Annotated in this window: 57 protein-coding genes and 2 tRNA genes; 58 read left to right on the forward strand and 1 reads right to left on the reverse strand. The window is 34.7% G+C overall.

Annotation, left to right across the window (positions count from 1 at the left end; all coding sequences use genetic code 11):
* The first annotated feature begins 306 nt into the window (after window positions 1-306).
* The 11 genes from SLH52_RS20760 (at window position 307) to rsmI (ending at window position 8,081) form a co-directional block, all read left to right on the forward strand.
* Complete coding sequence (locus SLH52_RS20760; RefSeq protein ID WP_320211118.1) at window positions 307-501, forward strand: sigma factor G inhibitor Gin; 195 nt, start codon at window positions 307-309, stop codon at window positions 499-501.
* 281 nt (window positions 502-782) lie between these two features.
* The gene (locus SLH52_RS20765; protein ID WP_320211119.1) at window positions 783-2,222 is read left to right on the forward strand and encodes an aminotransferase class I/II-fold pyridoxal phosphate-dependent enzyme; all 1,440 of its coding nucleotides are present in this window, start codon (window positions 783-785) and stop codon (window positions 2,220-2,222) included.
* A gap of 16 nt (window positions 2,223-2,238) precedes the next feature.
* Window positions 2,239-2,877, forward strand: coding sequence for a dTMP kinase (gene tmk / locus SLH52_RS20770; protein ID WP_320211120.1), 639 nt, complete (start codon window positions 2,239-2,241; stop codon window positions 2,875-2,877).
* A gap of 139 nt (window positions 2,878-3,016) precedes the next feature.
* Entirely contained in the window at window positions 3,017-3,346 is a 330-nt protein-coding gene (locus SLH52_RS20775; RefSeq protein WP_214484105.1) for a cyclic-di-AMP receptor, read from the forward strand.
* A 20-nt stretch (window positions 3,347-3,366) separates the two neighbouring features.
* Entirely contained in the window at window positions 3,367-3,807 is a 441-nt protein-coding gene (locus SLH52_RS20780) for a YaaR family protein (RefSeq protein ID WP_320211121.1), read from the forward strand.
* 7 nt (window positions 3,808-3,814) lie between these two features.
* Window positions 3,815-4,819 carry a DNA polymerase III subunit delta' gene (gene holB / locus SLH52_RS20785; protein WP_320211161.1) on the forward strand — a complete coding sequence of 335 codons (1,005 nt, stop codon included), beginning with the start codon at window positions 3,815-3,817 and terminating at the stop codon, window positions 4,817-4,819.
* A gap of 1 nt (window position 4,820) precedes the next feature.
* The gene (locus SLH52_RS20790; RefSeq protein WP_214484102.1) at window positions 4,821-5,648 is read left to right on the forward strand and encodes a stage 0 sporulation family protein; all 828 of its coding nucleotides are present in this window, start codon (window positions 4,821-4,823) and stop codon (window positions 5,646-5,648) included.
* Between the two features lie 13 nt (window positions 5,649-5,661).
* Window positions 5,662-6,024, forward strand: a complete 363-nt coding sequence (yabA, locus tag SLH52_RS20795) for a DNA replication initiation control protein YabA (RefSeq protein ID WP_214484101.1) — start codon at window positions 5,662-5,664, stop codon at window positions 6,022-6,024.
* A gap of 186 nt (window positions 6,025-6,210) precedes the next feature.
* The gene (locus SLH52_RS20800; RefSeq protein WP_320211122.1) at window positions 6,211-6,951 is read left to right on the forward strand and encodes a tRNA1(Val) (adenine(37)-N6)-methyltransferase; all 741 of its coding nucleotides are present in this window, start codon (window positions 6,211-6,213) and stop codon (window positions 6,949-6,951) included.
* Window positions 6,941-7,237 carry a GIY-YIG nuclease family protein gene (locus SLH52_RS20805; protein WP_320211123.1) on the forward strand — a complete coding sequence of 99 codons (297 nt, stop codon included), beginning with the start codon at window positions 6,941-6,943 and terminating at the stop codon, window positions 7,235-7,237. Before SLH52_RS20800 ends, SLH52_RS20805 begins: the two co-directional genes overlap by 11 nt.
* Window positions 7,209-8,081, forward strand: a complete 873-nt coding sequence (gene rsmI / locus SLH52_RS20810; RefSeq protein WP_320211124.1) for a 16S rRNA (cytidine(1402)-2'-O)-methyltransferase — start codon at window positions 7,209-7,211, stop codon at window positions 8,079-8,081. Before SLH52_RS20805 ends, rsmI begins: the two co-directional genes overlap by 29 nt.
* Window positions 8,082-8,355: 274 nt before the next feature.
* Here the strand turns inward: rsmI and SLH52_RS20815 are convergent, their stop codons facing one another.
* Window positions 8,356-8,634, reverse strand: a complete 279-nt coding sequence (locus tag SLH52_RS20815; RefSeq protein WP_320211125.1) for an AbrB/MazE/SpoVT family DNA-binding domain-containing protein — start codon at window positions 8,632-8,634, stop codon at window positions 8,356-8,358.
* A 463-nt stretch (window positions 8,635-9,097) separates the two neighbouring features.
* On the opposite strand from SLH52_RS20815, the gene metG reads away from it, so the two are divergent.
* The 47 genes from metG to lysS all read left to right on the forward strand — a co-directional run bounded on the left by metG (window position 9,098) and on the right by lysS (window position 57,531).
* The gene (gene metG, locus SLH52_RS20820; RefSeq protein ID WP_320211162.1) at window positions 9,098-11,089 is read left to right on the forward strand and encodes a methionine--tRNA ligase; all 1,992 of its coding nucleotides are present in this window, start codon (window positions 9,098-9,100) and stop codon (window positions 11,087-11,089) included.
* A gap of 172 nt (window positions 11,090-11,261) precedes the next feature.
* Window positions 11,262-12,029 (forward strand): TatD family hydrolase, encoded by a 768-nt coding sequence (locus SLH52_RS20825; protein ID WP_320211126.1) that lies wholly within the window; start codon window positions 11,262-11,264, stop codon window positions 12,027-12,029.
* A 239-nt stretch (window positions 12,030-12,268) separates the two neighbouring features.
* Complete coding sequence (locus SLH52_RS20830) at window positions 12,269-13,444, forward strand: ubiquitin-like domain-containing protein (protein ID WP_320211127.1); 1,176 nt, start codon at window positions 12,269-12,271, stop codon at window positions 13,442-13,444.
* Window positions 13,445-13,626: 182 nt separating this feature from the next.
* Complete coding sequence (gene rnmV / locus SLH52_RS20835; RefSeq protein ID WP_214484093.1) at window positions 13,627-14,190, forward strand: ribonuclease M5; 564 nt, start codon at window positions 13,627-13,629, stop codon at window positions 14,188-14,190.
* A complete protein-coding gene (rsmA, locus tag SLH52_RS20840) occupies window positions 14,183-15,061 on the forward strand; it encodes a 16S rRNA (adenine(1518)-N(6)/adenine(1519)-N(6))-dimethyltransferase RsmA (RefSeq protein ID WP_320211128.1) in 879 nt (292 codons plus the stop codon). Before rnmV ends, rsmA begins: the two co-directional genes overlap by 8 nt.
* A 357-nt stretch (window positions 15,062-15,418) precedes the next feature.
* Window positions 15,419-16,300 (forward strand): sporulation peptidase YabG, encoded by an 882-nt coding sequence (gene yabG, locus SLH52_RS20845; protein ID WP_320211129.1) that lies wholly within the window; start codon window positions 15,419-15,421, stop codon window positions 16,298-16,300.
* A 432-nt stretch (window positions 16,301-16,732) separates the two neighbouring features.
* Window positions 16,733-17,002 (forward strand): biofilm formation stimulator Veg, encoded by a 270-nt coding sequence (gene veg, locus SLH52_RS20850; protein WP_214484090.1) that lies wholly within the window; start codon window positions 16,733-16,735, stop codon window positions 17,000-17,002.
* A 546-nt stretch (window positions 17,003-17,548) separates the two neighbouring features.
* Complete coding sequence (locus SLH52_RS20855) at window positions 17,549-17,734, forward strand: small, acid-soluble spore protein, alpha/beta type (RefSeq protein WP_320211130.1); 186 nt, start codon at window positions 17,549-17,551, stop codon at window positions 17,732-17,734.
* Between the two features lie 165 nt (window positions 17,735-17,899).
* Window positions 17,900-18,769, forward strand: a complete 870-nt coding sequence (gene ispE / locus SLH52_RS20860; protein WP_320211131.1) for a 4-(cytidine 5'-diphospho)-2-C-methyl-D-erythritol kinase — start codon at window positions 17,900-17,902, stop codon at window positions 18,767-18,769.
* 56 nt (window positions 18,770-18,825) lie between these two features.
* Window positions 18,826-19,650, forward strand: coding sequence for a pur operon repressor (purR, locus tag SLH52_RS20865; RefSeq protein WP_320211132.1), 825 nt, complete (start codon window positions 18,826-18,828; stop codon window positions 19,648-19,650).
* A gap of 21 nt (window positions 19,651-19,671) precedes the next feature.
* Entirely contained in the window at window positions 19,672-20,046 is a 375-nt protein-coding gene (locus SLH52_RS20870) for a RidA family protein (protein ID WP_320211133.1), read from the forward strand.
* A gap of 133 nt (window positions 20,047-20,179) precedes the next feature.
* Complete coding sequence (spoVG, locus tag SLH52_RS20875; protein WP_214484085.1) at window positions 20,180-20,467, forward strand: septation regulator SpoVG; 288 nt, start codon at window positions 20,180-20,182, stop codon at window positions 20,465-20,467.
* 430 nt (window positions 20,468-20,897) lie between these two features.
* Entirely contained in the window at window positions 20,898-22,271 is a 1,374-nt protein-coding gene (gene glmU / locus SLH52_RS20880; RefSeq protein WP_320211134.1) for a bifunctional UDP-N-acetylglucosamine diphosphorylase/glucosamine-1-phosphate N-acetyltransferase GlmU, read from the forward strand.
* A gap of 77 nt (window positions 22,272-22,348) precedes the next feature.
* The gene (locus SLH52_RS20885; RefSeq protein WP_320211135.1) at window positions 22,349-23,296 is read left to right on the forward strand and encodes a ribose-phosphate diphosphokinase; all 948 of its coding nucleotides are present in this window, start codon (window positions 22,349-22,351) and stop codon (window positions 23,294-23,296) included.
* An 86-nt stretch (window positions 23,297-23,382) separates the two neighbouring features.
* Entirely contained in the window at window positions 23,383-24,009 is a 627-nt protein-coding gene (locus tag SLH52_RS20890) for a 50S ribosomal protein L25/general stress protein Ctc (RefSeq protein ID WP_320211136.1), read from the forward strand.
* Between the two features lie 294 nt (window positions 24,010-24,303).
* The gene (gene pth / locus SLH52_RS20895) at window positions 24,304-24,861 is read left to right on the forward strand and encodes an aminoacyl-tRNA hydrolase (RefSeq protein ID WP_320211137.1); all 558 of its coding nucleotides are present in this window, start codon (window positions 24,304-24,306) and stop codon (window positions 24,859-24,861) included.
* A 69-nt stretch (window positions 24,862-24,930) separates the two neighbouring features.
* Window positions 24,931-25,161, forward strand: coding sequence for an anti-sigma-F factor Fin family protein (locus SLH52_RS20900; protein ID WP_320211138.1), 231 nt, complete (start codon window positions 24,931-24,933; stop codon window positions 25,159-25,161).
* Between the two features lie 397 nt (window positions 25,162-25,558).
* Window positions 25,559-29,092 carry a transcription-repair coupling factor gene (mfd, locus tag SLH52_RS20905; protein WP_320211139.1) on the forward strand — a complete coding sequence of 1,178 codons (3,534 nt, stop codon included), beginning with the start codon at window positions 25,559-25,561 and terminating at the stop codon, window positions 29,090-29,092.
* Window positions 29,093-29,275: 183 nt separating this feature from the next.
* Window positions 29,276-29,812 carry a stage V sporulation protein T gene (gene spoVT / locus SLH52_RS20910; protein WP_320211140.1) on the forward strand — a complete coding sequence of 179 codons (537 nt, stop codon included), beginning with the start codon at window positions 29,276-29,278 and terminating at the stop codon, window positions 29,810-29,812.
* Between the two features lie 298 nt (window positions 29,813-30,110).
* Entirely contained in the window at window positions 30,111-31,730 is a 1,620-nt protein-coding gene (locus tag SLH52_RS20915; RefSeq protein ID WP_320211141.1) for a polysaccharide biosynthesis protein, read from the forward strand.
* A complete protein-coding gene (mazG, locus tag SLH52_RS20920; RefSeq protein ID WP_320211163.1) occupies window positions 31,730-33,196 on the forward strand; it encodes a nucleoside triphosphate pyrophosphohydrolase in 1,467 nt (488 codons plus the stop codon). Before SLH52_RS20915 ends, mazG begins: the two co-directional genes overlap by 1 nt.
* A gap of 121 nt (window positions 33,197-33,317) precedes the next feature.
* Complete coding sequence (locus SLH52_RS20925; RefSeq protein WP_320211142.1) at window positions 33,318-33,578, forward strand: RNA-binding S4 domain-containing protein; 261 nt, start codon at window positions 33,318-33,320, stop codon at window positions 33,576-33,578.
* A 147-nt stretch (window positions 33,579-33,725) separates the two neighbouring features.
* Window positions 33,726-34,031 (forward strand): sporulation protein YabP, encoded by a 306-nt coding sequence (yabP, locus tag SLH52_RS20930; RefSeq protein WP_214484075.1) that lies wholly within the window; start codon window positions 33,726-33,728, stop codon window positions 34,029-34,031.
* Window positions 34,032-34,063: 32 nt separating this feature from the next.
* The gene (gene yabQ / locus SLH52_RS20935) at window positions 34,064-34,678 is read left to right on the forward strand and encodes a spore cortex biosynthesis protein YabQ (protein WP_413785572.1); all 615 of its coding nucleotides are present in this window, start codon (window positions 34,064-34,066) and stop codon (window positions 34,676-34,678) included.
* Between the two features lie 2 nt (window positions 34,679-34,680).
* Window positions 34,681-35,052 carry an FtsB family cell division protein gene (locus tag SLH52_RS20940; protein ID WP_320211144.1) on the forward strand — a complete coding sequence of 124 codons (372 nt, stop codon included), beginning with the start codon at window positions 34,681-34,683 and terminating at the stop codon, window positions 35,050-35,052.
* Window positions 35,053-35,141: 89 nt separating this feature from the next.
* Window positions 35,142-35,546: a S1 domain-containing RNA-binding protein gene (locus SLH52_RS20945; protein ID WP_214484072.1), complete on the forward strand. Its 405-nt coding sequence runs from the start codon at window positions 35,142-35,144 to the stop codon at window positions 35,544-35,546.
* Between the two features lie 434 nt (window positions 35,547-35,980).
* Window positions 35,981-36,054 (forward strand) — tRNA-Met (locus SLH52_RS20950).
* Window positions 36,055-36,084: 30 nt separating this feature from the next.
* Window positions 36,085-36,156, forward strand: a tRNA-Glu gene (locus SLH52_RS20955).
* 377 nt (window positions 36,157-36,533) lie between these two features.
* Entirely contained in the window at window positions 36,534-39,008 is a 2,475-nt protein-coding gene (spoIIE, locus tag SLH52_RS20960; RefSeq protein ID WP_320211145.1) for a stage II sporulation protein E, read from the forward strand.
* Between the two features lie 69 nt (window positions 39,009-39,077).
* The gene (locus tag SLH52_RS20965; RefSeq protein WP_320211146.1) at window positions 39,078-39,815 is read left to right on the forward strand and encodes a vWA domain-containing protein; all 738 of its coding nucleotides are present in this window, start codon (window positions 39,078-39,080) and stop codon (window positions 39,813-39,815) included.
* Window positions 39,784-40,764 (forward strand): protein kinase domain-containing protein, encoded by a 981-nt coding sequence (locus tag SLH52_RS20970; RefSeq protein ID WP_320211147.1) that lies wholly within the window; start codon window positions 39,784-39,786, stop codon window positions 40,762-40,764. The genes SLH52_RS20965 and SLH52_RS20970 overlap by 32 nt, the downstream gene beginning before the upstream one ends.
* 102 nt (window positions 40,765-40,866) lie before the next feature.
* On the forward strand, window positions 40,867-42,252 hold the full coding sequence (tilS, locus tag SLH52_RS20975) for a tRNA lysidine(34) synthetase TilS (protein WP_320211148.1): 1,386 nt from the start codon (window positions 40,867-40,869) through the stop codon (window positions 42,250-42,252).
* A 21-nt stretch (window positions 42,253-42,273) separates the two neighbouring features.
* Window positions 42,274-42,816, forward strand: a complete 543-nt coding sequence (hpt, locus tag SLH52_RS20980; protein WP_320211149.1) for a hypoxanthine phosphoribosyltransferase — start codon at window positions 42,274-42,276, stop codon at window positions 42,814-42,816.
* Between the two features lie 105 nt (window positions 42,817-42,921).
* On the forward strand, window positions 42,922-44,853 hold the full coding sequence (gene ftsH, locus SLH52_RS20985) for an ATP-dependent zinc metalloprotease FtsH (RefSeq protein ID WP_320211150.1): 1,932 nt from the start codon (window positions 42,922-42,924) through the stop codon (window positions 44,851-44,853).
* Between the two features lie 397 nt (window positions 44,854-45,250).
* On the forward strand, window positions 45,251-46,030 hold the full coding sequence (locus SLH52_RS20990; RefSeq protein ID WP_320211151.1) for a type III pantothenate kinase: 780 nt from the start codon (window positions 45,251-45,253) through the stop codon (window positions 46,028-46,030).
* A 69-nt stretch (window positions 46,031-46,099) separates the two neighbouring features.
* Window positions 46,100-46,978, forward strand: a complete 879-nt coding sequence (gene hslO, locus SLH52_RS20995; protein WP_320211152.1) for an Hsp33 family molecular chaperone HslO — start codon at window positions 46,100-46,102, stop codon at window positions 46,976-46,978.
* A 394-nt stretch (window positions 46,979-47,372) separates the two neighbouring features.
* On the forward strand, window positions 47,373-48,299 hold the full coding sequence (locus SLH52_RS21000; RefSeq protein ID WP_320211153.1) for a peptidyl-prolyl cis-trans isomerase: 927 nt from the start codon (window positions 47,373-47,375) through the stop codon (window positions 48,297-48,299).
* Between the two features lie 104 nt (window positions 48,300-48,403).
* Window positions 48,404-49,327, forward strand: coding sequence for a cysteine synthase A (cysK, locus tag SLH52_RS21005; RefSeq protein ID WP_320211154.1), 924 nt, complete (start codon window positions 48,404-48,406; stop codon window positions 49,325-49,327).
* Between the two features lie 493 nt (window positions 49,328-49,820).
* The gene (gene trpE / locus SLH52_RS21010) at window positions 49,821-51,236 is read left to right on the forward strand and encodes an anthranilate synthase component I (protein ID WP_320211155.1); all 1,416 of its coding nucleotides are present in this window, start codon (window positions 49,821-49,823) and stop codon (window positions 51,234-51,236) included.
* Window positions 51,237-51,313: 77 nt separating this feature from the next.
* Complete coding sequence (pabA, locus tag SLH52_RS21015) at window positions 51,314-51,892, forward strand: aminodeoxychorismate/anthranilate synthase component II (RefSeq protein WP_214484062.1); 579 nt, start codon at window positions 51,314-51,316, stop codon at window positions 51,890-51,892.
* Window positions 51,893-51,899: 7 nt separating this feature from the next.
* Window positions 51,900-52,769: an aminodeoxychorismate lyase gene (pabC, locus tag SLH52_RS21020; protein WP_320211156.1), complete on the forward strand. Its 870-nt coding sequence runs from the start codon at window positions 51,900-51,902 to the stop codon at window positions 52,767-52,769.
* Window positions 52,770-52,843: 74 nt separating this feature from the next.
* Window positions 52,844-53,620 (forward strand): dihydropteroate synthase, encoded by a 777-nt coding sequence (gene folP, locus SLH52_RS21025; RefSeq protein WP_320211164.1) that lies wholly within the window; start codon window positions 52,844-52,846, stop codon window positions 53,618-53,620.
* The gene (folB, locus tag SLH52_RS21030; protein ID WP_320211165.1) at window positions 53,613-53,972 is read left to right on the forward strand and encodes a dihydroneopterin aldolase; all 360 of its coding nucleotides are present in this window, start codon (window positions 53,613-53,615) and stop codon (window positions 53,970-53,972) included. Before folP ends, folB begins: the two co-directional genes overlap by 8 nt.
* Entirely contained in the window at window positions 53,973-54,500 is a 528-nt protein-coding gene (gene folK, locus SLH52_RS21035) for a 2-amino-4-hydroxy-6-hydroxymethyldihydropteridine diphosphokinase (RefSeq protein ID WP_320211157.1), read from the forward strand.
* Window positions 54,452-54,664 (forward strand): helix-turn-helix transcriptional regulator, encoded by a 213-nt coding sequence (locus SLH52_RS21040; RefSeq protein ID WP_320211158.1) that lies wholly within the window; start codon window positions 54,452-54,454, stop codon window positions 54,662-54,664. The genes folK and SLH52_RS21040 overlap by 49 nt, the downstream gene beginning before the upstream one ends.
* Before the next feature lie 43 nt (window positions 54,665-54,707).
* Window positions 54,708-55,709, forward strand: a complete 1,002-nt coding sequence (dusB, locus tag SLH52_RS21045; RefSeq protein ID WP_320211159.1) for a tRNA dihydrouridine synthase DusB — start codon at window positions 54,708-54,710, stop codon at window positions 55,707-55,709.
* A 337-nt stretch (window positions 55,710-56,046) separates the two neighbouring features.
* Window positions 56,047-57,531: a lysine--tRNA ligase gene (gene lysS / locus SLH52_RS21050; RefSeq protein WP_320211160.1), complete on the forward strand. Its 1,485-nt coding sequence runs from the start codon at window positions 56,047-56,049 to the stop codon at window positions 57,529-57,531.
* The last annotated feature ends 140 nt before the right edge of the window (window positions 57,532-57,671 follow it).

Genomic DNA, 57,671 nt, shown 5'->3' on the forward strand with positions numbered 1-57,671 from the left:
CAGCGCCGATGGTAGTTGGGGGTTTCCCCCTGTGAGAGTAGGACGTTGCCAGGCAATTAAAAAGCACAGAGCATTAGGCTCTGTGCTTTTTTTGTAGGCTTTTTTTGCAATGTATAAGTTTCTTTGAATGTGTATACTTAAAAAATTTAGAAGATATGTTGTACTTATTGGATATAGACATACACATTTATTTTAAATGAGAAATACACTAATAGAAATAATAAAAAAATATTCTATAACCAAAATTCTAAATTATGTATAAATTTTAAAAATACTGATGATAATATGTGTATGGAGGTGGAGGTGTTGAGTTCACTTGTAGTAAAACAACAACTCATTGGGGAAACGTGTTTAATATGTGAACAGAGAAAGTATCAAGGGATTCATTTATATAAGACATTTATTTGTATTGAATGTGAAAAGAATATGATAACAACAGATACGAGCGATCCAAAGTATCAGTTTTATCTACAACAGTTAAAGAAGGCAACATCTTCATAGATTAGTACCATATCACACTACAAATAATTATTGACTGAAATAATATAATTAATTACTGAACACTTGTGTAGTAAGATACATAGGTGTTTTTATTAAGGCTCTTTTTCTTGTGGACATTATGTATTATAGGTGGATAGTCGCATAATAACAATGTTTAGATCTTAATCTTAAAGCAAATAATTACTGTTGTAATTGACCTTATTTAATAAGATTTAAGCCCTGAAATAAGTTATAATAATGAGGTATGGAAAGTATATATTTCAGTTCTAGAAGGAGTAGTAATGGATCAAAAATTAACACCTATGTTTGATGCGTTAGTTCAACATACTAATAATAACCCGCATTCATACCATGTTCCTGGTCATAAATATGGTGCTCTCTTCCCCAAAAAAGGTTTACACTTCTTTGAAAATATATTAAGGATAGATGCGACTGAATTAACAGGGCTAGATGATTTACATGCACCTGAATCTGCTATTGCACAAGCGCAACAATTAACTGCTGAGTTATATGGTGTAGACCAGAGCTTTTTTTTAGTTAACGGTAGCACAGCTGGTAATTTAGCAATGGTACTTGCTGTATGTGAGGAAAATGACACTGTTCTTGTACAAAGGAATAGTCATAAGTCTATTTTTAATAGTATTCAATTGGCAGGGGTTAAGCCAGTTTTTTTAGCCCCTTATTATGATGACAAAGTAAAAACTGCAGCTCATGTCCCAATTGAAACGATTAAACAAGCAATTAAAGAACATCCTAAAGCGAAAGCTATCATTTTAACAAATCCCAATTATTTTGGGCATTCAGTTAACTTAACAGAGGTTATTTCATATGCTCATGATTATGATATTACAGTATTAGTTGATGAAGCACATGGTGCTCATTTTAATCTAGGTCAGCCATTCCCTATTTCTGCAATTGAGTGTGGAGCGGATATTGTTGTTCATTCCGCACACAAAACCTTACCCGCAATGACTATGGGCTCATTTATTCATGTGAAAAGTAATATTGTTGATATAAATAATTTGGTGTATTACTTACAGCTATTTCAAACAAGTAGTCCCTCATATCCCATAATGGCTTCTTTAGATTTAGCAAGATACTATCTTAACGAAATGAAAGATACTTTCAAAATCAATCAACTTGTTGAGAAAATAAATCAATATACAGAAATTTTACATTCTATACCACAAATTCAAGTAGTGAGAACAAACAATCCATCTATACTAACTGATCCATTGAAGGTTACCATTCAATCTGATTGTGTATTATCTGGGTATGATCTTCAAAAATTGTTTGAGGATTATGGAGTTTATACAGAATTAGCCGATCCTGATAATGTGTTGTTTATATTTCCATTATCAAATAATGATAACTTATTTAAGCCGTTACTTACTATAGAAAATATATTACGTTCTGTCGAAATAACTAAGTCGAAGAGTTCTAACGTAAAAATGTATTCGAACGATAACATTTCCACTTTAACTATTTCATATAGCCAGTTAAAAAGCTACAATAAGAAAGTAATTCCGTTAAAAGATGCGGTAGGTCAATTATGTGCTCAAATGTTAATACCTTATCCGCCAGGAGTACCACTTTTAATAGTAGGAGAAGAAATTACAGAATCTCATATTGAAAGAATCCTTAATTTTAAGGCATTGGGTGCTAAATTTCATGGTGGACAATTATTGAAGCAAAACGAGATAGAAATTTTTGATAGATAGCAAAGGAGAATATTGAGTGTCTGGATATTTTTTTTCATTCGAAGGCCCTGAAGGTGCTGGAAAAACAACAATCATTGATAAATTAGCAAATTATTTATATAAAAAAGGGTATGATGTCATTTCAACTCGTGAACCTGGTGGAATTGCCATTTCAGAGCAAATTAGGAAAGTAATATTAGATCAAAATAACGATAAAATGGATGGTCGTACAGAAGCTTTGTTATACGCAGCTGCAAGACGTCAACATCTCGTTGAAAAAGTAATCCCAGCCTTAGAAGAAGGGAAAGTAGTATTGTGTGACCGTTTTATAGATAGCTCACTCGCTTACCAAGGTTATGCTAGAGGAATTGGTATTGATGAAGTTTTTGGAATAAATAAGTTTGCCATTAACAACTTAATGCCTCATTTTACTTTATATTTTGATATTGAACCGATTGTCGGACTACAAAGAATTCAACAAAATAATAAAAGAGAGGTTAATAGGTTGGATATGGAGAATATCTCCTTTCATGAGAGGGTGCGTGAAGGGTATTTATTACTAGTTGACCGTTTTTCAGATCGTATTAGACTAGTCGAGGCAGACAGGCCGCTTGAAGAAGTGTTTAATGAAGCAAAAATGCATATAGAACATTTTATAGAAGTGCATGAACAATAATAATTTAAAACACATGATAAGTACCTAGATAAAGTGATGGAAAATGATGTTATAATAAACGAAACATAAACGATATTTTCCAACATCCTAAACATGATGATATAGAAATTTCGTGATAAAATGATAGGAGGCTGATGTTATGAAATTAATTTTAGCAGTCGTCCAAGATCAGGATAGTAATCGATTATCAAATGCACTAGTTGACCATAATTTTCGAGCGACAAAGCTTGCAAGTACTGGTGGTTTTTTAAAATCTGGAAATACAACATTTATAATTGGTACAGAAGACATTCGTGTTGAAAAAGCCTTACAGGTCATAAAAGAAAGTTGCCAACATCGTGATCAATTAGTTGCCCCTATTTCTCCAATGGGCGGAAATGTAGATACTTACGCATCATATCCGGTTGAAGTAGAGGTAGGAGGAGCTACAGTATTTGTTCTTCCAATCGATCAATTTCACCAATTTTAGACGGATATGAGGTATTTATAATGAAAATTAATCAAGATGTAAAGACAACCATTGAAAAGGCTCAACCAGAAATTAAGCAATCATCTAGTAATCAAATGAAGTTTCATGAGCTTGTACAGAAACAAGATTCGAAAATGCATGTTGAACAATTAAACAAGCTTATGAAAGATATTGAAGTAGCTGGTAATCTGCTCGCTCGCTCAAGAACATTTAAAGATTTAACTAAATATAAAGCGTTAGTGAAACGCTTTGTTGAGCAAGCTGTTGATTTCGGCATGGACTTAAAGCAATCTCATAGTTGGAATGCTAGAGGACAAGGTAGAAAGCTAAAAATTATCGAAAACATCGATCAAGAATTGATTGATTTAGCTGATACACTGATTGATCAAGAAAGTAATTCAATTTCTCTATTAAATAAAATAGGGATTATAAAAGGATTATTAATAAATTTGTATACGTAAGAGAGTGATGTTTGTGGTAAATGATACGTGGGACAAGCTAGAAACCTATCAACCGACAATAATAAAAATGCTCACTAATAGTATACTTAAGGATAGAGTAGCCCACGCATATATATTTGAAGGTGGTCGAGGGACAGGGAAAAAACATGTTAGCCTTATGTTAGCTAAAAGCATGTTATGTAAACATTTGAATGGAAGCATGCCTTGCCAAAATTGTATTAATTGTCGTAGGGTAGATTCGAAAAACCACCCTGATGTGCATATCATTGAACCAGATGGCCATTCAATTAAAAAATCACAAATTCAAGATTTACAAAGTGAATTTTCTAAAACTGGAGTAGAGTCATCCAAAAAGTTATATATTATTGAACATGCTGATCGGATGACGACAAATGCTGCTAACAGTCTATTGAAATTTTTAGAGGAGCCTGATTCTGATACAATAGCTATTCTCCTTACAGAAAATATACAAAAAATGTTAAATACTATTATTTCTCGTTGTCAAGTGTTATCTTTTCAACCAATTGCTTCAATTGTTATGAAAGATTTCCTACTAGACAAAGGGGCTCCACCCCATTTAGCTGCACTTGTGGCTCAATTGACCAATAATTTTGAAGAAGCAACAGAATTATGTCAAGATGATTGGTTTGCGCAATCAAGGATGATAGTGATACAATTATATGAAATGCTAAATATGAATTATGCTAAAGCTTTATTATATATTCAAGAGAAGTGGCTCTCTCATTTCAATGATAAAGACAAGCTTGATAGTAGTTTAGACTTATTATTACTTTTGTTAAAAGATTTACTATATATTCAGTTAGGTGAAAATGAATACGTTGTGTATACTGACCAATTAGAAAAATTAAATCAATATGCCCTTCATATTTCTCAAAATCATATTGCTGAACAAATGTCAGCAATTTTAGAGGCCAAAAGTCGTTTACACACCAACATGAATCCACATTTATTAATGGAGCAACTTGTATTGAATTTGCAGGAGGGATTTTAATTTGTATGATGTAGTTGGTGTACGTTTTAAAAAAGCTGGGAAAATTTATTATTTTGATCCAGGGGAATTTAAAATAGATGATGGAGAATTTGTTATAGTAGAAACAGTACGTGGAATTGAATTCGGCAAGGTAGTTATAAATAAAAAACAAGTTGATGAGAGCGACATAGTTCTTCCATTAAGAAAAGTTATTAGAATTGCTGAATCAAAAGATAAACTTATTGTTGAAGAGAATAAACAGGCTGCACAAGAAGCATATGAAGTATGCATCGAAAAGGTTAATCAACATGGCTTGGAGATGAAATTAGTAGATGTAGAGTATACCTTTGACCGAAATAAGGTGATTTTCTACTTCACAGCAGATGGCCGCGTTGATTTTAGAGAACTAGTGAAAGATCTTGCAGCTATTTTTCGAACAAGAATTGAATTGCGTCAAATTGGTGTTCGTGATGAAGCCAAAATGTTAGGTGGTATAGGTCCGTGTGGAAGAATGCTCTGTTGTTCGACATTTTTAGGGGACTTTGAGCCAGTCTCTATAAAAATGGCAAAAGACCAAAACCTCTCTTTAAATCCTACTAAAATATCTGGTCTATGTGGCCGGTTGATGTGTTGCTTAAAGTATGAAAATGATGAATACGAATCTGCTAAACAACTGCTACCTGATATTGGGGAGAAGATCGTAACACCTAATGGAGCAGGCCGTGTAGTTGGATTGAATATATTAGAACGTGTATTACAAGTCGAATTAAACGATAGAGAACGAGTAATTGAATACACATTGGATGAACTAATGAACGAGGGAGCTGTATCAATTCAAGCCACAGATTAATGAGGTGGATTTTGTGGATAAAAAAGAGATTTTCCATTCAGTAAGCAGTATGGAGGAGCAAATAGGGCATTTATATCGTCAACTGGGAGAGCTCAAAGATCATCTTGCACAATTATTGGAAGAAAATCACCATTTAATAATTGAGAATGAGCATCTTAGACGTAGATTAGAGCAAACCTCAGAAGAGCCAAAAAAATTAAAGAAGAACAAATCTAATAACAAAAGGAAACAAAATAAGCAAGTTGATATTGGGGAGGGTTATGATAATTTAGCCCGTTTATATCAAGAAGGCTTTCATATATGTAATGTTCACTATGGTAGTGTTCGTGCAGAAGGAGATTGCTTGTTTTGTTTATCATTTTTAAATAAAAAATAATGTATAGTCTTCCACTTTGGAAGACTATTTTTACTAGGAATTTTAATAAAGAAGTGTTGAACATTTAATTAGGCACTTTTCACTTAAATTTGAGTGACAGAAGTGTATTATATGCTAAGAAAAGGTGCCGAATGTGTTTAGTCTTAATAAAGACAACATTGTTGTTAACAAAAAGGAGTGTCTATGATGGTTAAGCTTATAGGGGATGAGCGATTAGATCATTTACTTGGTGAAAATATGCGAATTATTCAGAGCCCATCGATGTTCGCCTTTTCACTAGATACAGTTTTATTAGCTAAATTTGTTTATGTACCAATTCAAAAGGGTAATTTAATTGATTTATGCTCTGGAAATGGCGTTATTCCACTATTACTTAGTAAAAGGACAAAAGGGCATATTACAGGAGTCGAAATCCAAGAAAAAATTTATCAGATGGCTGAGAGAACAATTGCATTTAATAAGCTAAATAGCCGAATAAAATTTATTCATGGCGATATAAAAGATATGCCCACATTATTAGGGCAAGAAAAGTTTGATATTGTTACTTGTAATCCACCTTATTTTCCAACACCTAGTAATGAAGAAATTAATAAAAATGAACATTTAGCTATTGCTAGACATGAAATTTATTGTACGCTAGAGGATACAATTAGAGTAAGTAGTATGCTACTTAAACAGGGAGGGAAAGCGGCATTTGTGCATCGACCAGGTCGTCTTATTGACATGATTACTTTAATGAGAAATTATCGTTTAGAGCCAAAAAGATTACAATTCGTTTATCCCCGACATGGAAGAGAAGCAAATACCCTATTAATTGAAGCGACCAAAGATGGAAGCCCAGATTTGAAGTTATTACCCCCGCTAGTAGTATATAATGAACACAATGAATATACTGACGATGTGAGGAACATTCTATATGGAAAGTAAACAGCATTTCTTATATGTGTTAGAATGCAGTGATGGAAGCTATTATGCTGGTTATACAAATGACCTTAAGAAACGCATAAGAACCCATAATGAGGGCAAAGGGGCAAAGTATACGAGAGGACGTATTCCCGTATCATTACTGTTTGCCAAATCGTATGCTACAAAAAGTGAAGCACTTCGGGCAGAATGGGATTTCAAGCAACTTAAAACACGACAGAAGAAAGAGCAATTTATAGCAAAGGAGAACAAGCTAAAGTATGTGGCAACAAAACAGCTTTCAAAATGAAGATATAAAAGGATGCTTATATCTTGTTCCAACACCTATCGGTAATTTAGAAGATATGACATATAGAGCAATACGTATACTTAAAGAGTCAGACATTATAGCAGCAGAAGATACAAGACAAACGAAAAAGCTATTGAATTACTTTCAAATATCAAATGCAGTCATGAGTTATCATGAGCATAATAAAGACACGAGTGGCGAAAAAATAATAAACCTGCTTAAATCAGGAAAAAAGGTAGCATTAGTTAGTGATGCAGGGATGCCGACAATTTCTGACCCAGGTTTTGAAATTGTTGTTGCAGCATTAAAAGAGCAGTACAAGGTGATTCCATTGCCAGGTGCAAATGCAGCATTAACATCGTTAATTGCTTCTGGAATAAAAACACAACCTTTTTATTTCTACGGCTTTTTACCTCGTCACAAAAAAGAAAAACGTAAACAATTGGAGCTTTGTAACCAAGTACAAGAAACGATGATATTTTATGAATCACCGCATAGGTTGCAAGAGACGTTAAAAATAATGTTAGAACAATTAGGTGATCGCCCTGCAGTCCTTTCTAGAGAGCTGACAAAAAAGTATGAAGAATTTATTAGGGGAACGATACAAGATCTATTTCAATGGTCACAGCAATCGAATGTGCGTGGTGAGTTTTGTATTATAGTAGAAGGAAGTAGTAAAGAAAGTCAAATGGAAAATCAGTGGTGGGAAGAATTAACTGTTGTAGAGCATATCGATTATTATATAAATAAACAATCGTACACTTCAAAGGATGCGATAAAAAAAGTAGCAAAAGATAGAGATATGGTAAAAAGAGAAGTTTATCAACAATACCATATAAGGTAGAATACAAATTAACATCCTTTTTCCTAGGAAATAAAAGGATGTTTCACATTAGTTGTTTCTTTTCGCAATAAGAGTTAAACGCGAATATTACTAATGTTTTGGACATCTTTTCTTCTCTAAAGACTATAAAAGTCATATAATACACTACAATAGTTTCTCAAATTAAAGTAAAAATAACAAAGTTTATGAAAAATAGCCAAACAAAAAGAAAAAAGCGCCTTCTAGACATTCCGTATAATGGGGATGCAAGGCGCTTATTTTTATGATAACTTCATTATTTTACTAGGTTTGATTTTATTTCATCTATTAGCTTTTCTGCACCTTCAGGACTTAGAATAATTTTACCCTCGGCAAGAGTAAAGTTATCATCAGATACTTCCCCTGTTACTTGACAAGTCATATTAGGCTTGTACTTTTTCAAAATAATTCTATCATCATCAACGTAGATTTCTAGTGCATCCTTTTCTGCAATTCCTAGTGTACGTCGAAGTTCGATCGGTATTACTACACGACCTAACTCATCAACCTTACGAACTATACCTGTAGATTTCATAATAAATACTCCTCTCACTAATACAAAAATTTTATTATCTCTTAAATTCGTCATTATTCGACAAATAATTATTTTCTTAATAATACCAGTGTTTCCCATGCTAGTCAATAAATTTAATTGAAATATATGTAGTGTTTTTAAAAAAATGGTATTATATATAGAGATAACTATTGTTTTAATAGGATTTAAGTTAAAATGCTATAATATCACTAAATGGTAAATATTTTGAAAATAATCCATTTATTTTTAACATTTTCAAACAATTTACCAATGTAGTTAAGAATTATTATAAATAAAATTCGACAAATTTCAACTATAAATCGACAAAAAACTACTGGAAAATAAATACTAATAAAATTTGAAATTTGATTTGACTATACGTTTTAAAATAAAATAAACAATAAATCCTATACATTAGTTAAAGAAGCTTATCTTTATAGTAAACTAAGGTTTATAATTATTGATTTGTTTATTACATAAGGAGGAAAAGATGAAACAAGGAGCTAATAACTTTTATATTACTACCCCAATATATTATCCGAGCGGCAAGTTGCATATAGGACATGCTTATACAACGGTCGCTGGTGATGCAATGGCCCGTTATAAAAGGCTTAAAGGTTATAATGTGATGTATTTAACGGGAACGGATGAACACGGTCAAAAAATTCAGCAAAAGGCTGATGAAAAAGGGATTTCACCTCAAAAGTATGTAGATGACATCGTGTCAGGAATACAGGATTTGTGGAAAAAATTAGATATTTCGTATGATGATTTTATACGGACGACGCAAACAAGGCATAAAGATATTGTTGAGAAGATTTTTAATCAACTTGTTAAACAGGAAGATATTTATTTAGATGTTTATCAAGGGTGGTACTGTACACCATGTGAATCTTTCTACACTGAACGTCAATTAGTCGACGGAAAATGCCCAGACTGTGGACGTGCTGTAGAAAAAGTGAAAGAGGAATCATATTTCTTTAAAATGGGGAAATATGTTGATCGACTACTAAAATTCTACGAAAACAATCCTCATTTTATTCAGCCAGAATCGCGAAAAAATGAAATGATTAATAATTTCATTAAACCTGGCTTAGAGGACTTAGCTGTATCAAGAACAACGTTTGATTGGGGAATAAAAGTTCCTGGTGATCCTAAGCATGTCATTTACGTGTGGATAGATGCTTTAACAAATTATATTACGGCATTGGGATATGGTTCAGAAAATGATGAAAAATTTCAAGCTTATTGGCCAGCGGATGTACATCTGGTTGGTAAAGAAATAGTACGTTTTCACACTATTTATTGGCCTATAATGCTAATGGCATTAGACTTACCGCTACCAAAGAAAGTATTTGCTCACGGTTGGCTTCTCATGAAGGACGGCAAAATGTCGAAATCGAAAGGTAATGTTGTTGATCCCGTATCTTTAATTGACCGATATGGCTTAGATGCATTACGTTACTATCTACTTAGAGAAGTTCCTTTTGGGGCAGATGGCGTGTTTACGCCTGAAGGGTTTGTTGAAAGGATAAATTTTGATTTGGCTAATGATTTAGGTAACTTACTAAATAGAACCATTGCTATGATTCAAAAGTATTTTGATGGGGAGATACCTGAATATAACGGCTCTAAAACAGATTTTGACAATGAACTTGTAACAATGAATGAAAAAGTTGTAGAAAAATATAGTGATGCTATGGAGAAAATGGAGTTTTCAGTTGCGCTCTCTTCCGTGTGGCAACTAATTAGTCGATCAAATAAATATATTGATGAAACCCAGCCATGGTTGTTAGCGAAAGATGAAAACAGTAGAGAACAGCTTGCTTCAGTTATGACACATTTAGTGGAATCACTTCGTAGAGTTGCAATTCTATTACAGCCATTTTTAACTCAGACACCGTCACTCATGTTTGAGCAAATGGGAATTACTGATGAAAAATTAAAGCAATGGGATAGTTTAGCACAATTTGGGCTTATTCCACCAAATGTTACAGTTAACAAAGGGAAACCTATATTTCCAAGGCTGGATATGGAGGAAGAGGTTGAGTATATTAAACAACAAATGCAAGGTGATGTTGTTGAAAAAAATGAGAAAACTGAGAAAGCTGATAAAGCTGAGCCTGAACTAGATGAAATTACGATTGATGATTTTTTGAAAATAGATTTACGGGTTGCAGAAGTTATGCATGCTGAGCCAGTAAAAAAAGCTGATAAATTGTTAAAACTTCAATTAGATTTAGGGTATGAACAACGTCAAGTGGTATCAGGAATCGCAGAGCATTATAAGCCTGAGGAGTTAGTTGGACAAAAAGTCATATGTGTAACGAACTTAAAACCAGTTAAACTTCGTGGCGAATTATCACAAGGAATGATTCTAGCAGGTAAAAATGAGGGCATGCTATCTTTAGCATCTGTTAATCAAAATCTGCCTAATGGAACGAAAGTAAAATAATATAGTACACAGCATAGGGTTGTCTTTGTTTTCTTATTTGTAGGTGAATAACAAGACTTTTAGAATTTTAATTAGAGGTGTTCCGCTCATTAAAAAGTGGAACACCTTAATTTAATCTAAATTTAACACCATTGTAATGTAGAGAATTTTATAATTGAAAAGAGGTTTTAAGATGTTATTTGATACACATGCACACCTAAATGCAGCGCAATTTGACGAGGATGTAGTAGATGTCATTAATCGTGCTAAAATGGAAGGTGTATCCCATATTGTTGTTGTTGGTTTTGATCGTCCAACAATTACTCGCGCTATGGAACTTACTGAAATGTATGACTTTATTTATGCTGCAGTTGGTTGGCATCCAGTTGATGCAATTGATATGGTTGATGAGGACTTATCATGGATTGAAGAATTGGCAAGTCATCCAAAGGTAGTTGCGATTGGGGAAATGGGGTTGGATTATTATTGGGATAAATCACCAAAAGATGTTCAAAAAGAAGTATTCCGCAAACAAATTACACTAGCAAAAAAGGTGAACTTACCAATTATTATTCATAATCGCGAAGCAACAGCTGATGTTTTACAAATTCTTGAGGAAGAGAATGCTGAACAAGTTGGTGGGATTATGCATTGCTTCACAGGAAGTGTAGAGGTAGCTAAAAAATGTATAGATATGAACTTTTATATTTCACTCGGTGGTCCTGTCACATTTAAAAATGCAAAAAAGCCCAAAGAAGTTGCAAAGGATATACCTTTAGAAAATCTTCTCATCGAAACAGACTGTCCATATTTAGCTCCACACCCTTATCGTGGGAAGCGTAATGAACCGAGCTATGTGAAGTATGTTGCTGAATCCATTGCTCATTTAAAAGGAATTACAGTTGAGGAAGTTTTTGAAAAAACAACTTTAAATGCAAAAAAATTATTCGGCATGAAATGATAAATTTCTTTGTCTTTTGCTGAAGAGACTTGTCTAACGATAACTGACCTTGAGTAAATTCTACATCCTTTACTATTGTAGGTGATGGAAGTGTCGATAAGTCTCCCTTTTCTTTTTTAATTATTTTTTGCATAATGTTGTATATCGAAAGTGAAAAGGAGGTCAGGGTTGACAGATAGTAACTAACTATATATAATCTCTCCGAGGAGAAGGAGGCGTTTTTCATCGAGTTATCAAGATTGAAAAATCTGTTTTTTAAGCCCTTCAAGAAAGAGAGATTAGCTATAATTATTAGTAGTTTCATAGCTATCTCAGCTGGATTAGTCTTTATCATTTTCCAAGCTACGAAGGAAAGAGTTACTCTAACTCTTGATGGTTATACGCAGGTAGTTAATACACATGCGAATACAGTTAATGAGCTGTTAGACGATTATGATGTCAATGTAAAACCTGCAGACAAAGTAAATCCATCGGTGGATACACCAATAAGTAATAATATTGAAGTGGTGTGGGAGCCAGCACAGCTTGTTCTCTTTGTAAATGAGAGGGAAGAGCAAGCGTATTGGACAACTGCAAAAACAGTAAAAGAATTTCTGGCAGAGAATGATATTGAATTAACAAGTCATGACCGAATTCGACCAGAATTAAGTACAGATATAAGCAATGAAGTTGTAATAACATTGGAAAAGGCATTTCAAATTACACTAAATGTCGGCGGAGAAGATAAACAAGTATGGTCCACTTCGACTACTGTCGCTGACTTTTTAAAGCAGCAAGAGATCACTCTCAAATTACTTGATCGTGTTGAACCCAACTTAACAGAGCAAGTGAAGAAGGATTCGGTTATTACTGTGACGAGAGTTGAAAAAGTCACCGATGTAGTGGAAGAGCCAGTCGACTATGCAGTTGTTACAAAAAAAGATAGTAAATTATCAAAAGGTGCTTCAAAAGTTCTTTCTGAAGGTAAAGAAGGTTTAGTTGAAAAACAATATGAAGTTATCTTAGAAAATGGCAAAGAAATTTCAAGAACATTAGTAAATACATCGACATTAAAAGAAAGTCTTGACCGTGTTGTAGCTGTAGGTACTAAGGAAGAAATTCAAGTATCCCGTGGTACTGAAGGTGGGGAAGAATTTTATGTATCTTCTACCGCATATACTGCAAGTTGTAATGGCTGTAGTGGAATTACCTCTACTGGCATAAATTTAAAAGCAAACCCTCAAGCAAAAGTAATTGCCGTAGACCCTAGTATTATACCTTTAGGAACTAAAGTATATGTAGAAGGCTATGGTTACGCAATAGCAGGAGATGTTGGTTCTGCTATTAAAGGCTATAAAATTGACGTGTTTTTCCCGACGAAAGATGAAGCTTATCGATGGGGTAACAGAAAAGTAAAAATAAGAATAATTAATTAACACTTTGTTCATGCGGAGGATTTTTCTATCCTCTGCATTTTTACGTTATAATTGTTTAAGCTAAGTTGTTTTAGTATAGATTGTGTAGAAAAGCAGTCATAAAAAGGCAAAGAAAATTACTTTCTACATGTTAGACGATTGAACGGGTAAAAAAGTTTCAACTTTTGGAGGAAAAAATAAAAATGATTATAAAAGAAATAATTGTTGTTGAAGGTCGGGATGATACAGTAGCTATTAAACGTGCTGTGCAAGCCGATACGATAGAGACAAACGGATCAGCGATAAATAGTATTGTAATTGAACAAATTCGCTTAGCGCAACGTAAGAGAGGTGTTATTATATTTACTGATCCAGACTTCCCAGGTGAGCGCATAAGAAAAATAATATCTGAGCAAGTATCAGGTTGTAAGCATGCATTTCTGCAAAAGTCTGAAGCTATTGGGAAAAATGGAAAAGGTATAGGGGTCGAGCATGCTTCGCCAACTGCGATAAAACAAGCCCTCAAGGATGTAAAGCAAGAAATTGAGGATATACAGGAAGCAATACCTTTTCAAGATCTAGTAGATGCCGGTTTAATTGGTGGTCAGCAGGCAAAATTAAGACGTGAACGATTAGGCAAATATCTCAAAATTGGTTATACAAATGGTAAACAACTACACAAACGTTTAATCATGTTTCAAATATCTAGAGATTCATTTGCAGCTGCATTACGTAAAGTGCTACAGGAGGAGCAAATTCATGAATAAAGATATAGCAACACCTATTCGTACGAAAGCAATTCTTGAGAAGTATGGTTTTTCTTTCAAAAAAAGTTTAGGACAGAATTTTTTAATTGACACGAATGTGTTACGTCGCATTGTAGACCATGCCGAGTTAACTGAAGAGAGTGGAGTAATTGAAATAGGGCCTGGTATTGGAGCGCTTACTGAACATTTGGCGAAAAGTGCTAACAAGGTAGTTTCTTTTGAGATAGATCAACGATTATTACCAGTATTACAAGAAACGTTAAGCATTTACGATAATGTTAAAATTATTCACTCAGATTTTCTTAAAGCAAATGTAGAACTTGTTATAAAAGAAGAATTTGGTGAAATGAAAGATTTAATGGTAGTTGCAAATTTACCATACTATGTTACAACGCCGATTATAATGAGATTACTAACAGAACAAATACCAATCAGGGGTATTGTTGTTATGCTCCAGAAAGAAGTTGCTGATCGGATGACAGCTGCTGCAGGAACGAAAGATTATGGCTCCCTGTCTATTGCTGTTCAATATTATACAAAGGCTGAGAAGGTAATGACAGTACCTAAAACAGTATTTGTTCCTCAGCCAAATGTTGATTCTGCTGTTATCCGTTTAACAAGACGCGATCATCCAGTGGTCAATGTAGAAAATGAAGATCACTTATTTACTATTGTTCGTGCGTCATTTGCACAACGAAGAAAAACAATATTAAATAATTTAGTTAATCAATTACCAAATGGAAAGCAGAAGAAAGAAGTGATAGAAAAAGCGTTAAGAAGTGCGAATATTGACCCGAAACGTCGTGGGGAAACATTAGCTATTGAAGAGTTTGCGCTGCTCAGTAATACTCTGTTAAGGCTCTTCTCGTAAACTTTGTTGCTATTGATAAGTTAGGACCATAATAAGTGGTTTTATATGTTAGCCAACGTTGTAAAGAAGAAAAGATGCCACGAACTCTAGTTGAGTACGTGTTAATTTCTTAATGAGAAAAGCAACAATACATGCGAAAATAACCTTTGTTAAATACATATGATATATAACAATACAATTAGCTTTTCAAGCCTCCCTTAATACATGATGTCCTCACGTATTAAGGGTCTTTATTTTTGGGGGGATTAGGACACTTAGGGATTTCTTTTCACAACAGACATAGATGTTGCATAGCCTAAGTAAAGGAAAACATTTGGATTTAAAGAGTCGCCTCAAATTGTTGCTGGAGTGAAGAGTATGGATGCATGTATTGGCGATATTGTTGCTCGCAAGTCGTATAATTGTGATTTGTTATTTCGTGTGATCAACATTAACAATGATAAGCTTGGAAATAAAGTTGTAATTTTGTATGGAGAAGATGTCAGACTTGTAGCAGATGCTCCTTACGAAGATATTGTTGTTATCAATGAGAGGGAACAAAAGAAAAGAAAAAAGGTCGATGAAGAGAAGATTGAGCAATCTTATAAGCTGTTCCGTCAAGAGTACCAACTCATTAGGCAAAAGAGTGAATATTATGCAACAGAAGGTTATGCTAGCACATTTGATTTTTTCCAATTGCCGGGTAAAGTGTTGCATTTAGATGGTGACCCGTTATATTTAAAGAAATGTTTGGCTTTATATGAGAAGATTGGTGTTCCGGTTTTTGGAATACATTGTAATGAGAAAGAGATGCCTCAAAAAGTAACTGGCTATATTGAGAAATTCAGGCCGGATATTCTTGTTGTAACAGGTCATGATGCATATACAAAGGCCAAAGGTGATAAATCTGATTTGAAAGCATATCGACACTCAAAGTATTTTGTCCAAACAGTTCGTCAAGCACGAAATAAAATACCTCACTTGGATCAGTTAGTCATCTTTGCTGGCGCGTGTCAATCTCATTTTGAATCACTAATAAGAGCAGGGGCTAATTTTGCTAGCTCACCTTCAAGAATTAATATTCATGCTTTAGATCCTGTGTATATTGTATCAAAAATAAGTTTTACTCCATTTGTTGATAGAATAAATGTTTGGGAAGTACTTCGTAATACACTTACAGGAGAAAAGGGATTGGGGGGGATTGAAACAAGGGGCGTGTTGCGAACTGGGATGCCATACAAACTACAACAAGAAGAATAGTAAATGCTAACTGGGTTGTCATTTATGGCGACTCAGTTTTTTATAAAGTCTCTTTTCATAACTTTGTTGTTATTGTTATCATATTTAGTACCTAAAAAGTGGTTTTATATTGTAAGTCATTGTTATACAGATGAAAAGATGCACCGAATGATAGAAGTATAAAGGTTTATATTCTTTATGTGAAAATAACTATCTATAAGAGAAATAGCCCATATAAAAATAATTAATTATATAACTTTTTTAAACAAATTTCTAACATAAAAAAACAATTTACATAACTAATTAATAATTGGTAAAAATATTTGTAGAGGAAAGTGGAATTTTGTTGTATTATTTTCATTGACAAACAAAATAGATCGTTGATATAATGAAATTTTTATTTGACTATTTTTTGTTAATTTGCTATAATTGATATCGTGAGGTGGAGCGATTATGGGAAAAACATTGTCAGATATAAAAAAGGCATTAGATGGGAATCTAGGCAAACGGCTTACCTTGAAAGCAAACGGTGGTCGTAGAAAAACGATTGAACGTTCGGGTGTTCTGGCAGAAACATATCCATCCGTTTTTGTAGTGGAGTTAGATCAAGCTGAAAATGCGTTTGAACGTGTTTCATATAGTTATGCAGATGTCCTAACTGAAACTGTTCAATTAACATTTTCTGAAGACGCATCAGGGAATATAGCTGTTAACGGGCAGTAAACCTTAGTTTGCTGCTTTTAATTTTGACTGTTTTCGCATAGATTGTTGTTTTTCGTACTTAAAATATACACGTATACAACGAGATTTCGTGGTGGCATCTTTTCTGCTATGCTAAGAAACGATGACTGTTACGTAAAACGACAAAATCTTTATCTTCTAGTTGAGGAGCAATAGCAACAAAGTTCAAAAAAGAGCCTTTAATTTGGCTGTTTTTTACGTTTAAAGTTGTTTTTGTATAAAGAAATGAATTTTAAAAATATACGTTCTTAGTTATATGTCTTTGTTTTTGATGGCAAGCTGATAGCGTATAAAGCCTTATCTAGTTTTTCTACTTTTGCAAAAAGCCGACGAAAAGAGCCGGTATTTTATATAAATACAATATATAACATTTACATATGGTGAGTGTTGATGTCTTAAGAAAATATTGCTTAAGCTCCAGTTTTTAGCCTAAAACTATGTTAAAAGGAATATTTAGGGTTTCATATTATTAGTAATTTTGTCCTTATACTAAGAGTGTCGTAGTTATTTTGAAAGGAGTTGCTTTTGTTGGGTAGACGCCGCGGAATAATGTCGGATCGATTTAAGGAAGAACTAGCAAAAGAACTTGGTTTTTATGACACCGTTCGTAATGAAGGCTGGGGAGCGATTCGTGCAAGAGACGCTGGTAACATGGTGAAGCGCGCAATTGAACTTGCTGAGGCAAACCTTGTAAATAATAATAAACAAAAGTAATAAATAAACTATTAAATAACTGCGATAACCGAAGCCTAGTAGCTTCGGTTTTCTTGCATTACAATCGATGGAAGTCATTATTCAATTTCTGCAATGAATATTATGTGTATAATTTATGGTAAAATGACGATATAACATTGGAAGAACGAAAAGTAGGTGAAAATTTTGAGGCTTTTGGTTAAGGCGCCAGCTAAAATTAATTTATCCTTAGATGTATTACATAAGCGTCCTGATGGATATCATGAAGTGAAAATGATTATGACTACGATAGATTTAGCAGATCGAATCGAGCTAATTGATTTAGAGGAAGATACCATTTCTATCGTATCGCATAGTCGTTTCGTTCCAGATGATAGTAGAAATTTAGCATATCAAGCCGCACTGTTATTAAAAAAGAAGTTTGGAGTGCAAAAGGGAGTTTCGATAGGTATTACAAAGACGATCCCGGTTGCGGCTGGTCTAGCAGGAGGTAGTAGTGATGCAGCAGCCACATTACGGGGCTTGAATAAATTGTGGAACCTTGGATTAACAATTGATGAATTAGCGTCATTAGGTGCTGAAATAGGTTCGGATGTATCATTTTGTGTTTATGGAGGAACCGCACTTGCGATGGGACGCGGAGAAAAGATCATTCACATTGATCCACCACCGCATTGTTGGGTTGTGTTAGCAAAACCATCAATAGGTGTTTCTACCGCAGAAGTATATAGAAGACTAGATCTTAATAATGTAGAACACCCAAGAGTAGATGAAATGGTAGATGCTATTCGAGCGCATGATTATCCTTTAATATGCTCACTCTTAGGTAATGTTTTGGAAGATGTTACATTTCAGATGCAACCTGAGGTTGCACAAATTAAAGAGCAGATGAAACGTTTTGGTGCAGATGCAGTATTGATGAGCGGGAGTGGACCAACGGTGTTTGGTTTAGTTCAACACGACTCTAGAATGCAGAGAGTATACAATGGGTTAAGAGGGTTTTGTGATCAAGTATTTGCGGTAAGAATGCTAGGTGAAAGAATCACTCTTGATTAAATACGTATGTTAATGATATATTTACATAAAATATTCGTATTTTGGAGGAATTGAGAATGAAAATACGAAGAAGCGGTCGATTAGTCGATATGACAAATTATTTATTGCAGCACCCTAATCAACTTCTACCTTTAACGATTTTTTCAGAAAGGTATGATTCAGCGAAATCATCAATTAGTGAAGATTTGGCGATAGTTAAACAAACTTTTGAACAGCAAGGTATAGGGACTTTGCTAACAGTGCCAGGTGCAGCTGGTGGTGTTAAATATATTCCTGGCGTATCTTCTGAAGAAGCTACGTTAACAATTAATGACTTATGTCAATTAATTGCGAAACCGGACCGGTTGTTACCGGGAGGGTATTTATATATGACAGATATATTAGGTCATCCTCAACTTGTAAACCAAGTTGGTCGATTATTTGCAGCTGTATATGGCGATCGTCCCATAGATGTGGTTATGACAGTTGCTACTAAAGGGATCCCTTTAGCTTACGCAGTTGCATCATACCTAAATGTACCTGTAGTAATAGTTCGACGTGATAGCAAAGTGACTGAAGGATCAACAGTAAGTATTAACTATGTTTCTGGATCTTCAAAAAGAATACAAACGATGGTTCTTTCAAAAAGAAGCTTAGATGAGGGAGCTAACGTTCTTATTATCGATGATTTTATGAAAGCTGGAGGAACGATAAACGGCATGATAAGCATGCTCGAAGAATTCAAAGCAAATGTATCAGGGATTGGTGTGCTTGTTGAATCAGAGGGCCTTGAAGAGAGACTTGTTGATGAATATATTTCGTTAGTAAAACTCACTGAGGTAGACGTTAAAGCTAAGAAAATAGAAGTTAATATAGGTAATTATTTTAATTTCTTGCAGTAACTAGAGGATGGAGGAATCGTCATGAAAAAAATTCAAACAAATCGGGCTCCTCAAGCCATTGGTCCGTACTCTCAAGGGATGGTTGTAAATAATTTGTTTTTTAGTTCTGGACAAATTCCGTTAAAACCTAACGGTGAACTTGTACAAGGGAATGTTGATGAACAGACACACCAAGTTTTTGCTAATTTGAAAGCTGTTTTACAAGAGGCAGGTGCTTCTTTCGATACAGTTATTAAAACTACAGTTTTTATAAAAAATATGGATGACTTTGCTGAGATAAATGACGTTTATAGCGAATATTTTCCTAACCATCAGCCAGCAAGATCATGTGTTGAAGTTGCAAGACTACCGAAAGATGTTCTAGTTGAGATTGAAGTAATCGCATTGATTAAATAAAAAGTATAAAATTCCTATGTTTACTATACCGACCTAATATTTTCAAAAAAATTTACATAATTTGCAGGAAAACTCAAAAATTGTGTTGAATAACTTACTAAGTCTTTTAAATTGGGAAAAGGTGGTGAACAGAATGGAAGTAACAGATGTAAGATTACGCCGCGTGAATACCGATGGTCGTATGAGAGCGATTGCATCAATTACTTTAGATCATGAGTTCGTTGTACATGATATTCGTGTAATTGATGGGAATAACGGCTTGTTTGTTGCGATGCCAAGTAAGCGTACTCCAGATGGGGATTTTCGTGACATAGCCCACCCGATTAACTCGACAACTCGTGGGAAGATTCAAGACGCAGTTTTAGCAGAATATCACCGACTTGGTGAGATAGAAGAATATGAAGAAGCGGGTGCTTCATAAGAAACATTAATATTTTTTACACCAAGAGAGCCTTCACAGATGAAAGGCTCTTTTTAGCGTAAGTGTATGGTACGACTAATCTTATTTAAAATGATGTTATCTAAGCTATTTTCATATTAATCTCATACTAACAATAAATACATATACAACTACATTGCGTGGTATCTTTTCTTCAAAAAAAAACTGATAACCGCAAAAAAATCTATCTTGATATGCTCACATTAGTTAAATGAGCAACAAGTTCACGAAAGAGACTTAGGTTGAACTTTTCCCTCAAATAAATCTTTTCCTCTATTTAATAAATGACCATATGCTCATTCTATAATATTCATTCTGACAATATAATGTACTTACGGATGTTTCCTTGAAATCGAAGGCTATTTGAGATAATATTCATAGTGGATAAATAGGTTACAATGGAGGCCTGTAGATGAAAAACCGATTTGCGGTAATATTGGCCGCTGGGCAAGGTACTAGAATGAAGTCAAAATTATATAAAGTTTTACACCCTGTTTGTGGCAAACCAATGGTTCAACATGTTGTCGAAGAAGTTACAAAAATAGGTGTGTCGCAGTTGATAACTGTAGTAGGACACGGTGCTGAACAAGTGAAAGAGAAGCTTGGTAATAGTAGCGATTTTGTGTTACAAAAGGAGCAACTAGGTACAGGGCACGCTGTATTACAAGCAGCTCCACAATTAGAACAGCAAGACGGAATAACTATTGTTCTATATGGAGATACCCCACTTATTACTGAAGCTACCATGAAATCTTTGTTGGAGCACCATGAGCATACAAAAGCAAAAGTTACTATTTTAACAGCTATTGCAAATGATCCGACAGGCTATGGAAGAATTGTTAGAGACGACTTAGACAAAGTCGAAAAGATTGTTGAGCATAAGGATGCCAACGATCAAGAGCTTAGTATTAAAGAGATTAACACAGGGATTTATTGTTTTGATAACAAAGCTTTATTTCATGCATTAAAGAAAGTATCAAATAATAATTCACAAGGTGAGTATTATTTACCAGATGTAGTAGGAATCTTAAAAAATGAAGGTGAGACAGTCTCTGTTTACCAAACACAGTCTTTTTCAGAAACGTTAGGAGTAAATAACCGAATTCAACTTGCAGAAGCTGAACAAATAATGAAAGAGCGAATAAATAATTACCATATGTTAAATGGAGTGACAATAATTGATCCACATTCAACATATATATCATCAAATGCTCAAATTGGTCAGGATACAATTATACACCCTGGAACTATTATAGAGGGAGAAACAGTTATTGGAACTGATTGTACAGTGGGTCCTCATACAGAGTTGAAAAATTGTCAAATAGGAAATCGTTCAGTTATTCGTCATTCAGTCGCACACCAAAGTGAGATTGGTAATGAAGTCAATATTGGTCCATTTGCACATATTCGACCTGATTCTTTAATAAAAGATGAAGTGAAAATTGGTAACTTTGTAGAAGTGAAGAAGTCTATCATTGGAGATGGCAGCAAAGCTTCGCATTTAAGTTATATTGGAGATGCTGAGGTAGGTAAAGGTGTCAATATTGGTTGTGGTTCAATAACAGTGAATTATGATGGTCAAAATAAATATTTAACAAAAATAGAAGATGGCGCTTTTATCGGATGTAATTCTAATTTAGTCGCGCCAGTTACAGTTGGAGAAAGAGCATATGTGGCTGCAGGCTCTACAATTACAAAAGATGTTCCTGGAAGTGCACTATCTATTGCCCGTGCGCAACAAGTAAATAAAGAACAATATGTTAACCGTTTGCGAGAAAAGAAATAATTTGTTCTTATATGTTTTAACAATGTCTGGATTTGTTACAATAACTAAGATAATGATTATCGGAGGTTAGTAGGAGAATGCAATCAATCGATCCAAAATTAAAAGTATTTACACTTAGCTCAAATCAAGGTGTAGCTGAAGAAATTGCTAAAGTTATAGGAGTCGAATTAGGAAAAATTGCTGTTGCTCGCTTTAGTGATGGTGAAATACAGATTAATATCGAAGAAAGCATCAGAGGCTGTGACGTATATATTATTCAGTCAACAAGCTCACCAGTGAATCAGAATTTAATGGAATTATTAATTATGATTGATGCTTTAAAACGAGCGTCTGCAAAAACCATTAACATTGTTATGCCGTATTATGGATATGCACGTCAAGATAGGAAAGCTCGTTCTCGTGAGCCGATTACAGCCAAACTAGTTGCTAACCTCATAGAAACTGCTGGAGCAACACGTGTAATAACACTCGATTTACACGCTCCACAAATACAAGGCTTTTTCGATATCCCTATTGATCATTTAATGGGTGTACCGATTTTAGCAGATTATTTCAACAGTAAAGGTCTTGAGGATATAGTGATTGTTTCTCCTGATCACGGTGGTGTGACCCGTGCAAGGAAAATGGCTGATCGTTTGAAAGCACCTATCGCAATAATTGATAAACGTCGACCTAAACCAAATGTAGCTGAAGTGATGAATATTGTTGGTAATGTTCAAGGTAAAACTGCAATTTTAATTGATGACATTATTGACACAGCAGGAACGATTACATTGGCTGCAAATGCACTCGTCGAAAATGGTGCTTCAGCGGTGTATGCATGCTGTACACATCCGGTTTTATCGGGTCCAGCTATCGAAAGAATACAAAATTCAAATATAAAAGAGTTAGTCGTTACAAATTCTATTGCATTACATGATGATATGAGAATCGAAAAAATTGTAGAACTTTCTGTTGCTCCTCTAATTGCAGAAGCTATTGTCCGTGTACATGAACAAGAATCAATTAGTGCTTTATTTGATTAATTATTATTATTAGGTTTATCTCTACCTAGTTTTGGGGAAAGTTACTCATAGAACGAGTATATAAACCAAACGGGTAGGTGAATAGAATGTCATTATTGCAAGCAAATGAGAGGCAAGATTTTAAGCATTCATCAATTAGGAAATTGCGGGAGGAAGGTAAAATTCCTGCAGTTATTTACGGTGAGAATTATGAAAGTAAGGCGATCTTTATTCATGGGGCAGACTTTCTGAAAACGATAAAAGAAGCTGGGCGCAATGGTATTATTACGCTCTCACTTAATAATGATCAACATTCAGTGATGTTGCATGATATTCAAAAAGACCCATTAAAAAGTGACATATTGCATGCGGATTTTCAAGTTGTTAATATGAAGTCAGAAGTAGAGGTTGATGTAAACATTCAACTCATAGGTGATGCAATTGGTGTCAAGGATGGCGGAGTACTCCAACAACCGTTACACCAAGTATCTGTAAGAGCGTTACCTACTAATATACCAACTTCCATTGATATAGATGTGTCTAACCTGGAAGTTGGTCAAACGATATCTATTGGTGACATTCAAACAGTAGATAAATTTGACATTAATCATGATATGAGTGAAGTAGTTGCATCAGTGTTACCTCCGAAACAAGAAGATGAAATAAATAGTGGTGAAGAACAAGAAACTGGGCAACCTGATAATGTTGAAGGTAGAGAGACAGATGACGAGTAGGTATGCTTACGCATAAGGTGATTAGCCAAAATTGAGTTGAACTTGCTCGAGATTAACAAAACTTTATCTACGGTTTGTCGAAGTTGCTTAACCCCATCCTTCAAAAGCATCGTTGTGCTTTTCGTAGGCATGGGGTTCTAGTGCTTGTTGGGTGTGTATGCGTAGCTAGCGCGTTATATAATGTCTAGCTACTACAGCGCCTATCCATCCAAGGCAGCTCTTAGATTTCATCCGAAGGCAAGTCTAGATGAGTCAGGTGCTTGCGTTTTTTATTATACATATGGGGGAATCTTGATGAAATTAATTGTAGGTTTAGGAAACCCTGGTAGAGAATATGCTCGTACAAAACATAATGTAGGATTCATGGTTATTGATCAGTTATCGACACGATTTAATATCGATTTAGATAAATCTAAGTTTTCAGGATTATTTGGAACAGGTATGTTTAATGGTGAAAAAGTAATATTATGTAAACCGCTTACATATATGAATTTATCAGGAGAATGCATTGGGCCATTAATGGACTATTTTGACATACCTATTGAAGATCTACTGATTATCTACGATGACCTTGATTTGCCAACAGGAAAAATTCGTTTAAGAACAAAAGGCAGTGCTGGTGGACATAATGGAATTAAATCCACAATTAATCATCTTGGCACTCAAGAGTTTAAAAGAGTTCGTATAGGAATTGGGAGACCAACGAATGGTATGGCAATTCCAAATTATGTTCTCACAAAATTTATTGATGATGAAATTGAAAAGATAAATGATGCTATAAAGGTTTCAACAGATGTATGTGAAGATTGGATTTCATCACCTTTTTTACAAGTAATGAATAAGTATAATTAATCAATGAAATTGAATAACTTCCTAGTATTGAGTAAATACTATCACTAAAACCAATTGGGAGGATAACAAATGTCACTCCATTATTATTGCAGGCATTGTAGTATAAAAGTTGGTAGTATTGAAAGAGTATCACTATATACTGAAAGTTTAGGATTTCAATTACTTTCTGACCAGGAACGTCAAGAGATGTTGTCCTACGAAGATAACGGTGATATCAAAGTGCTAACAATTTGTGAGGATTGTCAAGAAGCATTAAACCGAAATCCAGATTTCCATCTATATGAAACATTTATTCAGTGAGAAGCTTTGGTCTAATACCAAAGTATTTTCCTGTTTTATGTTGATTATTATGTTGTTTTCCTTGATAGCAAATAAACATATATACAAATATATATAAAGAGTTCTTAATATCATTTCTCTTTTTTAGATAACAACGCATACAATTCGACCTAGCTTCAAATAGAAACTTATGCCAACAAAGAAGTTTTTTTATTTATTTTGGCTGTTTTCGCATTGATTGTAGTTTTTCGTACTAAGATATAAAGTTCGATGCGTTTTTTCTTCTCATTAACAGATGAAAGTCGCATTAACTAGCAATAGCAACAAAGATTTAAAAAAATTCGTAAAAAGTGTAACGCATTTTATATAACTAGAATATTATTAAACCCTGCTAAGTCATTTGAGAGGAGGGGGTTGAATGTTAGGTATACAAGAGTATTTTTTATATAATGATGATTTGGCTTCAATTGTAAACGGCATTGATGAAGGGCTTAAAGAGCAGCTTGTCGCTGGATTATCAGGATCAGCTAGATCTTTATTTTATGCTTCAATCTATAAAGATACAAATCGCCCGTTACTAATAGTGACACATAACCTCTTTCAAGCGCAGAAGATTTATGATGATTTACTAGGGTTGTTAAGTAGTGATCATGTATTTCTATACCCAGTTAATGAAACAATTGCGTCAGAAATAGGAACTGCTAGTCCAGAATTAAAAGGACAGCGTCTAGAGGTATTGGATTATTGGTGTACATCAAAAAAAGGTATAGTCATAGCACCTGTTGCTGCTATAAAAAGGTTGCTTCCCCCAAAAGAAGTTTGGGATAGCTATCAATTAAATTTCTCAGTAGGAAATGACATAGACATAGATCAATATTTAAATAAAATTGTATTGATGGGTTACTCTAGAGCATCAATGGTTACAGCACCAGGAGAGTTCAGTGTTAGGGGTGGTATAATTGATATATACCCATTAACTGAAGAGTTTCCAATTAGAATAGAACTTTTTGATACTGAGATAGAGTCAATACGGACATTTGCAATTGATGATCAACGGTCATTGCAAAAGGTAGAAAAAGTAACCATTGGTCCGTCAACTGAAATTCTAATAAGTAACGATAAAATCGATCACGTAATTAACTCAATAGAAGATAAACTTGGAGAAAGTTTGAAAAAAACAAAGGACAGTGATGTTAAAAAATTATTAGTGGAAAACATTACTGCTGAAATAGAACAATTAAAAAATGACCAACTTCCGAGTCAAGTATTTAAGTACTTATCTCTTTTCTATGAAAAGCCTGCAAGTTTACTAGACTATGTACCTAATAACGGTCTTATTTTATTTGATGAAATGAGCCGTATCCAAGATATTACTACAACCTTAGATAAAGAAGAAGCTGAATGGTACACGAGCCTACTTTCCGAAGGTAAAATTATTCATGATTTACAGCTGTCTCATCATTTTTCTACTCTTATACAAAAGATAGACAAGCCGATTATTTATTTTTCTTTGTTTTTACGGCATGTTCAGCAAACAAGTCCACAAAATATTGTAAATATTACTTGTAAGCAAATGCAAAGTTTCTTTGGACAAATGCATGTGTTGAAAACCGAATTAGAAAGATGGAAAAAAGGAAATTATACTGTTGTAATCTTAGCTCCGAATGAAGAAAGACAGAAGAAGATACAACATGTACTTGAGGATTATGATTTGAATTTTGCTACAACTGATAGCAATGACAAAATAATAGCAGGTACAAATCAAATCGTTCTAGGTGATTTAAACACTGGTTTTGATTTGCCTTTACAAAAGCTAGTAGTTATTACTGAAGAAGAATTGTTTAAAAATAGGACGAAAAAAACAAAACCGAGACAGAAGCTATCCAATGCAGAAAGAATTAAGAGCTACTCAGAGTTAAAGGTTGGCGATCATGTTGTTCACATTAACCATGGTATCGGTAAGTATATTGGAATTGAGACGCTAGAAATCAATGGTATACACAAAGATTATCTCCATATTGAGTATCAAGGTAGTGACAAGCTATACGTTCCTGTCGAACAAATAAATCAAGTACAAAAGTACGTTGGATCAGAAGGTAAAGATCCAAAAGTGTATAAGCTTGGTGGAACAGAGTGGAAACGGGTTAAGAAAAAGGTTGAGTCCTCAGTACAAGATATAGCTGATGACTTAATTAAGTTATATGCAGAGCGAGAAGCGAGTAAAGGCTATAGTTATAGCCCTGATGGTGATATGCAGCGAGAGTTTGAGTCGGCTTTCCCATATGAAGAAACAGTAGATCAACTACGTTCAATTGGTGAAATTAAAAAAGATATGGAAAAAGAGCGCCCTATGGATCGGTTATTATGTGGTGATGTAGGGTACGGGAAGACAGAAGTAGCAATCAGAGCAGCATTTAAAGCAATTGTTGATGAAAAGCAGGTTGCTATCCTTGTGCCGACAACGATTTTAGCCCAGCAGCATTATGAAACTATTCAAGAACGGTTTCAAGATTATCCAATTAATATAGGTTTACTTAGCCGATTTAGATCTCGTAAGCAACAACTTGAAACAATTAAAGGTTTAAAAGATGGAACAATTGATTTAGTTGTAGGCACTCATCGAGTATTGTCTAAGGATATTTCATTTCGTGATTTAGGGATGTTAATTATTGATGAAGAGCAACGGTTCGGTGTAACACATAAAGAGAAGATTAAGCAAATGAAAGCTAATATTGATGTATTAACTTTAACAGCAACACCTATTCCTAGAACGTTACATATGTCCATGTTAGGCGTCAGGGATTTGTCTGTAATTGAAACACCACCTGAGAATAGATTCCCAGTGCAAACTTATGTAGTTGAATATAATGGTGCACTCATTAGAGAGGCCATTGAAAGAGAACTATCTAGAGGTGGCCAAATATACTTTCTTTATAACCGTGTTGAAGATATTGAACGCAAAGCCGAGGAAATCCCAATGCTCGTTCCAGATGCACGAGTTGCGTATGCACATGGAAAAATGACTGAAAACGAGCTGGAATCTGTCATACTTAATTTCTTGGAAGGTGAAATCGATGTCCTTGTAAGTACAACCATTATTGAGACAGGTGTCGATATTCCAAATGTTAATACGTTAATTGTATTTGACGCAGATAAAATGGGCTTATCACAATTGTATCAGCTTAGAGGAAGGGTCGGTCGTTCGAATCGTGTAGCTTATTCATATTTTACACATCGGAAAGATAAAGTCTTATCAGAAGTTGCTGAAAAAAGATTGCAAGCAATAAAAGAATTTACAGAGTTAGGCTCTGGTTTTAAAATTGCCATGCGTGACTTGTCAATAAGAGGAGCAGGGAACTTGTTAGGGTCACAACAACATGGATTTATTGATACTGTTGGATTTGATTTATATTCTCAAATGCTGAAAGAAGCAATTGACGCACGGAAAGGAAATGAACCAATTCAAACAGATCCAGATATAGAAATAGACGTAGAAGTTGATGCATATATCCCTGACCAATACGTTTCTGATGGTCGACAAAAAATAGACATGTATAAACGTTTTAGAGCTATTACTACAATAGATGATCTAGAAGATCTTCAAGAGGACATGACAGACCGTTTTGGGGAATACCCAGATGAAGTATCTTATTTATTTCAAATTGCTGAAATTAAGGTTTACGCAATACAACAAAAAATACTATCAATTAAACAAGTGAAACACGAAGTTACAATATTATTTAGTGAAGAGCAAAGTGATAATGTTGAGGTTCAAAGGTTAGTTCAGCTTACACAACAATATGGGCGATTGATTGGGTTAGGGATGGAAGGCAAACAACTAAAAGTTGTTTTCCACACAAAAGGTATTCCTGCTCAGCAATGGTTAGCATCAATGTACGATTTCCTAAAAAAACTAGCTGACGTTAAAGAAGAACAATTAAAAACTGTATAAAAATGTTTAGCTGTATTAATAATTGGCGATACTGTATGTTTCTTTTTATTTTTAAAAATTATGCTTTCTTTATGTATAGTTCTTTGTTTGAAGAGGATACTAATGTCAACAATGGTGATTTATACATGAACAACACTTTAATCACCATCATTTAATCATCAGATGAAAGTGAGGCATCTTTAGATGAAAGCAACTGGAATTGTTCGTCGAATTGATGATTTAGGCCGAGTGGTAATCCCTAAAGAAATACGGAGGACATTACGAATTAGAGAAGGTGACCCGCTAGAAATTTTTGTTGACCGAGATGGAGAAGTGATTTTAAAAAAATATTCTCCTATTAGCGAATTAGGTAATTTCGCTAAAGAGTATGCAGAGGCTTTATTTGACAGTTTAGGACATAATGTATTAATATGTGATCGAGATGTGTTTATAGCAGTAGCGGGAGGCTCCAAAAAGGACTATATTAATAAAAGTATTAGCAGGATGATTGAGAAATCTATGGAGGATCGTAATACTGTACTTAATACTGAAGAAAAAGAAATATCCTTTATAAGTGATCAAGAAGAGCAATTGTCATCTTATGCTATAGGTCCAATCATTGCAAATGGAGATCCAATTGGAGCAGTTATAATTTTTTCAAAAGATACAGTGATTGGGGAAGTTGAGCAAAAAGCTGTTGATACAGCAGCAGGTTTTTTAGCAAGGCAAATGGAACAATAAAACAAACAAAAGGCGGCAAACATGCGGCCTTTTCTTATTTATTTGCTGTTGTGTTCAGCACTAAAAACACGTTTATAAATCTTCTCTTCTTTGTTGTTATTGTTTTGCAATATAACAATAAAGAAGAAAAGAGGCTATTTAGTTGATGAATTTTTACGCTTTAAAGCCCCTATCCTCCCGAAATCGCTTCTCGTTTAAGTTAAAGTACCTTCATGTGATATGCTCTCGTTGCTCTTCATATATTGCAACAGCGGAAGTAAAGCATGACTTTCTTCAATTTTTTTGAAGGGGTGAGTTGGTGAACATCCATTCCGATTTGCAAAAAAAATTTTTTTTGCAAGGAACAGTTATATTATCTATTGCAGGGATCGTAACTAAGCTACTTAGTGCAGGATATAGGATACCTTTCCAAAATATTGTTGGAGATATCGGGTTTTATATATATCAACAAATATACCCATTTTACGGAGTATTTTTAACGTTATCAACCTATGGGTATCCAGTTATTATTTCTAAGTTACTGATTATTTCATTTGAACAGCAAGATTATAAAAGAGTTAAAAAAGTTGTTGTGGTCTCCTTTTTATCCTTATTTGTTGCAGGAATCATTTTTTGTAGTGTGTTATATTTTTTTGCAAATAGGATAGCAAGTATTATGGGTGACCCGGAATTAACCATTTTGATTAAAGTTATTGCTTTTTCATTTTTATTAATGCCATTTATCTCAGTATTAAGAGGTTATTTTCAAGGACAGAAGAATATGGTTCCAACCGCTGTTTCACAAATGGTTGAACAATTTATTAGAGTAATAACTATTTTAGTATTTTCTATCCTCCTCGTATCACATGGATATGGCATGTATGCTACCGGTGCTGGAGCACTTTTCGGATCAATTACAGGTGGATTAACAGCAATTGTAATTTTGATAATATATTATAAGCAAAATAACCTATTACATACAGAACGCCCGTTAATATTTAATAAAAAAGAAAATGCTGAAATAATTAGGGTCTTATTTATACAAGGGGGACTTATTTGTATTAGTGGGATGATCCTTATCCTCGTTCAATTAGTCGATTCGTTTACGTTATACTCATTATTAATCTCAAGTGGTATGGGTGACGTTATAGCTAAAGGTGCAAAAGGAGTCTATGATCGTGGATGGCCACTTATTCAATTAGGAACTGTGGTATCAACATCAATCTCGCTATCTTTAATTCCAATCATTTCTAGTGCATATATCCGTCATAATATACAATCTATTAAAGAGAAGGTTAATTTATCTATCAGAATTAGCATTGTTGCTGGTGTAGGTGCATCTGTCGGGTTAGCTTTTATTATTGAACCGACAAATATTATGCTCTTTCAAAATAATCAAGGTACAGATGTGTTAAGGATACAAGGTTTTACTATACTCTTTAGTTCACTTATCTTAACAACTTCATCTATTTTTCAAGGTATGAACAATTACATGATTCCTGCAATTAGTGTTGTCGTAGCGTTAATTTTAAAAGGGTTGTTAAATGTTCTACTTGTTCCTATTTTAGGAACAAAGGGTGCTGCATTTGCAACTATCATTTCACTATTGATAACTGTATTATTTCAGTATTATATATTATATAAGAAATTCCGAGGGTCTATATGCAGAATTAAGGATGTTGTCACCATAATAGAAGCAGCTATAGTAATGGGAATAGGTTTATATGTATATATTCAATTTACAAACCTATTGATGGTATTTATTAATAATCGGCTTTTTTCTGCTTTACAAGCAATTACTGCTGTAATGATCGGTATTATATTATTTCTCTTCGTCATTATTAAAAGACAAGTTTTTACCCAAAGTGAGCTGTCAATCATTCCATATGGAAATAAGCTAGCCTATTTTAATAGAGCAAATAAGAAATTAGGTGATTAATAATGAAGAAAATAACTGTAATAGGTTTAGGAGCTGGCGATTTAGAGCAATTACCTCTAGGAGTTTATCGATTGTTACAAAAGGCTGATCATATTTATATAAGAACAAATGAGCACCCAGTCGTACAGGATCTTATGAAAGAAGGACTACATTTTAATTCTTTTGATAAGGTATATGAAAAATACGATCAATTTGAAGAAGTATACGAAGAGATAGTAAATGTTTTAATTTCAGAAGCGCAGCATAAAGAAATATTATATGCTGTACCTGGTCATCCATTTGTGGCTGAGAGAACAGTTCAACTATTAGTGGATAAGTGTAGTAAGTATGGTATTGAAATTAATATTGCTGGAGGGCATAGTTTTCTTGATTCAACATTTACATCATTGCAAATTGATCCGATCGAAGGGTTTCAGTTTCTAGATGCAACGTCACTACAAAGGCAACAAATTCAATATAATCAACATATTATTATATGCCAAGTGTATGATCAATATATTGCATCAGAGGTGAAGCTAACACTTATGGAGGATTTGCCTGATGATTATGAGGTAATGATCCTTACAGCTATTGGTAGCGAGGCTGAAGAAGTAAGGAAAGTACCATTATATGAATTGGATCGTCAGACTACTATAAGTAATTTAACAAGTTTATATGTACCTCCTGTAAATGATGAGAAATTACTTTATCATACATTTTCTTCGTTACGTTCTGTGATAGCAATTCTTCGTGGGCCAGATGGTTGCCCATGGGATAAAAAACAAACGCATCAATCATTAAAGAAATATATTCTCGAAGAAGCATATGAACTTGTAGATGCTATTGAAAATGATGATGTTTGGAATACAATTGAAGAGCTCGGGGATGTACTTCTACAAGTTATGTTGCATGCTCAAATTGGAGATGATGACGGATTATTTAACATTGATGATGTGGTTAGAAGTATAACAGAAAAAATGATTCGACGTCATCCACATGTTTTTGCAGGTGAAAGAGTAGTTGATAGTGATGAAGTAGTTAATAATTGGGAACAAATTAAGCAAGATGAAAAAAAAGGAATGAAACACCCTGCATCATTACTTGAGGGGGTCCCAAAGAGCTTACCGGGCTTATTAAGAGCTTATAAATACCAAAAAAAAGCAGCTGATGTGGGGTTTGATTGGGACGATGTCAGTCCGATGTGGGCTAAAGTGAGGGAAGAAATAGAGGAGTTTCAAGTTGAAGCATCCAATCACAACCAAAAGAATATGCTTACCGAGTTTGGTGATATTCTTTTTGCTCTTGTAAATATATCTCGTTATTATAAAATTGATCCGGAAGAAGCGATAACAAATGCAAATAATAAATTTTTTAAGCGATTCCATTTTATTGAACACACTGTGAGGGATGAAGGGAAAGAGTTTGAATCCTTATCTTTAGAACAATTAGATGAAATTTGGACATCTGCAAAGAAAAAAGGATTATAATGAGAATACTAGGGCGAATACGCATACCCTTCATGTCGTTTTGATAATGTGGTTTATGTTATAAGCTATCGAACTAAAAAGACAGATATGAAATCTAAGATAGACGAAAGAAGTGAAAAATATGAGACTAGATAAATTTCTTAAAGTTTCTCGTTTAATTAAAAGGAGAACACTAGCAAAAGAGGTTGCAGACAAAGGAAGAATTTCGATAAATGGTATTCAAGCAAAAGCAAGTTCAACTCTTAAAGTTGGGGATGAACTAACGATTCAATTTGGTCAGAAAGTTGTAACGGTCAAGGTAGAAAAACTTGTTGAGACAAGTCGTAAAGAAGAAGCTAATGACTTATACACGATTGTTAAGGAAGAGAGAAAAGAGGCGTAAAGCACCGCGTTTCCTAACTTAATGAACATACGTTGAGCAACTGGTTGCTAAGTTTTATAGGCTTGTTCTAAAATGATTGTCCCGAACATACATTGATATAAATGTTTGCTATGAAGCATGTCTTCAGCATAAAAGCGAGGGATGATCATGGATCAATATTATGAAGGTAGCTCAAATCAAAAAGGAACGATTAAAGAGCACGACTTAGTAATGAGAGGACGCAGAATTCTTGACATAACAGGTGTCAAACAGGTTGAAAGCTTTGATAATGAAGAATTTTTGTTAGAAACTGTGATGGGATTTTTAGCTGTTCGTGGCCAAAACCTACAAATGAAAAACCTAGATGTTGATAAAGGAATTGTCTCAATTAAAGGGAAAATATTCGATATTGTATATTTAGATGAGCAATATGGGGAGAAGGCTAAAGGTTTTTTTAGCAAGTTGTTCAAATGAGTTTAACGACTCAATTTTATACAATGATGTCTATGATTGGTATTGGGAGCTTTTTAGGAGCAGCTCTCGATACTTATGGACGCTTTTTACAGAGGTCATACCGAGCAACGTGGTTAGTTTTTATAAATGATATTATGTTTTGGTGTATGCAAGGCTTTATTATATTTTATGTTTTGTTACTCGTTAATGAAGGAGAACTTAGGTTTTATATCTTTATAGCTATTTTATGTGGTTATGCTACCTATCGTAGTCTTTTTCAATCGTTATTTTTAAGCTTGCTGGAATTTGTAATTAAATTAGTAATTTCGACATATCAAATTGTAAAAAAGCTCGTTCACTATATTATCATAAAACCAATTCAATTATTGTATCATTTTATTGCTATACTGGTTATAGGGCTTTTAAACATATGCTATACGACTATCCGTTTTCTGGTAAAAGCACTAATTAATGTTGCACAACTATTGTTTATACCAGTGAACAACCTAGTTAAGTTTGTGTTTCAACTACTCCCTAGCTCTTGGAGAAAGTTTTGTTTAGTTTTTTTAAAAAAACTTGCAGGATATTTTAAAAAAATAAAGAATGTACAACATATCATAATAAAATGGTGGAAATCAATCCTAAGTTTTTTAAGGAGGAAGTTTTAGAGATGAGTGCGTTACGAAAGCAGAAGAAAGTTATAGAGCTGCAAACGACATACTCTAGTCAGCATGAGAAAAATCAACAGGTATTAACTAATAAGCGTCGCGGTTTAATGAGACGGTTAGCTGCTTTGGCATGTCTAGCTGTAGTTACCGCCCTTTTTATTAGTTCTACACTCATCTCTCAATCGAAAATAATTGCAGAAAAGGAAGTTGAGAAACAAAAACTTGAATATGAGTTAGCTGATTTGAAAAAAGAGCAATTGTATTTGGAAGGTGAAATTGTTAAGCTTAACGATGATGAGTATATAGGAAAAATTGCTCGAAGAGATTTTTTTCTATCACAAGAAGGTGAAGTTTTATTTAATACATCTGAGTGAAGTTGATTAGTCTTGTTGACACTCAATTTTCAAATTATGTATAATAAAAAAAATGATTTTTTTATTTTTTAAGGAGGAACACTTTTTTTATGTCGATTGAAGTAGGCAGCAAGTTACAAGGGAAAGTAACAGGTATTACAAATTTTGGTGCGTTCGTGGAGCTGCCAGAAGGCTCAACAGGTTTAGTTCACATAAGCGAAGTTGCTGACAATTATGTAAAAGATATTAATGAACATCTAAAGGTTGGCGACGAAGTTGAAGTAAAGGTAATAAATGTTGAGAAAGATGGTAAAATTGGCTTATCAATTAAAAAAGCAAAGGAGTCACCGCGACCTCCTCGTAAAGGCAGTAATCGCCCTCCAAGGGATTTCCGTCCTAAAGAGAATTTTGAGCAGAAGATGGCTCGTTTCCTAAAAGAAAGTGAAGATCGATTATCATCTTTAAAACGGAACACAGAGTCAAAACGAGGTGGACGAGGAGCACGAAGAGGATAACTTGCTGCTGATCATTTTATAGTGCGTGTTCAAAAAGGATATAGAAAAACTATTTCACTGAGATCTATTAAAGATACTATGTTTCGACTTGTTAACGCAGAAACATACGATTCGTATGTGTCCCGCAAAATGGTGGAAAACCTAATAACAATCGCAAGTAGTATCTTATTCAAGTTTAAACAGTCATTTCTTCTTTCTTTTTGAGCAGCCTCTTATAGATAGTCTGGCAGGTAAAATGTATATCAAGCACCCACGGGTGCTTTTTTATTGGCTCTCTTCGTAAATTCTATTGCTATTGTTATTATATTTGGCTCTTTAACTTCTAGTTGACGTCATTTGTAAATTTTTAATAAATGATATGAAATTAGTTTTTAATGCAATTAAGGTATTGACTAAAATGTTATTCCTTAGTATCATATTCTTTGTCGTATTATGGCGGTGTAGCTCAGCTGGCTAGAGCGTACGGTTCATACCCGTGAGGTCGGGGGTTCGATCCCCTCCGCCGCTATTTAAAAAGTGTCATTTTATCATTTCTTTTGGCCCGTTGGTCAAGTGGTTAAGACACCGCCCTTTCACGGCGGTAACACGGGTTCGAATCCCGTACGGGTCATCGTTAAAGTCAGTTCTTAATGAACTGGTTTTTTTTATTAGGTTATTTGCGTCAACTTTGTCGTATAAAGTTGATGTGATTGGCATTATTTTAAAGAGCCGGGGTGCGATCAGCTCTAGTTGTATTGTATTCAATAAAAAAACATATCTAATTTTCGGTTCGAGAGATAATGACGAAATAAATTATCTGAATATTCGATATTATCATTGTTGGTTTGTGAAAAATAGGATTAAATTCTTCAGATTATGTATGCTTATTGTATGTTATTAAGAATTGAGTCGAACACTTTTTTATATCTCCATGTTGTTTTGACAAAAAATATTCTGGCTTAGAAGTATAATAACAACCAACTATAAAAAGTTGGGGAGTGAATAAATATGGAAAAGACTGAACGGAATGTCATTGAACCTATTACGAACGTGAATTTTAAAAGTACAAAGCTATCGTTAGACAGCTGGATTCAAAAGAACAAGCAAAAACTATTAAAAATAATAATTAACAGAGGGGTTCTTATTGTTTTTATTGGCTTTTTACTTGGACGAGCATTAATATTAGCAGAAGTTACACCATTCGCATTACCTTTTTTTGCTGCCGTTTATGTCATTCAAAAAAATAGAATCTGGTTAGCCATGCTAGCATTGCTTGTAGGTGGAATAAGTTTATCTTTTCAAACTTCCATATTCATTCTCACATCAATAGTATTATTTCTATTTTTAAATAGCATAACGAGAAGGTTTAGCAAAGATACACTAAAAGTAGTTCCATTCCTCGTGTTCTTATCCTTATGTATGTCCAAGCTCTCAATCTTATATTTTATAAACAACGAAATTGATCTGTATAATTTGATGTTGGTTGGTGTTGAGTCAGGTCTAGGTTTTATACTGACACTAATATTTCTACAAAGTGTTACGTTAGTTGCATTTCGGAAACGAAAACAAACTTTAAAAACAGAAGAAATTATTTCCATAATTATATTATTGGCTTCTATCATGACAGGTTTGATTGGTTGGTCTATATATGACTTATCAATTGAATATATTGCTTCAAGGTATTTTGTTCTCCTACTTGCTTGTGCTGCAGGTGCCACGATTGGAACGACAGTAGGTGTGGTTACCGGGTTAATATTAAGCCTTGCAAATATCGGAAGTCTATTTCAGATGAGTTTGCTTGCATTTTCTGGATTACTTGGAGGTTTACTAAAAGATGGCCGGAAAATAGGCGTATCAGTTGGACTTCTCATTGGTACTCTTTTATTAGGAATGTATAATGACGCTAATCAGCTTCAATTAAGTGTAATTGAATCGTTATTAGCCATTTTTATATTTCTATTAACTCCTCAATCACTCATTTCGCAAATCGCAAAATATATACCAGGAACAATTGAAAATATGTCTGAGCAACAACAGTATTTACAAAAAGTAAGAGATGTCACGGCAAGTCGTGTATCCCAATTTTCATCAGTTTTTCAAGCATTATCTAGTAGTTTCGAAAATTACAATCAATCTGCTAATCATATGGATGAGGACGTTGAAATTGATTATGTTTTAAGTAATGTCACAATGAGGACATGCCAATTATGCTATAAAAAAGATCAATGTTGGACGAACAATCTTAATAAAACATATGATTATATGAAGAATATTATGCATGAATATGATCAATCCACATTGGAAGAGAATTATCATTTACAGCGTGAGTGGAATAAGCATTGTATAAAACCAGATAAGGTTATAAATGTAATTAAGGATGAGTTGACATTACATTACGCCAATCAGAAGTTAAAAGAACAAATTCGAGAGAGTAGGAAGCTGGTTGCTGAACAGTTGTTAGGCGTATCCCAGGTGATGGGGGACTTTGCTAACGAGATCAAACGGGAAAGAGATAACCATCATGTACAGGAGGAGCAAATATTAGATGCTGTGCAAGGTTTCGGGGTTGAGATAGGTCATGTCGAAATTTATTGTTTAGAACAAGGAAATATTGACATAGAAATGAGCATTCCATTTTGCAATGGCCGAGGGGAGAGTGAGAAGTTAATTGCACCTATGCTTTCTGACATTTTAAAGGAGACGATCATTGTTACAAAGGAGGAATGTGCAGCTTATCCTAATGGCTATTGCCAGGCGACATTTGGATCAGCAAAGACATACAAAGTTGATACAGGTATTGCTCATGCAGCAAAAGGTGGAGGATTAATATCAGGTGATAGTTACTCAACGATTGAATTAGGTGCAGGGAAATATGCAATTGCAATTAGTGATGGAATGGGAAATGGCCAGAGAGCCCACCATGAAAGTAATGAGACTCTGGAGTTGTTACAAAAAATTCTAAAGTCTGGGATAGAAGAAAAAGTAGCGATTAAATCGGTAAACTCTGTTCTTTCTTTAAGAACAACTGATGAGATATTTTCCACCCTCGACCTAGCCATGATTGATTTGCAAGACGCGAGTGCTAAATTTTTGAAAATCGGGTCGTCACCTAGCTTTATTAAGAGAGGAGAGAAAGTTATTAGTATTTGTGCTAGTAACTTACCTATGGGAATTATTCAAGACTTTGAGGTAGATGTTGTTAGCGAGCAACTGAAAGCAGGGGATCTATTAATTATGATGAGTGACGGAATTTTTGAAGGTCCAAAGCATGTAGAAAATTACGATATTTGGATGAAGCGAAAAATAAAAGATTTACAAACGAAAGATCCTCAACATGTCGCAGATTTAATTATGGAGGAAGTGATCCGTACTCGTTCAGGAAACATTGACGATGATATGACAATCGTAGTAGCAAAGGTTGATCATAACACTCCTAAATGGGCTGCAATACCTGCTCATATGTATGAAAAAAAAGCGCAGTAAAGAGTACGAAGTATAAAAACTTTTTATTCAGTCGAAGATGGTAATAACCATTTGAGGAGGGAATAAAAGGTGGATAAAGGTACATTAAAACAAATATTACTCATAACTGATGGGTGCTCAAATCATGGAGAAGATCCTGTGGCTATGGCAACACTTGCTAAAGAGCAGGGGGTAACAGTTAACGTTATTGGCGTGATGGAAGAGGATAAAATAGATAATCGTGGACTAGCGGAGATAGAAGGCATTTCAATGGCAGGAGGAGGGGTTAGCGAGGTCGTCTATACTAGGCAATTGTCACAAACTGTACAAATGGTAACTAGAAAAGCAATGACACAAACATTACAAGGAGTGGTAAATAAAGAATTACAGCACATACTTGGTTCAGGAACTTCAATGGAGGACTTATCACCTGAAAAACGTGGAGAAGTGATGGAGGTGGTTGATGAACTAGGGGAAACTGCTGAGTTAGAAGTTCTTATTCTTGTAGATACGAGCGCTAGCATGAAGCATAAATTACCAACTGTGAAAGAAGCATTGTTGGATTTGTCGATTAGTTTAAATGCGCGTATTGGCTCGAATCGGTTTTCAGTGTTATCATTTCCAGGCAAAAAGAAAGATGTCGAGAAAGTTCTGGATTGGAATCCACATCTAGATTCATTAACTAAAATATTTCCTAAGTTAACATCAGGAGGAATGACACCTACAGGGCCTGCCATTAGAGAGGCATTGACTTACTTTAAAAAGAAACGATCGTTAAGGAGCTTGATTTCTCGAGATGAACAATATTTCGAAGAAACAGGCATGTAGTGTACCAGCTGGGACGGTAATTGTCGGTAAGTGGCATAAAAATAAATATAAGATTAAAAGTTTACTTGGTAAAGGTGCTACGGGATCAGTTTATTTATCTGAAAGTCCTACCGGTTTAGTCGCTGTTAAGATTAGTGATAGTAGTATGTCAATATCGTCAGAAGTTAATGTACTTAAACATTTTTTGAGGGTCCGGAGGTCATACTTGGGACCTTCTTTGCTAGATGTTGACGATTGGGAGCGTCGAGGCTTTGACTCTCCTACGCCTTTTTATGTGATGGAATATATAAAAGGAGAGGCATTATTACAATTTATAAAGACGCGTGGTAATGAATGGATTGGCATATTGTGTTTACAATTATTAGCTGAACTTGACATACTTCATCGTGAAGGGTGGGTCTTTGGCGATCTAAAGCCAGATAACCTATTAGTGACAGCTTCTCCTCCTAAAATACGGTTACTAGATGTGGGGGGAACGACATTAATTGGGAGATCAATAAAAGAATTTACTGAGTTTTTTGACCGTGGTTATTGGGGAAAGGGTTCTAGAAAAGCTGAACCATCTTATGATTTATTTGCAGTAGCGATGATCATTATAAATATAGCCTATCCAAATAGATTTTCTAGAAGTAGGAATGGAGGAGATCAACTTAAGAATGCTATAAAATCAAATGTATTATTAAGGAAGTATTCATCTGTTTTAGAAAATGCAATAGAAGGGAAATATAGTAGTGCATCTATTATGAGAAAAGACCTATTACTTGTAATGAATCAGCAATACGTTTCCAATAAGCAAACTACGACCAATCAGTCAATTAAGAATAGCTCCATAAGTAATAGAAGGAAAGGCGGAAAAAGGAGTAAGAAAAAGAGCTTTTTAGAATTTACATTATTATTTCTAGTAATAATTGTTGTCTATTGGCTATACATATATAGTCAGTTATTATGAATTTGAGTTGCTAGCCATCTTTTTTGCAGAAACTTAGATAATCATGTACGATAAGGGGACAAGATTCTGTAGAACGATGAGTAGTAGAGGGTTGAATTGCGGATGATAAATAAGCTAAATGATTTTATTAAACGTCACGAGTTAATTACAGAAAATTCAACGATCATTGTAGGTGTATCTGGAGGGCCTGATTCCTTAGCACTTCTTCACTTGCTTATTGGTTTGAAAAGGAGCTTCGGTTTAAAGTTAATTGTAGCTCATGTTGATCATATGTTTCGTGGTAAGCAGTCCGAGAATGAGATGCGATTTGTTGAACAGCATTGTAGCTCATTAGGAATTATTTGTGAAGCAACACAAATAAATGTGAGTGACTATAAACAAAAAAAGAAAATAAGTACCCAAGTAGCTGCGAGAGAATGCAGGTATCGTTTTTTTTCGTCAATGATGAAAAAATATGAAGCTCAATATTTAGCTCTTGGTCATCATGGAGATGATCAAATTGAGACAGTTTTAATGAAGCTGGTAAGAGGAAGTACAGGGTTAGGCTATGCAGGGATTCCTGTTAAGAGGCCGTTTAGTATCGGTCATATTATACGCCCCCTATTAAGTTTAAGTAGAGAAGAAATTGAGCATTATTGTCAAAGCATTGGGTTAGAGCCCCGTCGAGATCCAAGTAACGATAAGGATGATTACACCCGCAATCGGATTCGACATCGTGTGCTTCCTTATTTAAAACGAGAAAATGAACGAGTGCATGAAAGAGTTCAACAATTTAGTGAGATGATGATAGAGGATCAAAATTATTTAAAGGAATTAACAGAAAATGAATTGAATAAAGTAATGAAGAAGAAAGACAATACTATTATTATTAGTAGAGAGTCTTATCTTAAGTTACCTATTCCTTTACAAAGGAGAGGGATTCAACTAATATTAAAATATCTTTATCAGGAGGTTCCACCATCTCTTTCCTCAATACATATAAATGACTTTCTAGCAGCCCTGAATAATAATCATCCATCAGGAACATTACATTATCCAATGGGTTTGAAAGTTGTTAAATCCTATGATGATATTATCTTTACATATGATGAAAGAGCAATAAAAGAATATAATTATGTTCATGAGGTTCCTAGTCAAATTGAATTGCCTAATGGTGACCTAATTTTTAGTGAAATCATAAAGCAATTACCGAATGGGGTAAATGGAAACCATTCTATTGTCTTAGACAAAAACAGTGTCGAGTTACCGCTAGTTATTCGGACGAGGAAGCCTGGCGATAAGATGACATTAAAAGGAACTGATGGGACAAAAAAGATTAAAGATATTTTTATTGATCAAAAAATCCCTTTATATGAAAGGGATGAGTGGCCTGTTGTTGAGGATAGATATGGAAGAATCATTTGGTTACCTGGCTTAAAAAAGTCTTCTTTTGAGACTGAACTTAATGGAAATAAACAATATATTTTATTACAGTTTAAGAAGCATTGATCTTCTAGGAGGAAAGTAGTCATGAATCATGATATTCAAAAAGTATTAGTTACAGAAAAAGAAATTCAAGAAAAAGTAAAGGAATTAGGTGAAGTTCTAACAAAAGATTATCAAGAGAAATTCCCACTAGCTATCGGCGTGTTAAAAGGCGCAATGCCTTTTATGGCTGACTTATTAAAAAGGGTTGACACATACCTTGAAATGGACTTTATGGATGTCTCTAGCTATGGTACATCAAGAGTATCATCTGGAGAGGTAAAAATATTAAAGGATTTAGACACATCTGTAGAAGGACGAGATATCTTAATTATCGAAGACATTATCGATAGTGGCTTAACTTTAAGCTATCTAGTGGAATTATTTCGCTATCGCAAGGCCAAATCAATTAAAATTGTTACGTTATTAGATAAACCTTCTGGACGTAAGTCTGATGTAGAAGCAGATTATGTAGGCTTTATTGTACCTGATGAATTTGTTGTAGGTTATGGCTTAGATTATCTTGAGAAATATCGCAATTTGCCATACATAGGGGTCCTTAAACCTGAAGTATATACGGAATCATAAATAATATTTTTAAAAAGCAAAATAATAACAGTAAATTAATTGTATTGGTATGTTTTTCTATGATACTATTGAGTATAGTTTTTTTACCGTGGGAGGAGGTAAGGAATGAATCGGATTTTTCGTAATACTATATTTTATTTATTAATTTTTCTAGTTGTTATAGGTATAGTTGGTGTCTTCAACAATACTAATCAAACAACTGAGGAAATGTCATATGATGTATTCATAGCTAATTTAGAGGGCAATAATGTTAAATCTCTTGCAATACAACCTGCACGAGGGGTATATGAGATTAAAGGTCAATTAAGATCTTATGAGAGTGAAGAGCAGTATTTTATTACATACACACCAACACCTTTTTCAGAGGCAATGTTACAGCGGATTGATACAATTGCAGCAGAAAATAGTGTAGTCGATTTTGTTCCAGCAAAAGAAACAAGTGGATGGGTTACGTTTTTCACTTCAATCATTCCATTTGTGATTATCATTATTTTATTTTTCTTCTTGCTCAACCAAGCTCAAGGCGGTGGAAGCCGTGTGATGAACTTTGGTAAAAGTAAGGCTAAACTTTATAATGAAGAAAAGAAAAAAGCAAAATTCAAAGATGTGGCTGGTGCTGATGAAGAGAAACAAGAATTAGTTGAAGTCGTTGAGTTTTTGAAGGACCCTAGAAAGTTTGCAGAACTAGGCGCTCGCATCCCAAAAGGTGTTTTACTAGTCGGCCCTCCAGGTACAGGTAAAACATTATTAGCTAGGGCTGTTGCCGGAGAAGCTGGCGTACCTTTCTTCTCCATAAGTGGTTCTGATTTCGTGGAAATGTTTGTTGGTGTCGGTGCGTCTCGTGTTCGTGACTTATTTGAAAATGCGAAGAAAAATGCCCCTTGTATTATTTTCATTGATGAGATCGATGCCGTAGGACGTCAACGTGGTGCTGGCCTTGGTGGAGGTCATGACGAGCGTGAACAAACACTAAACCAATTGTTAGTTGAGATGGATGGCTTTGGTGCGAATGAAGGAATTATTATTATTGCAGCAACAAACCGCCCAGATATATTGGACCCTGCTTTACTTCGTCCAGGTCGCTTTGACCGTCAAATTACTGTCGATCGACCAGATGTTAATGGAAGAGAAGCCGTGTTGAATGTACACGCACGCAATAAACCGCTAGCAGATTCTATTGATTTAAAAGCAATCGCTATGCGCACTCCTGGTTTTTCAGGTGCTGATTTAGAGAACTTATTAAATGAAGCTGCTTTAGTAGCGGCAAGACGCGATAAAAAGAAAATTGATATGCTCGATATGGATGAGGCAACAGACCGTGTAATTGCTGGGCCGGCTAAAAAGAGTCGTGTCATCTCTGAAAAGGAACGTAAGATCGTTGCTTACCATGAAGCTGGACATACAATTATCGGTGTTGTACTGGATGAAGCAGATGTCGTACATAAAGTAACGATTGTTCCAAGAGGTCAAGCCGGTGGTTATGCAGTAATGCTACCAAAAGAAGATCGCTACTTTATGACTAAGCCTGAGTTGCTAGATAAAATTACTGGCTTATTAGGTGGACGTGTTGCTGAGGAGATCATTTTCGGTGAAGTGAGTACGGGTGCTCATAACGACTTCCAACGAGCAACTGGTATAGCAAGAAAGATGGTAACAGAATATGGTATGAGTGATAAGCTTGGACCATTACAATTTGGTCAGGCTCAAGGAGGTCAAGTGTTCTTAGGCCGCGACCTTCATAACGAGCAAAACTATAGTGATGCCATTGCACATGACATTGATGTAGAGATACAAAGGTTTATTAAAGAATGTTATGCGAAAGCTAAAGACATTTTGACAGAAAACCGTGATAAGCTCGAGCTAGTAGCAAAAACCTTACTTGAGGTTGAAACACTTGATGCTGAACAAATTAAGTATTTAATAGATAATGGAAGATTACCTGATCGTATTGAAGAGAGCAGTTCGGATGATGTGAAGGTAAACATTAGCACTAAAAAAGAAGAAACTCCATCTGATGATCAAGATCAACAAGATTAATTTAGCTTTGTGATCGATAATTAGTAAAGATGAAGGGTTAAGAAGATGTCTCGGTTTTTCGAGGCATCTTTTTTGAAGGCTCTTTTCGTAAACTTTGTTGTTATTTATACAAAATTACGACAGTAAAAAGAAGTCTCGTATAATTATCTTCATATCATAGAAGAAAAGATGTCACGAAACTATTGTTGTATCCGTGTTATATCTTAGAACGAAAAGCAACAATCATTGCGAAAACAGCCTTTTTGAATATGCTTGATCTTCTGTTGTTAACCAAATCTCTAGCGTAAGCTGACACCATGCGCTTTTGTAACCATTTGTGGTATGATGAGGAATATGTTGTTATTTTTATGTAGTAATCGTTTGGAATAACAGTTATTTTGATAAAAGTGGTGATGAAATGATTTTTGTCTTAGATGTCGGGAATACTAATACCGTTTTAGGTGTTTATGAACAAAATGAGCTTAAATATCATTGGCGGATTGAAACGAGTAGAAATAAAACTGAAGATGAATATGGCATGATTATCAAAGCGTTATTTAAGCACGTAGATTTAGACTTTTTAAATATTGACGGCATCATTATTTCTTCTGTCGTTCCACCAATTATGTTTGCGCTGGAAAGAATGTGCCACAAGTATTTTAATATAAATCCGCTAATCGTTGGACCGGGAATAAAAACAGGTTTAAATATAAAAATAGATAACCCAAGAGAAGTAGGGGCAGATCGAATCGTAAATGCAGTAGCAGGAATGCATTTATATGGAAGTCCACTTATCATTGTCGATTTTGGTACTGCAACAACTTATTGTTACATTAATGAGCAGAAACAATATATGGGTGGGGCTATAGCTCCTGGGATTGCCATTTCAACGGAGGCGTTATATTCCAAAGCAGCTAAGTTACCTAGAATAGAAATTGCGCATACAAATCATGTTATTGGGAAGAACACAGTATCTGCAATGCAATCTGGAATATTGTACGGGTATGTCGGTCAAGTAGAAGGGATTGTAAAGAAAATAAAAGCTCAAGCAAATGTTTTACCAACGGTTATCGCTACAGGTGGACTTGCATCATTAATTGCTGATGAGTCAACTGTTATAGATATTGTCGATCCATTCTTAACGTTAAAAGGTTTACAACTAATTTATCAAAAGAATCAAGATTCTTATAAAAACTAATTGTGTATTATCATACATATTGAATCAATTATTATATAGTTGCATCTTGTGAAAGGGGTATTAACAACCATGTCAGATTATTTAGTAAAAGCTTTAGCTTATGATGGACAAGTCAGAATATATGCAGCAAAGACAACAGAAACTGTCGGAGAAGCTCAGCGCCGTCAATATACATGGCCGACAGCTTCAGCCGCATTAGGAAGAACAATGACTGCAGGCGTAATGATGAGTGCAATGTTAAAAGGTGACGAAAAAATTACGATAAAAGTAGATGCTGGTGGACCAATTGGAGCAATTATCGTGGATAGCAATGCATATGGAGAAGTGAGAGGGTATGTATCCAATCCACAAACACACTTCGATCTAAATGAACATGGCAAGCTAGATGTAGCAAGGGCCGTGGGGACAAATGGTTTTTTAACTGTGGTGAAAGATATAGGGTTGCGTGAGAATTTTACTGGTTCAGTTCCGATTGTTTCTGGAGAGTTAGGTGAAGACTTTACATATTATTTTGTAACATCTGAGCAAACCCCATCATCTGTTGGAGTAGGTGTTCTAGTTAACCCTGATAACTCTGTTCTTGCTGCAGGTGGGTTTATTATACAACTCATGCCTGGCACAGATGATGATACGATCGTAGCAATAGAAGAAAGGTTAAAAACGATAGAGCCAATATCTAAATTAATTGAAAAAGGGTTATCCCCTGAACAAATTATTTATGAACTAATAGATAAAGATCATGTGAAAATATTAGACAAACAACCAGTAACTTTTAAATGTAACTGTACAAAAGAAAGGTTTGCAAATGCAATTATTAGTTTAGGTCCTGACGAAATAGAAGAAATCATTGTGGAGGAAGGCCAAGCTGAAGCGCAATGCCATTTCTGTAATCAAAAGTATTTGTTTTCAAAAGAAGAACTTGAGGCTCTTAAAAAAGAAGCGATGTAATTCAGAGGTTTTAAATAATGGCTCTTTCCAAAATTGTGTTGTTATTTATACAAAATTACGATAGTAAGCCTTATATATGATTCCGTGTTTATTAGTATGAAAAACAACAAACACTGTGTAAACAGCATAAACAAATAATAGCTTTTCACGGTAACTTTGTTATTAGCATAGTAAGATATTTTATTGTAAAACTAATATTATTTACAAATGATAAGATGTTACGAATATTTGTTGTATACGGGTTTAATTCATCGAACGATAAAGCACAACCTATACAAAATAAACTTCAAAAGATAGATGTATCGACAGTTAGCTATATGGATGTCTTGTCTTGTTGTGAAAAAAACCATAATGAATACGAAAATTACCTTTAGCAAAATGGAGTGGGTTAACGTTGAGTAAAAAAGCGTTATGGATACTTGTTTTTGGCCTTGTAATTGTAAACTGTTTTACAATCTTCATTTTGATTGGTGACAAGCAAGATGTAGTTGATGTTACAAAGCCTGTTAATTTAAATGAAAAGATAATTCAAACAGAATCAGAAGAAATTATTGCATCTGTAGGGAATGAAAATATCTATAGACAACAGTGGCTCAATGAGTTAGAAGCTGAATACGGAAAAGCAACTTTACAAATTATGATCGATAGAAAAGTAATTGAACTATTAGCTGAAAAATATAATATACAAACAGATGAGGAGTCTGTTGAGAGAGAGTTAAAGATGATAAAAAAATATTCCTCACTTGCTAATGATGCTTGGGATGACGAGAAATGGAGAGAACAAATCCGTTACAGCATGTTACTTGAACAATTACTAACAAAAGATGCAAACGTTCAAGAGGACGAAATAAGAGACTTTTATGAAAAAAACAAAGAATTATATAATATTGAAACAAAGTATCATCTATCACATATAGTTGTAAAAACAAGGGCAGAGGCAAAACAAGTCAATAATGAATTAAAAGAAGGGTCAAGTTTTGATGTGCTAGCCATGGAAAAATCTGTTGATGAATTTACTGCTAATCATGGAGGAGAGCTAGGTGTCCTTTCATCTGATAGTAAAATAGTACCTAAAGAGTATTTTGAAACTGCTGAACAATTAAAACAAAATGAATGGAGTCAGCCGATAACAGTAGAAGGTGGTTTTGCAGTCGTTCTTTTACATGAGAAAATAGACGGAATTAACTACACTTTTGAAAGTATGAAGGACCAAATAAGAAGGCAAATAGCACTTGAACAAATGGATGGCCCGATATCTGCACAACCATTTTGGGATGAGGCAGAAGTGTCTTGGTTTTATGGTAAAGATGCAAATAAATAAATCTTTATAAATGAGACTTGAAAATAATTGACAATTTCTATAATTTCGAGTACATTTATTGTATACAAAACAAATCAAAATACTCGGAATTAAGAGGTGATAAAATGAAAATTGTTAATTCTGTTAATGAGTTAATCGGCCAAACGCCAATTGTAAAGTTAAACCGCCTTGTCGAAGACGATTCTGCTGAAGTATATTTAAAGTTAGAATTTATGAATCCTGGGAGTAGTGTAAAGGATAGAATTGCTTTAGCAATGATTGAAGCAGCAGAAGAGAAAGGTTTACTAAAACAGGGTGATACAATCGTTGAACCGACAAGTGGTAATACAGGAATTGGTTTAGCGATGGTTGCAGCAGCCAAAGGTTATAAAGCAATCTTAGTAATGCCAGAAACAATGAGTTTAGAAAGAAGAAATTTACTAAAAGCTTACGGTGCAGAAATCGTGTTAACTCCTGGTAGTGAGGGGATGGGCGGAGCGATACGTAAGGCTAGTGAATTGCGTGAAGATCACGGATATTTTATGCCACAGCAATTTAAAAATGAGGCGAATCCTGAAGTTCATAAGCTAACTACAGGAGTAGAAATAGTTGAACAAATGGGTGATCAATTAGATGCATTTGTTTCAGGGATAGGAACTGGCGGAACAATTACTGGAGCAGGTTCAGTATTAAAAGATAAATATCCAAATGTAAAAATTGTAGCTGTTGAACCATCAGATTCACCTGTCTTATCTGGAGGTAAACCAGGACCGCATAAAATTCAAGGTATTGGCGCAGGATTCGTACCAGATATTTTAAATACGGATGTGTATGACGATATTTTGAAAATTACTACTGAAGAAGCATTTGAATATGCGCGTCGTGCTGCTAAAGAGGAAGGTATTTTAGGTGGGATATCGTCAGGTGCAGCAATATGTGCGGCATTAAAAGTAGCGAAGCAGCTAGGAAAAGGAAAAAAAGTGTTAGCAATTATCCCAAGTAATGGTGAGAGATATTTGAGTACACCACTTTATCAATTTGAAGAATAGAACTTCATAAGAAATAATTTTTGTAAAAACAGCTCCTTAACGGAGCTGTTTTTTTAGGCTGTAAGCACGTATATTCTGTATACGTGGCATCTTTGCTACTTTAAAAAATTATTGAGTTCCCAATAAAACTCTTTTGCAACAAAGTTTGCTCAAAGAGTCTTTTTTTATTAATGTTGCTTTCGTATTTAGTAGTGTTTCATACTAAGACATCAGAACGTATAAATCTAACGATTGTAGCATTAAAGGCTATGACAGTTGCCCTTAATTGATCAAGCATAGAAACAATATTTACGAAATTAACGAGAAGAGCTTTTAATTAAAGTGGAAAGGTTCTAGTTATAGTGATAAACACGGTAGATATATTAACTATTTTGGTCTTCATAACTCTTTTTACACTTTCATTCGAAATTTTAGTTGCTGGAAGGTGAACTCTTAGTGACATTCTTGTACAATAGGCTTATCAGTTTTAGTTTGGGGTAAGGAGTGTGACACGATGCAACAAAGAAGACCTGTAGCTAGGAAGTTACCTATAAAAGAAGATGAGTGGTTTAAAAGATATAAATACTTATCAAAAGATGAACCGTATCACATGCTACTTGAAAGTGGCCGTGGAGGGAAATATAGCATAATTGGTCTAAGGCCGTTTGCAACAATTAAAGGAAAAAATAATCAGGTTGAAATTATAGAACACGGTCAACGCTCTACAATAGAAGGAGATCCACTTGTAGTTCTTAAGGATTGGATGAGGAAATATAAAACTGAACATGTACCTAGCTTACCAGATTTTCAAGGTGGTGCTATTGGCTATATAAGCTATGATTATGTTCGACAAATTGAGAAATTACCTAAAGTGGCTGCTGATGATTTACTTACACCTGATATTTGTTTTTTTATTTTTGATGACATTTTTGTTTATGATCATAATGAGAATATACTATGGCTAATGACGATTGATAACAGAGATGATGAAAGAGCACAGAAACGTTTAGATCATTATGAGAGGATGTGGAGTGAAGAGATAAGTCATGAACTAAATTTCGCTTATCCTACACATGCAGGTGGACATCAAAATGTATCAATGTCTGAAGAAGAATTTAAAGAAGCGGTAGAAAAGGTAAAAAATTATATTGCACAAGGTGATGTCTTTCAGATTAATTTATCCGTACGGCAATCAAAATCAATTACAAGGCACCCTATTGACATTTATGAACAATTACGTGAGTTAAACCCATCCCCATATATGGCATATTTGGAAATGGGTGATGTTCAAATTGTTAGCGGTTCTCCAGAGCTTCTTATTAAAAAAGATGGAGAAGAAGTGAGTACGCGTCCGATTGCAGGGACCCGCTCTCGTGGAACAACTCATGAAGAAGATGTTAAGCTTGCCAATGAGCTTATTCAAAATGAGAAGGAACGGGCTGAACATGTGATGCTCGTTGACTTGGAGCGGAATGACTTAGGGAGAGTTTGTCAATATGGAACGGTAGAAGTTGATGAATTTATGATTATTGAGAAATATTCACATGTAATGCACATCGTCTCAAATGTGAAAGGGAAGTTAGGTGAAAATAAGAATGCATATGATTTAATTAGAGCTGTTTTCCCTGGTGGAACGATTACTGGGGCACCTAAAGTGAGGACGATGGAAATTATAGAAGAGTTAGAGCCTGTACGTAGAGGAATGTATACAGGGTCAATTGGTTGGATAGGCTTCTCAGATAACGTTGAATTAAACATAGTTATTAGAACAATGGTTGTAAAGGATGGCATTGCTCATATTCAAGCAGGCGCAGGTATTGTAATTGATTCAAATCCAAAATATGAGTATAAAGAGTCATTAAAAAAAGCTAAAGCACTGTGGAAGGCTATTGAATTATGTGAAGCTAAGAAAGTAAACTCATTCGAGTAAATTTGAACATTGAAGCTTGCTAACTTCTCACTTGAAGGGATGCAAAAGCTCTAAAAAATATTGATGAGGTGACGATAATGATTTTAATGATCGATAATTATGATTCTTTTACGTATAACCTAGTACAATACTTAGGTGAATTAGGAGAAGAGTTGGTCGTAAAGCGTAACGATGAAATAACGATAAAAGAAATTGAAGAGTTAAACCCAAACTTTATTATGATTTCCCCTGGGCCATGTAGCCCTAATGAAGCAGGTATAAGCCTAGAAACTATCCAATATTTTGCTGGGAAAATTCCACTTTTCGGAGTGTGTTTAGGACATCAATCGATTGCTCAGGCATTTGGTGGCGATGTTGTAAGAGCTGATAAATTAATGCATGGAAAAACATCTCAAATTTTTCATAATCAAAAAACAATTTTTACAGATATTGAAAATCCTTTAACTGCAACTAGATATCATTCTTTAATTGTGAAAAGAGAGACTTTACCTGATTGTTTTGAAATTACAGCTTGGACTGAAGAAGATGAGATTATGGCGATTAGACATAAAACCCTCCCAATTGAAGGTGTTCAATTTCATCCAGAGTCTATTATGACTGCTTTCGGTAAACGACTACTTAAAAATTTTATTGAGCAATACAGGGAAGTAAAATAATCAGTTTATGTATATATACTTAGACGGCAAAATTATAAAAAAAGAAGATGCGAAGATCTCTCCATTTGACCACGGGTATATGTATGGAATAGGTTTGTTTGAGACACTTGCAGTATATGATGGACACCCTTTTTTGTTGGATGATCATCTTTCAAGGTTAAATGAAGGGTTAAACAGTTTAGCGATAGATATAGAGCTGCATCGAGACGAGATTTTCTCAATAATTACTCGTTTACTTAACAAAAACAACCTTACAAATTCTTACGTTAGATTGAATGTTTCAGCTGGAGTAGGAGATATTGGTTTATCGGTTGAACATTATACAAAACCTACCGTCATTATATATATAAAACCACTGCAAGTACCAGTTGCTGAAAAAGCTGGTGTATTTCTAAAAACAAAGAGAAATACACCAGAAGGAAAAAGTCGTTTAAAGTCACATCATTTTTTAAACAATGTTTTTGGGAAGAGAGAGATAGGGGTAGATGCGACAAAGGAAGGGATATTCCTATCTCAAAATGGATTTATTGCAGAGGGGATTGTGTCGAACGTTTTTTGGGTAAAGAACGATAAAATCTACACACCTTCTCTAGAAACAGGGATTTTGAACGGAGTTACAAGACAATTTGTAATGACTCTTGCAAAACATAATGGTTTGCATATTGATGAAGGGTTATTTAAACTAGATGAAATACTAATGGCTGATGAGGTGTTTGTAACAAATTCGATTCAAGAATTGATACCGATATATAAAATAGAGCATAGATATTTTCAGGGAAATAAGGGCAACGTTTTTAATACTTTGAAGAAGCAGTACGATGAAACGAAAAAATCGTTATGGAGTAGGGGTGACCTACAAAGCTTTTGGAAGGAGTGAAACGAGTGAAAGGTCAGCCTTTACAGTTATCATGTGGACCTTATCATCTAGATTTTACTAAGAAGACCTATATTATGGGTATAGTCAATGCTACACCTGATTCATTTTCAGATGGGGGTAAATATAATTCGATCGAATTAGCTGTAAAACATGCTGAGAGAATGACTTCTGAAGGTGCTGATATTATTGATATCGGAGGAGAATCAACACGCCCTGGGGCAAACAAAGTGTTGTTAGATGAAGAATTATCAAGAGTTATTCCAGTTGTAAAAGAAGTTGCGGCAAATGTGAATGTGGCGATATCTATAGATACGTATAAGGCTGAAGTAGCTAAGCAGGCAATTGAGGCTGGTGCTCATATTATCAATGATGTTTGGGGTGCTAAGGCTGATCGGAAAATGGCCGAGGTAGCTGCACATTATCAAGTTCCAATTGTATTAATGCATAATCGGACTAACCGTAATTACCAAAACTTTATTGTTGATGTGCTTAATGATTTGAGAGAGAGTGTGTCTATAGTTAAATCTGCCGGAGTGAAAGATAATAACATCATTTTAGATCCTGGTGTTGGTTTTGCAAAATCTTTTGAACAGAATCTTGAAATCATACGACATTTAGATGAGTTAAACAAGCTTGGATACCCTGTGTTATTAGGGACATCTCGAAAGTCTTTCATTGGACAAGTTTTGGATTTGCCACCAGCTGAACGTGTAGAAGGTACAGGTGCGACTGTTTGTTTAGGTATAGAAAAAGGATGCCACATCGTAAGAGTTCATGATGTTATGCAAATTTCTAGAATGGCCACGATGATGGATGCCTTGGTAGGGAAAGGTGTGAAGAACAATAGATAAAATAGTTGTCAATGAAATGATGTTTTATGGTTATCATGGGGTATTTACTGAAGAAACAAAATTAGGACAGCGGTTTTTAGTAGATGTTGAGCTTCACCTCGACTTATCAAGTGCCGGTCAAACTGATCAATTACAAAATACAGTTAACTATGGTGAAGTATATGAAATTTGCCAACGTATTGTGGAGGGAAAACCATATAAGTTAATAGAATCAGTGGGCGAAAGAATTGCAGCTGATTTATTAGCAACATTCGTTCCAATAGAAGAATGTACTGTGAAAATAACAAAGCCTGGCCCGCCAATTCCGGGTTATTATAAAGATGTAGCAGTATTCATAACAAGGAGTCGCTAAATGACACGAGAAGCTTATATTGCACTAGGTTCTAATCAAGGTGATAGACAATTATATTTGTTTAAGGCTATTAAAAGTTTACAATTGCATCCTCAAATTACTATAATGAAAACTTCATCAATTTATGAGACAAACCCTGTTGGTTATACAGATCAGGATCAATTTCTGAATATGGTAATTAAAGTTAATACAGACCTTTCAGCACTTGATTTATTAACGATTTGTCAGCATACAGAAGAACAATTAGGAAGAAAAAGGGAAATTAGGTGGGGTCCGCGAACAATTGACCTTGACATTTTGTTATATAATCAAGAAAATATTGAAACAGAGCAACTTATTGTTCCACATCCACGTATGCTTGAAAGAGCATTCGTCATGGTACCATTGTTAGAGATCGATCAACATGTTGTCCTTGTAAAGGATGTCGATTCATCATCGGTTAATATCAACAAATTAATTGATAGAGAAGGGGTACATGTATGGAAACGGAGAATTGGGGAAGACGTATTCGAGCTTTTCGAAAGCTAAAGGGCTATACCCAAGAAAGTTTTGCAAAAGATCTTGGGGTTTCAATAACTGTGTTAGGAGAGGTAGAGAGAGGAAATCGATTACCTAGCGAAGAGTTAGTGAAAAATATTTCGGATAAACTTGAAGTAAGTATAGGTGAGTTATCGCCATTTAGTGACCTATAAGTCAATTATATAGATTAGAAGTATATAACAAGGAGGGACAAATATGCTAAAGATTGGTGATTTACAAATGAAAAACCCTGTTGTGTTAGCGCCTATGGCTGGTGTATGTAACTCAGCCTTCCGTCTAACTGTAAAAGAATTTGGTGCAGGGCTTGTTTGTGCAGAAATGGTAAGCGATAAAGCCATTCTATATAAAAATGCAAAGACGTTAGGTATGCTCTATATTGATGAACGAGAGAAGCCGCTCAGCTTGCAAATATTTGGTGGAGAAAAAGAGACTCTTGTAGAAGCTGCGAAATTTGTAGAACAAAACACAACAGCTGATATTATTGATATTAATATGGGATGTCCAGTTCCCAAAATTACAAAGTGTGATGCAGGTGCAAAATGGTTGCTTGATCCAGCTAAAATATATGAGATGGTTGCTGCTGTAGTTGATGCTGTACAAAAACCTGTCACTGTGAAAATGCGTATGGGTTGGGACGATGATCATATATTTGCAATTGAGAATGCAATGGCAGTTGAACGTGCCGGAGGAAAAGCTGTATCGTTACATGGGAGAACTCGTGAGCAAATGTACGAGGGTAAGGCAAACTGGGATATCATTAAACAGGTAAAACAAGCAGTTAATATACCGATCATCGGAAATGGTGATGTTGAATCTCCACAGGATGCAAAAGCGATGCTTGAGCAAACAGGTTGTGATGGGGTAATGATAGGACGAGCGGCATTAGGTAACCCTTGGATGATATACCGTACAGTCAAATTTCTTGAAACGGGTGAATTAATTGAAGAGCCTGGAATTCGAGAAAAGATAGATGTTTGTATTTTACACCTTGACCGACTAATTGCTCTGAAAAATGAGAACATAGCTGTGAAAGAAATGAGAAAGCATGCAGCATGGTATTTAAAAGGGATTAAAGGCAATGCAAGAGTAAGGAATGCTATAAATGATTGTCATAATAGAGCGGACTTAGTAAATCTACTAATAAAGTTCGTTGATGATGTGGAAAATAAACAGCAAAGTGTAGCGAAAGTTGTTTGACATCAAGTATGGCCTAGAATATAATAACCCCTAAAAGACGTTTATATACTGCCAGTCTATCGCTGGCAGTTTTTCTAAAGGAAGAAAAGTATCACCCTTTCACGTTGAAGGCATAAGCAACTTCAGCGGAAAGGATTCCAACGCTTTTTAGAAACTAAATTCTTTAGACTTAACTCAATTTCAGAATAACTCGGCAATGTCGGGTTTTTCTTTTTAACAATGGCTGTTTTCGTATAGATTGTTGTTGGAAGAGCCCTTGATAAGTAACGCTTCTTTTGAACTAGAAGTATATAAAATCTCTTTTTTTGTTAGAAAAATAATATTGGAGTTGATAGGTATGAGTACAGAAGAGTTAAATGATCAGTTAGTAGTCAGACGTGAAAAATTACATAAGTTAGAAGAAAACGGGATTGATCCGTTTGGAAAACGTTTTGAACGTACACACTCCGCTAAAGAGCTGATTTCCACATTGGATCATTACTCTAAGGAAGAGTTAGAACAAAATGAAGTACAAGTTAAAATAGCAGGTAGAATAATGACAAAACGAGGGAAGGGTAAAGCTGGTTTTGCGCATATTCAAGATTTGACAGATCAAATCCAAATATACGTTAGAAAAGATGCGGTAGGTGATGCACCATATGAGACTTTTACCATCGCAGACATTGGAGATATCATTGGAATTTCTGGTACTGTTTTTAAAACAAAAGTTGGGGAGCTTTCTATTAAAGCAACTTCATTTGAATTATTAACAAAATCACTTAGACCATTACCTGATAAATACCATGGTTTAAAGGATATAGAGCAAAGATATCGTCAGCGATATTTAGATTTAATTACTAACCCTAAAAGTAAGCAAACGTTCATATCTAGAAGCCAAATTATTCAATCTATGAGACGTTATTTAGATAACAATGGATATTTAGAGGTAGAAACTCCGATGATGCACTCAATCGCAGGCGGAGCTTCGGCAAAACCTTTTATTACTCACCATAATGCTCTAGATATCCCTTTATATATGAGAATTGCAATTGAATTACATTTAAAGAGATTAATTGTTGGTGGCTTAGAAAAAGTTTATGAAATTGGTCGTGTTTTTCGTAATGAGGGTGTATCTACTCGTCATAACCCGGAATTCACAATGCTTGAACTTTATGAGGCGTATGCAGATTTTGAAGACATTATGTCATTAACTGAAAATATGATCGCTCATATTGCAGAGGAAGTACTCGGGTCTACAACTGTTATGTATGGTGATGATGAAGTAGAATTAAAGCCAAAATGGAAAAGGCTACACATGGTTGACGCAATAAAAGAATATGTTGGCGTAGACTTCTGGAAAGAGATGAGTGTTGAAGAAGCACGTGCTCACGCGAAAGAGCATGGTGTTGAAATAAATGATAATATGTTATATGGACATATTGTAAATGAATTCTTCGAACAAAAAATAGAGGATAAACTTATACAACCGACATTTATTTATGGTCATCCAGTAGAAATTTCTCCTCTAGCTAAGAAAAACGCACAAGATCCGCGTTTTACTGATCGTTTTGAGCTGTTTATCGTTGGTCGTGAACATGCCAACGCATTTACCGAACTGAATGATCCTATTGATCAAAGGCAACGTTTTGAAGCACAAATAAAAGAACGTGAGCAAGGCAATGATGAAGCGCATATGATGGATGAGGACTTTGTTGAGGCGTTGGAGTATGGAATGCCACCAACAGGGGGATTAGGAATTGGAATTGACAGATTAGTCATGTTGTTAACGAATGCTCCATCCATTAGAGATGTGCTGTTATTCCCTCAAATGAGAAACAAATAGTTAATTCCCCCTAAACTTGTCGTTTAGGGGGTTTTTTCATAAAGTTGTTTTTCCTATATTGATCAACATATGTATATAACTAGATTTTTTGGCATTCATCTTTTCTTCTATAAAACCAGTTTTCGTATTGAATGTTGATT

The organism is Cytobacillus sp. IB215665, from assembly GCF_033963835.1.
GTDB lineage: Bacteria > Bacillota > Bacilli > Bacillales > SM2101 > Nanhaiella.

Bases quoted from the DNA above. Each gene is read 5' to 3' on its own strand.
- spoVG (WP_214484085.1), top strand. From the start codon at position 20,180: ATGGAAGTAACAGATGTAAGATTACGCCGCGTGAATACCGATGGTCGT.
- SLH52_RS20825 (WP_320211126.1), top strand. From the start codon at position 11,262: ATGTTATTTGATACACATGCACACCTAAATGCAGCGCAATTTGACGAG.
- SLH52_RS20780 (WP_320211121.1), top strand. From the start codon at position 3,367: ATGAAAATTAATCAAGATGTAAAGACAACCATTGAAAAGGCTCAACCA.
- SLH52_RS20925 (WP_320211142.1), top strand. From the start codon at position 33,318: ATGAGACTAGATAAATTTCTTAAAGTTTCTCGTTTAATTAAAAGGAGA.
- SLH52_RS20775 (WP_214484105.1), top strand. From the start codon at position 3,017: ATGAAATTAATTTTAGCAGTCGTCCAAGATCAGGATAGTAATCGATTA.
- ftsH (WP_320211150.1), top strand. From the start codon at position 42,922: ATGAATCGGATTTTTCGTAATACTATATTTTATTTATTAATTTTTCTA.
- rnmV (WP_214484093.1), top strand. From the start codon at position 13,627: ATGATTATAAAAGAAATAATTGTTGTTGAAGGTCGGGATGATACAGTA.
- mfd (WP_320211139.1), top strand. From the start codon at position 25,559: ATGTTAGGTATACAAGAGTATTTTTTATATAATGATGATTTGGCTTCA.
- folK (WP_320211157.1), top strand. From the start codon at position 53,973: ATGACACGAGAAGCTTATATTGCACTAGGTTCTAATCAAGGTGATAGA.
- pabA (WP_214484062.1), top strand. From the start codon at position 51,314: ATGATTTTAATGATCGATAATTATGATTCTTTTACGTATAACCTAGTA.
- hpt (WP_320211149.1), top strand. From the start codon at position 42,274: ATGAATCATGATATTCAAAAAGTATTAGTTACAGAAAAAGAAATTCAA.
- glmU (WP_320211134.1), top strand. From the start codon at position 20,898: ATGAAAAACCGATTTGCGGTAATATTGGCCGCTGGGCAAGGTACTAGA.
- trpE (WP_320211155.1), top strand. From the start codon at position 49,821: ATGCAACAAAGAAGACCTGTAGCTAGGAAGTTACCTATAAAAGAAGAT.
- SLH52_RS20970 (WP_320211147.1), top strand. From the start codon at position 39,784: ATGAACAATATTTCGAAGAAACAGGCATGTAGTGTACCAGCTGGGACG.
- SLH52_RS21040 (WP_320211158.1), top strand. From the start codon at position 54,452: ATGGAAACGGAGAATTGGGGAAGACGTATTCGAGCTTTTCGAAAGCTA.
- SLH52_RS20945 (WP_214484072.1), top strand. From the start codon at position 35,142: ATGTCGATTGAAGTAGGCAGCAAGTTACAAGGGAAAGTAACAGGTATT.
- SLH52_RS20800 (WP_320211122.1), top strand. From the start codon at position 6,211: ATGGTTAAGCTTATAGGGGATGAGCGATTAGATCATTTACTTGGTGAA.
- yabG (WP_320211129.1), top strand. From the start codon at position 15,419: ATGGATGCATGTATTGGCGATATTGTTGCTCGCAAGTCGTATAATTGT.
- SLH52_RS20890 (WP_320211136.1), top strand. From the start codon at position 23,383: ATGTCATTATTGCAAGCAAATGAGAGGCAAGATTTTAAGCATTCATCA.
- SLH52_RS20900 (WP_320211138.1), top strand. From the start codon at position 24,931: ATGTCACTCCATTATTATTGCAGGCATTGTAGTATAAAAGTTGGTAGT.
- spoIIE (WP_320211145.1), top strand. From the start codon at position 36,534: ATGGAAAAGACTGAACGGAATGTCATTGAACCTATTACGAACGTGAAT.
- yabQ (WP_413785572.1), top strand. From the start codon at position 34,064: ATGATTGGTATTGGGAGCTTTTTAGGAGCAGCTCTCGATACTTATGGA.
- dusB (WP_320211159.1), top strand. From the start codon at position 54,708: ATGCTAAAGATTGGTGATTTACAAATGAAAAACCCTGTTGTGTTAGCG.
- pabC (WP_320211156.1), top strand. From the start codon at position 51,900: ATGTATATATACTTAGACGGCAAAATTATAAAAAAAGAAGATGCGAAG.
- SLH52_RS20870 (WP_320211133.1), top strand. From the start codon at position 19,672: ATGAAAAAAATTCAAACAAATCGGGCTCCTCAAGCCATTGGTCCGTAC.
- tilS (WP_320211148.1), top strand. From the start codon at position 40,867: ATGATAAATAAGCTAAATGATTTTATTAAACGTCACGAGTTAATTACA.
- rsmA (WP_320211128.1), top strand. From the start codon at position 14,183: ATGAATAAAGATATAGCAACACCTATTCGTACGAAAGCAATTCTTGAG.
- SLH52_RS20990 (WP_320211151.1), top strand. From the start codon at position 45,251: ATGATTTTTGTCTTAGATGTCGGGAATACTAATACCGTTTTAGGTGTT.
- cysK (WP_320211154.1), top strand. From the start codon at position 48,404: ATGAAAATTGTTAATTCTGTTAATGAGTTAATCGGCCAAACGCCAATT.
- lysS (WP_320211160.1), top strand. From the start codon at position 56,047: ATGAGTACAGAAGAGTTAAATGATCAGTTAGTAGTCAGACGTGAAAAA.
- SLH52_RS20885 (WP_320211135.1), top strand. From the start codon at position 22,349: ATGCAATCAATCGATCCAAAATTAAAAGTATTTACACTTAGCTCAAAT.
- rsmI (WP_320211124.1), top strand. From the start codon at position 7,209: ATGTGGCAACAAAACAGCTTTCAAAATGAAGATATAAAAGGATGCTTA.
- yabP (WP_214484075.1), top strand. From the start codon at position 33,726: ATGGATCAATATTATGAAGGTAGCTCAAATCAAAAAGGAACGATTAAA.
- SLH52_RS20815 (WP_320211125.1), bottom strand. From the start codon at position 8,634: ATGAAATCTACAGGTATAGTTCGTAAGGTTGATGAGTTAGGTCGTGTA.
- purR (WP_320211132.1), top strand. From the start codon at position 18,826: ATGAAAATACGAAGAAGCGGTCGATTAGTCGATATGACAAATTATTTA.
- SLH52_RS20805 (WP_320211123.1), top strand. From the start codon at position 6,941: ATGGAAAGTAAACAGCATTTCTTATATGTGTTAGAATGCAGTGATGGA.
- holB (WP_320211161.1), top strand. From the start codon at position 3,815: ATGTTTGTGGTAAATGATACGTGGGACAAGCTAGAAACCTATCAACCG.
- hslO (WP_320211152.1), top strand. From the start codon at position 46,100: ATGTCAGATTATTTAGTAAAAGCTTTAGCTTATGATGGACAAGTCAGA.
- veg (WP_214484090.1), top strand. From the start codon at position 16,733: ATGGGAAAAACATTGTCAGATATAAAAAAGGCATTAGATGGGAATCTA.
- SLH52_RS20765 (WP_320211119.1), top strand. From the start codon at position 783: ATGGATCAAAAATTAACACCTATGTTTGATGCGTTAGTTCAACATACT.
- pth (WP_320211137.1), top strand. From the start codon at position 24,304: ATGAAATTAATTGTAGGTTTAGGAAACCCTGGTAGAGAATATGCTCGT.
- SLH52_RS20940 (WP_320211144.1), top strand. From the start codon at position 34,681: ATGAGTGCGTTACGAAAGCAGAAGAAAGTTATAGAGCTGCAAACGACA.
- spoVT (WP_320211140.1), top strand. From the start codon at position 29,276: ATGAAAGCAACTGGAATTGTTCGTCGAATTGATGATTTAGGCCGAGTG.
- folP (WP_320211164.1), top strand. From the start codon at position 52,844: ATGGGTATAGTCAATGCTACACCTGATTCATTTTCAGATGGGGGTAAA.